Source organism: Xanthomarina sp. (genome assembly GCF_035306605.1).
Lineage (GTDB): Bacteria > Bacteroidota > Bacteroidia > Flavobacteriales > Flavobacteriaceae > Xanthomarina.
The window spans coordinates 1-57671 of record NZ_DATGNR010000078.1; the positions used below are offsets into that span (position 1 = coordinate 1).

Consider the following 57671-nt stretch of genomic DNA (forward strand, 5'->3'; position numbering starts at 1 on the left):
TCCAGATGGTGATATGGTAACCTACCAGGTATTTTTAGATACGGTTAACCCACCACTAAACTCCATTGCCAACAATCTAAACACAACCACCTTTCAGGTTCAAGAAATGCTACAGCCCGAAACCAACTATTATTGGATGGTAGAAGCATCAGACACCTATGGAAACACAACCAAAAGTATTATCGATTCATTTACCACAATAGAAGGAACACCTCCAAACCCTATTGTAGGCAAATGGTATTACGATAATATATATGGTGATCCATTTACTGATTGTGCAAAAACTGGATTCTTACTATTTACTAACGATTTAAACATACAAATAGTAGAAAAAAATGACTACACAGGTCCATGTCAAGAAGTTAGAAATGAAAATGGTACTTATGAGCTAATCGCAAATAACCAAATAGAAGTTACCTTAGATTCCGGAACTGAATTTTGGGAAATACAAGAAATTTCAGAAACAGAACTTGTATTGTATATGGATGGCGGCTTATTAACATTTCTAAAAGAGTAATTCTTTTTTGTTAAATAAACGGTTAGTTTTCCGGTATAATACAAGGATATACCTCATAAAACAGAGCAATAATAACATTGCTCTGTTATATTTTATATTTTTTACAGCTTCGATTTTAAAGCCTTTAAACTAGCTAGCAATAATTCTGAAGACAAACGCACCTTATAGTTGGGGTTTATATATTCAAACAAAATATCCCCAGAAGTATTTACAATCATAACCGTAGGTACAGGAAGAATATCAGAAGCATCCATATTTGTTTTCTCAACAATATAGCTTATGGCATCTTCAGGGGTTTTAAATCCAATGCCAATATCTCGAATCAGCTTGGCACCTGGATCCGCATATAATTTATATGCAACGTCATCATTGGTCATTGTTGTTGACCTTAATTTCTCAAAATGGTCAGGGCTTATCGCAACTATTTGATATCCTAATTTTTCAATCTCATCCTCTATCTCGGCCAATCCTGATAACTGACTATTACAATATGGACACCAACCACCGCGATAAAAAACTAATATAGTAGGTTTTACATTCATAACATCTTTCAGCTGGACGCTAAGCCCATCAACATCAAGAAGATTTGCGTTGGGAACTTGTTCTCCAATAAGTAAAGGACTTATATCTTCAGCCTTAAATGGAACTTGAGACTGAACATGGGCTACTTGCATTAAAGCAAGAAATGTAAATAAAGATAATATTTGTTTCGTCATTATTTAGAGTTTTTTACTTCGTCAGGCCCAAACCTAATTCCTTACAAAAACAAGCTCAATGAGACTTTTTCTTGGCTTTTTCACAATTTTATGTAAACTTTAATAATCAAGCCCGACTTAAATTAGTACATTCATCTTTAAAAATTAAAACCATGCAAAAAACCTATTACGATCCAGCAGACCTCAGAAAATTTGGAAAAATATCCGAATGGAATGAAGACCTTGGTTCAAAATTCTTCGATTATTACAACAGTGTTTTTAAGGAAGGTGCTCTTTCGGAAAGGGAGAAATCGCTAATTGCGTTAGCTGTTGCCCATACTATTCAATGTCCTTATTGTATTGACGCTTATACGGGGGATGGATTGCAACGTGGGATTACGAAAGAAGAAATGATGGAAGCCTTGCATGTAGCTGCAGCTATTCGTGGTGGAGCTTCCTTAGTTCACGGGGTCCAGATGATGAATAAAGTGAATAAACTGGAAATGTAATTAAATACTAACTAACATCTTACAAATAATTGGTTCAACCAAAATTAGAGCTACTTTTAAGTTAAAACGATATTAAAATTCAGAATGATTAAATCCCTGCATAAACGCCAAAATGAATTAGCTAACAGCAACAAACAATTAGAATATTTGTCCAATGGCATCTTCAAAACTGGGGAGCTTGATACCTTTAATGATAAAATTGCCAAAACAAATCAGTATCCATTACGACCAAATAAGCTAGAAATTCTTCAAATCAACTTGGGCTACATGTGTAATCAGGTTTGCGAGCATTGTCATGTAGATGCAGGTCCCGACCGAAAAGAAATAATGACTAAGGAAACCATGTTACAGTGTTTGGTAGTTCTAAAAAACACACAAGCACATACCTTGGATTTAACGGGTGGCGCTCCAGAAATGAATCCGAATTTTAGGTGGTTTGTGGAAGAAGCTACAAAACTAGGAGTTAAAGATGTCATTGTTCGATCTAATTTAACCATAATTCGAGCGAATAAAAAATATCACGATTTACCTGATTTCTTTAAAAAACATAAAATACATGTGGTGTCATCCATGCCCCATTGGACCAAAGGTAAAACCGATAAACAACGTGGCTCTGGTGTTTTCGACAAATCCATTAATGCACTAAAAGAACTCAATTCAGTGGGCTACGGCATGCCTGGCAGCAACTTAAAATTAGACTTGGTTTACAATCCATCTGGAGCATTTTTACCAGGAAATCAAGCGGCTATGGAAAAAGATTTTAAAAAGGCACTTTTGGAAGATTTCGGGATACATTTTCATAATTTATTCAGTATTACGAACCTACCAGTTAGCAGATTTTTAGATTATTTAATTGCATCAGAAAACTATGAAGACTATATGTACGCACTTGTTGATGCATATAATCCTGAAGCTGTAAAAAACGTTATGTGTACAAATACTATTTCAGTAAGTTGGGATGGTTATTTATATGATTGCGACTTTAACCAAATGCTAGAATTACCAATAAACAGTAAGATAAAGCACATAAAAGATTACAACGAAGTGACGCTACAAAACAGAAATATCATTACATCACAACATTGCTACGGATGCACAGCTGGAGCCGGAAGCAGTTGCCAAGGTAACATTATTTAATAATGAAAAACTGCATACTAATACTAATCGTTCTATGGCCTGTCCTTGGTGCTTCTCAAAACACTTTAAAGGATTTATTGGATACGCACAACTCCAAAGTTGTCCCTTATATTTCCGTTGAAGAACTTGCTATGCCAAAAACTCAAGCAATGATTTTAGATGCCCGAGAGCTTGAGGAATACCAAGTAAGTCATTTAAAAAATGCCGTTTTTGTAGGCTACAACACCTTCAATTTAAAGCAAACCATATCGCAGATTAATAACAAACAACAAACCATTGTCGTTTATTGTTCTCTAGGAATTCGTTCGGAAGCCATAGCCCATAAACTAAAAAAAGCTGGCTACGCCAATATCTATAATTTATATGGAGGGATTTTCGAATGGAAAAACAAAGGGTTCGATGTTTATGATAGTACCGAAACCAAAACCAATAAAATACATGCCTTCTCAAAAGAATGGAGCCATTGGTTAACTTCAGGACAGAAGGTATTTAACTAATTATATTTTTTATCAATGGGAATATTAAGCACAAAAGACTCTAATTACAACAATGAATTGAACTTCGATTTTCATTTTCCAACATCAAAAAAAGCCATCATCATTTTTGCTAGAAATCCAGAATTAGGAAAATGCAAAACCCGATTGGCTAAAACTATTGGAGAGAAAGCAGCCCTAAACGTCTACAAATATTTATTACAACATACAGCTAATATTACCGAAAAAGTAGCAGCGGACAAATTTATTTTCTATTCAGAACACATCCATAAAAACGATATATGGGATGAGGATATCTTTATAAAAAGACTACAACAAGGAACAGATTTAGGTTCAAAAATGCAGAATGCTTTCACCGAACTTTTTAATTCCGGCTATGAAAAAGTCTTGATTGTGGGAAGCGATATTTTAGATTTGAAATCAGAGCATATTACCAATTCTTTTCATAAATTAGAAACACACGATATAGTTATTGGCCCAGCACTTGATGGAGGATATTATTTACTTGGAATGAAACAACTCCACCCTCAAATTTTTGAAAATAAATTCTGGGGAACAGAAACTGTATTGAAAGATACTTTAAACGAATTACAACATGAAAATGTTTGTCTGTTAGAAAAATTAAATGACATCGATACTTTTGATGATCTCAATAAAAACGTAATACTTAAAGAATTAATTACCCATGATTAAATTTATTAAAGAAACAACCGATTACTTAGAACAAAAGGGTTTTATCAATCCTGAAATAGGCATCATATTAGGCACAGGATTACAAAAACTAATTGATGACATAGAGGTTTTAGCAGAAGTTAGCTACAATCACATCCCAAGTTTTCCAACAGCAACAGTGGAGTTTCATAAAGGAAAACTCATTTACGGAAACTTAATGGGTAAAAAAGTAGTTGTAATGCAAGGTCGTTTTCATATTTACGAAGGCTATTCCTTGTTAGATGTTACCTACCCAGTACGTGTTATGGAAAAACTAGGCATCAAAACATTACTAGTTTCAAATGCATCTGGAGCCATCAACAAAAACTTCAAAAAGGGGGAATTAATGTTAATAGACGACCATATTAATTTACAAGGAAGTTCACCTCTGGCCTTTAAAGGCGTAGAACTCTTAGGCGAACGTTTTACCGATATGAGTCAACCTTATAACAAAGACTTAAACTCCAAATTTAAAACTATTGCCAAATCGCATAACATAACCTTGCACGAAGGGGTCTATGCCAGTGTAGTAGGCCCGCAGCTAGAAACTAGAGCCGAATACAGAATGCTAAGTATTATTGGTGCAGATGCCGTTGGAATGAGCACTGTTCCCGAAATTATTGTAGCAAATCATTTGGGTTTAAAAGCTGCAGCAGTTTCCGTATTAACAGATGAATGTGATCCAGAAAATTTAATGCCAGTAAATATTAACGAAATTATTGAAATGGCAGGTAAAGCAGAACCAAACATGATCACGTTATTCAAGGAATTAATTAAATCCTTATAACCTACCTTTGGGTTGTGTATCAAAAGTTACAAAACCTAAAAGCAAATTGAAGTACTTTTACGGGTTAATCTAAAAAAAACCTTTTCAGAAAGTAGTTATGGAAAAATACATAGACATTATAAAAAGCTCCTATTCCGACTATTGGAATTATATGAAACAATCTGTTTTAATGGAATTAAATTGGGAAAATTACTTCTACGGTTTAATTATTATATCACTTGTTGTTTGGGGTTTAGAAGCTATTTTTCCTTGGAGAAAAAACCAGTCATTATTTCGTAAAGACTTTTGGCTGGATACCTTTTACATGTTTTTCAATTTCTTTTTATTGAACTTAATTGTATTAATTGCTCTATCAAATTCTGTCGCAGAACTTTTCAATGATATTCTTGGCTTAGTTGACTTATCTGTTTCAAGCTTTCAGTTGCTCGACATTAACGAACTCCCTTTCTGGCTTCGTATTCTCATCTTTTTTGTTGTAATTGACTTTGTACAATGGTGGACACACAGACTATTACATAAATCTGAATTTCTATGGAATTTTCATAAAGTGCATCACTCCGTAAAAGAAATGGGGTTTGCGGCACACCTGCGTTATCACTGGATGGAACCGGTAGTTTACAACTCCTTAAAGTACATTCCTTTGGCCATTATTGGTGGTTTTTCTGCTCAAGATGTCGCTTTAGTTCATTTCTTTAATATTACCATTGGACATTTAAATCACGCCAATATTGGTTGGGACTATGGCCTATTAAAATATGTTTTCAACAACCCAAAAATGCATATTTGGCACCACTCTAAAGAATTACCAGAAGATAGGAGGTACGGTGTTAACTTTGGAATTACACTAAGTTTGTGGGATTATATTTTTAAAACCGATTATATTCCATACGATGGTAGAGATATTGAGTTGGGTTTTTCAGGCGAAGAATCCTTCCCCGAAGATTTTATCGGACAAGAACTCTATCCAATTAATTTTAAAAATAAAAATGAAAACTAAACAACCCATATATTTTATGTTATGGCTGCTTCTATTTCCAATTTTACAAGTAGAAGCTCAAACTGTAAATTATGGCGCCTGGAATAGTTTTCTTAAAAAACACGTAAATAGTTATGGGGAAGTAAACTATCAAGCCATCAAAACGGATCAAAAATCATTGGTGGTTAGCTTAGAAACCTTCATGAAAAATGAACCAAATGAGACTTGGTCTAAAAATGAAACGCTTGCTTATTGGATAAATGCTTACAATGCCTTTACCATAAAACTGATAAGCGACAACTACCCTATTAAAAGCATAAAAGATATTAAAAACCCTTGGGATCTAGAGTTTATCCAAATAGGCAATAAAAACCTGTCTTTAAACGAAATAGAACACGATATTCTTAGAAAACTGAGCGAACCTCGAATCCATTTCGCAATTGTTTGCGCTTCAAAATCTTGTCCAAAATTATTAAACGAAGCCTACATCCCATCAAAATTAGACCTACAACTAACAGTTGCCACAGAAGAATTTCTTTCTGATAAATCAAGAAACAGCATCTCTCAGGAACATCTTAAACTATCCAAGATTTTTAAATGGTTCACAGGAGATTTTACGCAAAATGGCAGTTTAATTGACTTCTTGAATTTATATACAGATGTAAAAATTTCTCAAAAAGCAAAAAAGACTTACAATGATTATAGTTGGGAATTGAATGAATAAACCCATACTTTAGATAAGCCTAGTTTCAAAACCTCTTAGGTATTTTCAAATATGAAACACAAATTATCCATCATCATCCCCATGCTTAACGAAACAGAAAACATTGAAAATTTGCTTCGTCACTTAACTTCCCATTCCACTCTTGAAAACATTTCAGAAATTATTGTAGTAGATGGTGGTAGCACAGATGGTTCTCCGGAATTAGTAAAAAGTTTCATATCTTTAAGTATAGCTAAATTTAACATCCAACTTTTAACTTCTCCCAAAGGCCGAGCCAAACAAATGAATTTAGGAGCAAGAGCCGCAACAGGAAACATTCTATACTTTCTTCATGCCGATTCTTTTCCTCCAAAAAACTTCGACCAACTCATTATAAATGAAATGCAAAAAAACAATGTAGCCGGTTGTTTTAAAATGAAGTTTAATAGTAAACATTGGTGGTTACAATTAGCGGGGTGGTTAACTCAATTTTCGTGGCGTGCCAGCCGAGGCGGCGACCAAAGCCAATTTATAAGTAAAACCCTTTTTAATGAAATTGGCGGATATAACGAAGAATTCATAATTTATGAAGACAACGACCTTATAAATAAACTCTACGCTAGAAAACAATTTGTAGTTATCCAATCGTGGTTAACAACCTCAGCTAGACGCTATCAAACTCACGGAATATGGAAGCTTCAATATCACTTCTGGACTATTTACATCAAAAAATGGTTTGGAGCTTCAGCAGAGGAACTTCACAGGTATTACAAAAAACACATTGCTTAAAATTTACTAAAAAAACTGTATCTTTCTGATTCAAAATTAATTGGTTTATTAATTTGGTTTCTTACTTTTGAAGCAATTAGACACTAACAGGTTCCAAAACACACAACCAAAAAATGAATATTAAAAAAGTATTAGTTGCAAACAGAGGAGAAATTGCCATCAGGATTTTTAGAGCCTGTACAGAAATAAATGTAAAAACCGTTGGTGTCTACACCTTCGAGGATAGATATTCCTTACACAGATATAAAGCCGATGAATCGTACCAAATTGGCGAAGACAACGATCCGTTAAAGCCTTATTTAGATATAGACGGACTTATAAAAGTAGCTCTAGAAAGTGGGGCAAATGCTATTCATCCAGGCTACGGATTTCTATCTGAAAACCCAAACTTTGCAAAAAAATGCGAAGAAAATGGAATTATATTTATCGGTCCAAAAGTATCCGTTTTAAAAGCTTTAGGTGATAAAATTACCGCCAAAGAAGTGGCTGTTGCCAACAACATACCAATTATCCGTAGTAATGAAAACCCCTTAACAGACCTAGAAACCGCAATAAGTGAGGCTGAAGTTATTGGCTACCCAGTTATGTTAAAGGCCGCATCTGGAGGTGGTGGACGTGGAATGCGAGTTATTAGAAAAGAAGAAGAACTAAAAGCCGCTTTTAACGAAAGTAAACGTGAAGCATTAAACGCCTTTGGAGACGATACCGTTTTCCTCGAAAAATTTGTAGAAAATCCAAAACATATAGAAATTCAAATTGTTGCCGATAATTTTGGGAATACCGTACATTTATTTGAACGAGATTGTTCGGTTCAACGTCGTTACCAAAAAGTAATTGAATTCGCTCCTTCTTTCGATTTAAAACAAGAAATCAAAGATGCACTTTACCAATACGCCATTAAAATTTGTAAGGCAGTAAATTACAACAACATTGGAACTGTAGAGTTTTTAGTGGACGAGGATGGCTCTATTTATTTTATAGAAGTAAACCCAAGAATCCAGGTAGAACACACCGTAACGGAAGTGGTTACCAATATCGATTTGGTAAAAACACAGTTATTTATTGCCGGTGGGTACAAATTAGCCGATCAACAAATAAAAATTCCTAATCAAGAAGCGATAAATGTCACAGGTTACGCCCTGCAATGTAGAATTACCACCGAAGATCCACAAAATGATTTCAAACCAGATTACGGTGAAATTACAACCTATAGAAGTGCTGCCGGATTTGGAATTCGTTTAGATGCAGGATCTATTTATCAAGGATCGATTGTTTCTCCTTTCTTCGATTCTATGTTAGTGAAAATTACAGCTAATAGCAGAACCCTTGATGGAGCTTGTAGAAAAATGAGACGTGCCTTAACAGAATTCAGAATTAGAGGGGTAAAAACAAATATGCCTTTTCTAGACAATATTTTAAAGCATGAAACCTTTAGAAAAGGAGATGTAACAGTTAACTTTATCAAGAACAATCCAGATTTATTTGTCTTTAAAGCTCCAAGAAACAGAGCTACAAAACTGGTTACTTATTTAGCTGATGTAATTGTTAATGGCAACCCTGATGTTAAAAAAATAGATCCAACAAAAACTTTTGTAAAGCCAATAGTTCCAAAATTTGAAGCTAATGGTGATTACCCAGAGGGTACAAAAGATTTACTTACCAAACTTGGCCCGGAAAAATTTTCAGAATGGTTGAAAGCTGAAAAGAAAATCCATTTTACAGACACTACTATGCGTGATGCGCATCAAAGTTTGTTGGCAACCAGAATGCGTACCTTCGATATGATGAAAGTAGCCGAAGGCTTTGCCAAAAACAATCCAGGTGTTTTTAGTATGGAAGTTTGGGGAGGTGCCACTTTTGACGTTTGCCTTCGTTTTTTACAGGAAAATCCATGGGAACGCCTACAACTATTACGTAAAGCCATGCCCAACCTTTTACTCCAAATGTTACTTCGAGGATCAAATGGTGTTGGATACACTGCATATCCTGATAATTTAATTGAAAAGTTTGTAGAGCAATCTTGGGAAAACGGCGTAGATATTTTTAGAATTTTCGACTCGCTAAACTGGATGAAATCTATTGCTCCATGTATCGAACATGTAAGAAACAGAACCGATGGCTTGGCTGAAGGATCAATTTGTTATACCGGAGATATTTTAAATCCTAAAAACACCAAATACAATTTAAAATATTATACAACCCTGGCTAAAGACATCGAAAATGCCGGAGCTCATATTCTGGCCATTAAAGATATGGCCGGATTATTAAAACCTTATGCTGCTTTCGAACTAGTTTCAGCGTTAAAACAAGAGGTAAACATCCCTATTCATTTACATACACACGATACCTCATCCATTCAATCGGCTACCTATCTAAAAGCTATTGAAGCAGGTGTAGATGTAGTAGATGTTGCTTTAGGAGGGATATCAGGATTAACATCCCAGCCTAATTTTAATTCGGTTGTAGAAATGATGAAATTCCATGAACGGGAAAACCCACTTAACATCGACTCTTTAAATGAATATTCAAACTATTGGGAAACTGTTAGAGACCATTATTACCCATTTGAATCTGGTCTAAAAGCAGGTTCTGGTGAAGTCTTTAAACATGAAATTCCTGGAGGGCAATATTCTAACTTAAAACCGCAGGCTCGAGCATTAGGACTAGAAGAGAGATTCCATGAAATTACTGCCATGTACACCGATGTCAACACCTTATTTGGAGATATTATAAAAGTAACTCCAAGTTCGAAAGTAGTTGGCGATATGGCCCAATATTTAGTGAGTAATAATTTAACCGTTCAGGATGTATTGGAACGAGGAGATACCATTTCCTTTCCACAATCGGTAGTTAGTTTCTTTAAGGGAGATTTAGGTCAACCTGTTGGAGGCTTCCCAAAAGATCTTCAAAAACTGATTCTAAAAGATGAAGTTCCTTATACAGAAAGACCAAATGCCCATATGGAGCCATTAGATATCGATGCCGAATACAAGGAATTTAGAGCTCAGTTCGAGCAGGATTTAAGCAGACCAATTAATATTACGGATTACCTATCGTATAAACTATATCCTAAAGTATTTTTAGATTCATACAGCAAGCATCTTAAATATGACAATTTGATGAATTTACCTACCAAGAATTTTTTCTACGGAATGGAAATAGGTGAAGAGATTATTGTAGATTTAGATAAAGGAAAAACCCTTCTTGTTACTCTCGATTCTGTTGGAGATGCAAATGGAGATGGTAAAGTAACGGTGTACTTTAAAGTGAATGGTCAAGGTAGATCGGTGCAAATAAAAGACCAATCGATTAAAATTGATAAGGTAGAACATACGAAAGCCGACAAGTCAAATCCAAAAGAAATTGGAGCACCTTTACAAGGAATGCTTTCTAATATTTTAGTAAAGGAAGGAGAACAGGTAGCTAAAAATCAGCCTTTATTCATAATTGAAGCTATGAAAATGGAAACTACCATTACAGCTAATGAAGCAGCCACTGTTAAAAAGATAGTCCTTAAGCCAGGCATCATGGTTAATTCAGAAGATTTAGTAGTTATATTAGATTAGACAAGTAAAAAAACTAACTGGAATCTTTTACCAAAGCATGTAGCGTTTTGATAAAAGATTCCTCTTTTTATTTAGAAGTATTACATGGGAATAACAAACACTACCAACAGTTAATTCCTTTTTCCTAAAACATCAACCACACCCTATTTTAAGTTAATAGCATAGCATTATTCTTGTTTTTATAAACTAACTATTTCCATACGTCATCAAATGTCATGGAATTAATAACTTCAACAATAAACCCATGAATTTTCTTGTTAATATCTCTTCATTAAGCTTAAAAAGATAAGAATTCAACCGATAAACTTAAAATTAAAACCTATAAGTGTTAATTTAGTTCTAAATTGAAGTGCTTATGTTAAGGTTTTATAGAACTTCCGACAAATCATTCATCCTAAACACGAACATGGAACATATTGTTATTATTGGCAACGGAATTTCAGGAGTTACGGCAGCAAGGCATATTCGAAAACTTTCCGATAAAAAAATAACCCTTATTTCTGCTGAAACAGAATATTTCTTTTCTCGCACGGCCTTGATGTATGTGTATATGGGACATATGAAATTCGAACACACCAAACCTTATGAAGATTGGTTTTGGAAAAAAAACAAAATCGATCTTAAACAAGGTTTTGTAAAATCGATAAACACAACATCTAAAACCCTTTATTTTACTGAAGGCAACTCCCTAACTTACGATAAACTTATTATTGCTACTGGTAGTAAACCAAACAAATTTGGATGGAAAGGTCAAGACCTAAAAGCTGTTCAGGGCTTATATAGCAAACAAGATCTTGACAGTTTGGAAATGTATGCTCCTAACAACAAAGTCTGCCAACGTGCCGTAATAGTTGGAGGCGGACTTATAGGAATTGAATTAGCCGAAATGTTAAGTTCTAGGAATATTCTAGTAACTTTTCTAGTTCGAGAAACTAGTTTTTGGAATACTGTATTACCTCAAGGCGAAAGTGAAATGATTAACAGGCATATAAAAAATCATCGTATTGATTTGAGATTAGCTTCAAACCTTAGAGAAATTATTTCAGATGAAAATGGAAAAGTAAAATCCGTGGTTATTGAAGAAACAGGTGAAGAGATTCCATGCAATTTCGTTGGACTTACTGCAGGAGTTTCACCCAATATTGAATTCATTAAAAACTCAAATATAGAAACAAATCGAGGTGTTTTGGTAAATCGACACCTTGAAACAAACATCCCAAATGTTTATGCTATTGGAGACTGTGCCGAACAGCGTGAAGCTATTGGAAACAGAAGTGCTATTGAAGCTGTTTGGTACACAGGACGAATGATGGGAGAAACTCTAGCACAAACCATTTGTGGAAAAAGACGAGAATACAAACCAGGACATTGGTTTAATTCTGCTAAATTTTTAGACATCGAATACCAAACTTATGGCTGGGTAAATTCCAATCCTAAAGAAAATCATGCACATTTTCATTGGAAACATCATGATGACACCAAATGTATTACAATAGAATATCATAAACTCACAAACGAATTTAAAGGCATCAACACCTTCGGTATTAGACTGCGACACGAAGTATTTGATAGATGGCTAACAGAAAAACGTTCGGTTGAGTATGTTTTAACTCATTTAAAAGAAGCCAATTTCGATCCGGAGTTTTTTAAACATTTCGAAAAAGATATTCAGGCCACTTATAAGAACCAACTACAAACCACACAGTCATGAGCCTAAAATTAAATCAGAGTTTTTCATTAGCAAAACCAGACGCTCCAGATATTTCGACAAAACAAAAAGTAGCAGTTGGAATGGGCATCATTGGTCTGTTTATTTTGGTCCTAGCCATTTTTAATACCAACTTTCCCAATAAAGAACTATTCCTAACCTTAGCTTTAGGTTTAATTTCTGTTGGAACAATCATCTATTCGAATGATGCGTATAACAAAGAATTAGAAGGAATAAAAAATGATGGGGTTTGGTTTAAATCTTTAACCTCAAGAGGAATTATAGGCTGGATTACCGGGGTATTTTTAACGTCTTTTTACATCGTATTATACTTTTACCCACAATTCCTTGGTCTATCACAAGATGGGTCAGCAAACACAGGCTTAATAGCTTTGTTCGATCCGTTAAGTCAATTTTTAAGCGGCAGACCTGCAAGCCAATGGTTTGTTTATGGAACGCTTTACACTTTGGCAATTTTAGCTTTCGGTTATAAGTTTTTATTAAAATACCGTCATAACCGCTACGAACAAATAAGAACAGGATCAGTGATGTTCTTTCAATTAGCATTTGCATTTTTAATCCCTGAATTCATGTACCGAATGAATTCTAATTTACCATATTACGACCTCAAAAGTATTTGGCCTTTAAACTATTATTTGTTCGATGAATGGTCTGTTAAAAGTTTCCTTTCAAACGGAAATATTGGGATGGCATTATTGCTGTTTGGCATCATCTCTATTTTTATAATTACTCCAATTTTAACTTATAAATACGGAAAACGCTGGTATTGCTCTTGGGTTTGTGGCTGTGGTGGCTTAGCAGAAACAGCCGGTGATTCTTTTAGACATTTAAGCGACAAAAGCTTAAAAGCATGGAAATTGGAACGTTGGTTGGTACATAGCGTACTAGTGTTTTCTGTGGTAATGACCACGGCAACAATTTACACCTACCTAGGTTACGATCATAACGATTTCTGGTTAACCAAAAGTGTGTTTATAAGTTTAGTTATTGCATTTTTAAGCCTCGTTTTTTTATTAGTAATGCTTTTCAAAAGAAAATCTCTAGGTAAAGATGCTAAATATGGAGCTATAGGGTTTGCTATAACAATTGGATTGCTACTTGCACTACATTTTACGGGAACAACGGGCGAAGTCTTTTTTATCAATAGTAGCGACCTAAGATCTGCATACGGCTTTTACATTGGCTCCATTTTTTCAGGAGTGATAGGCACTGGGTTTTATCCAATTTTCGGAAACCGAGTTTGGTGTCGATTTGGCTGTCCTATGGCAGCTATATTAGGGTTTCAACAGCGTTTGTTTTCAAAATTTAGAATCACAACCAATGGTGGTCAATGTATTTCTTGCGGAAATTGCTCAACTTACTGCGAAATGGGAATTGATGTTAGAGCCTATGCCCAAAAAGGAGAAAATATTGTTCGTTCTAGTTGTGTAGGATGCGGAATTTGTTCGGCAGTGTGCCCTCGTGGTGTTCTTAAACTAGAAAATGACTCAATGAAAGGCCGTATTAATCCTACTGAAATTTTACTAGGAAATGATGTCGATTTAATGGACTTAGTAAATCAAAAATAACGTAAAACTATTCATACTTTTGCACAGCCATTTAAAACAATAAATGATCCAGATAAAAGTTATTATTCCTGCTTTTAACGAAGCAGATTCTATTGCCAAGGTTATTAATGATATCCCAAAAATTGTTGATGAAATTATTATAGTAAACAACAACTCAACCGACAATACGGTTGAAAACGCAAAGAAAGCTGGTGCCAGCGTATTAACCGAAACAAATAAAGGTTACGGCTATGCTTGTTTAAAAGGCATGGACTACATTTCTAAACAAGAAATTAAACCAGATATTATTGTATTTCTAGATGGCGATTACAGCGATTATCCAGAAGAACTAACAAAACTCATCCAACCTATAATTGAGGATGACATTGACTTTGTAATTGGAGCTCGTGTGAAACAACTTAGAGAAAGTGGTTCTATGACCAAACCTCAAATTTTCGGGAATTGGTTAGCTACCTTTTTAATGCGCCTATTTTTTAATTCAAACTTCACCGATTTAGGGCCTTTTAGAGCTATTAAATATGAAAAACTATTAGCTCTTAATATGGAAGACAAAACCTATGGTTGGACGGTAGAAATGCAATTAAAGGTATTAAAGCAAAAAATGACTTATATTGAAATTCCTGTGAACTATAGAAATAGAATTGGTATTTCAAAAGTATCAGGAACTGTAAAGGGAGCCGTTATGGCTGGGGTTAAAATATTAGGATGGATTTTTAAATACAGCTTTAAATGATGTTTTTAATAGGTCTTATTATGGTTATTTACACCATCGCTTTGCTGCTTATATTTATGTATGCCTTAGCGCAACTCAACTTGCTTTCAAATTATATTTCTGCTAAAAAAAACCAAGACAACTCTCCTAAATTTGACCTTTCAAATCCAGCTGAAATCCCTTTAGTTACCATACAACTTCCTGTATTTAATGAAATGTATGTCATGGAGCGCTTATTGGAAAACATTGCTAAAATAGATTATCCCAAAGACAAACTAGAAATTCAAGTATTGGATGATTCTACTGATGAAACAGTAGATTCTACACAAAAACATATTGAAATTTTAAAAAAAACAGGTCTTGACATCGTTCATATTTGCAGAACAAATAGAGCCGGTTTTAAAGCAGGAGCTCTCAAAGAAGGACTAGAAATTGCTAAAGGAGAATTTATAGCCATTTTTGATGCCGACTTCCTTCCGAATGAAAACTGGCTTAAAGAAACCATCCCATACTTCAAAAATAAAAACATTGGTGTTGTTCAAACTCGTTGGAGTCACTTGAACCGAGATTTTTCGGTATTAACAAAAATCCAAGCTTTTGCTTTGGATGCTCATTTCACTTTAGAGCAAGTTGGAAGAAATAGCAAAGGGCATTTTATAAATTTTAATGGTACTGCAGGCGTATGGCGAAAAGCCTGTATTCTGGATGCGGGAAATTGGGAGGGAGACACGCTTACCGAAGATCTGGACTTAAGTTATAGAGCCCAACTAAAAAAATGGGAGTTTAAATATCTAGAAGATGTGGAAACTCCTGCCGAACTCCCTATAGCTATAAGTGCGGCTCGTTCACAACAATTTAGATGGAACAAAGGCGGCGCAGAGAACTTTAGAAAAATGGCTTGGAGAGTGATTTCTAACAAACAGCTTTCCCCTAAAAGAAAAGTTCATGGGCTCTTACATTTATTAAACTCAACCATGTTTTTAAACGTGTTAATTGTAGCAGTATTAAGCATTCCTATGCTGTATATTAAAAACGAATACACACATTTAAAACCATATTTCTACCTAATGAGTTTCTTTGTAATAAGTTCTGTAATCTTTTTTGTATGCTATTGGTTTATGTACAAGAAAATTTATGGTAGTAGCCTTAAAGATTTTGTACAGTACATCCTGATGTTTTTTACCTTCTTCTCTATAGCCATGGGTTTTTCATTACATAATTCAATAGCTGTAATTGAAGGACATATAGGAAAACGTAGTGAATTCATCAGAACCCCAAAGTTTAACATCCATGCTTTAACGGATAATTGGAAGAAAAACAAATACCTAAATAAGAACATTCCTATTTACGTGTTTTTTGAAGGCATTCTAACTCTTTATTTCGGGTTTGGACTATACTCCGCATTTGTGGTTGGCGATCAAGGCGGAGACTTCGGACTCTTCCCTTTTCATTTGATGTTATTCCTGGGTTTTGGATTCGTATTTTTTAAATCTGTAACTTCAAGGGTTTAAATCTTCTTAATTAATCTATAACCTCAGCTATATCTTCATAAACCTCAGGACTGTCTATAATAGCTGCTTTTGATGCTATAGCACGGAACAATTTTAAATGAGCAGGATCTCCACTTGGAACATAGTCTTTATCGTTATATTTTGGATTGGCGGACAGTTTAACAATAACTGTTTTGGTTGTTGGGTTAATATAGATATACTGTCCATAAACTCCCATAGCCATGTACTCGCCTGCATCGCTCTGTGGAATCCACCACTGATAGCCATAACCGAATTTACCTTCACTAGGCTGCACATGTGGCGCATCTGGAATTGTAGAAGCCTCAACCCATTTTTTAGGCACAATTTGTTTGCCATTAAAGGCGCCCTCATTTAAAAATAAAGCACCTACTTTAGCGTAGTCTCTTAAAGTTAAATTCAAACCTCCAAGTACCATTTCCATGTTTTCCCCGTCAAGCAACCAATAACCATCGTATTCCATCCCTAACGGATTGTATAGTTTTTCCTGCATATAATCTGTGATGGTTTTACCAGTGGCCTTTTTAAGAACCATTCCTAAAACATGGGTATTAATACTTACATAATGATTTACGGTGCCTGGATTAAATTCTCGTTCTAAACTAGATGCAAAAGCATCTTGGGAATTCCCCATAGCAAAACCTCTTCCCCAACGATTAATATCGCTGAAAAAATCGCCATAATCTTCATTAAATTTTACCCCTGTAGACATTTGAAGCACATCTTTAATTCTAACACCTTCATAAGCCGAACCTTTTAATTCTGGCGCATAAACCTCTACAGCTTCTTCAATGCTTTTTATATCGCCTTCTTCAACAGCAATGCCCATTAAAGCTGAAATAACAGATTTCGCCATCGACCAAGAAATATTTCTAGTAGATTCTGTATTGCCTAGGTAATAGTTTTCATAAACCAAGCTGTCATTCTGAATAACTAAAAAGCCAGTGGTCCAAGAATCTTCTAAAAACTTATCCGTATTATACTCTTTTCCTTCTAATTGAAAACTTTTAGGTAATTCCAATGCCTCTCCTTTAGAAAAAGGATGTTTGTTTACAGGAGCTTTCATAACTGCAACTGGCCAAACTGAGTTGAAAGACCTAAAGTTTGTTACTATTTGGTCCTCATCAAAAAGATGCATGGTTAGGTTTAGCATTTTGTATTTTGGATAAAACCAGATACTAAAAATTACAAGTATGGCTAAAATTACTAATCCTATTTTTTTCCAAGTTTTCATAAGAAGATGGTTGTTTTAAAATCAGTTTGTAAGATAATATCAAAAAAGCATTTTTCCTGTTAATTCCACATTATATTTAAAAATAGAGTAAATTCATCATGAACTTAAAAAGCAATTAATTTCTATCTTTGATTGATGTTTCTAAACACCACATTTCTAAAACTTCATAAAATCCCAATTGGTTTCGCTTTAATTAGCATATTGTTTTATGCGGGTTTTGCTTACGATTTACAAAGAACAGATACGATCAAGTTAATTAGCTTGTATGCAGCATTGTTCTTCCTATTCTTCAAACTAATTCAAATAAACAAAAGCAACCTCAGGTTTCTTACACTTCTGGCTTTTGCTTTTCGAACTGTTTTTATTTTTGCCATTCCAAACCTATCACAAGATTTCTATCGTTTCATTTGGGATGGACGTTTAATTCTAGAAGGAATAAATCCGTATCTTTTCACACCTGATACATTTATTTCAAAAGGCGAATTTCCAATAAACCAAGCGAAAGAACTTTATGAAAATATGGGTAGCCTAAGTGCTAGTCACTTCTCCAATTATCCACCCTTAAATCAGTTGTGTTTTGTTTTAGCTAACGTATTTGCTGGAAAATCTATCTTAGGCTCAGCTATTGGGCTTCGACTGATTATTATTGCTGCAGATTTTGGCACCCTTTATTTTGGTAAGAAACTACTTGAAAAATTACAGCTTCCTACTTACTACATTTTTTGGTATATATTAAATCCATTCATAATTATTGAGCTAACAGGAAATCTTCATTTTGAAGGTGTCATGATATTCTTCCTCGTTTGGAGCCTGTATTTATTACACGTAAATAAATGGAAATTAACAGCGGTTATTTTTGCTTGCTCTATTTCCATTAAACTAATTCCACTTATTTTTTTACCATTACTGTTTACTAAATTGGCTTGGAAAAAAAGCTTGATATTTTACGCAATCGTCGGGTTAATTACAACCTTACTTTTCCTTCCTTTTTACTCACAAGAATTTGTTCACAACTACACTGAAACAGTAGGCTTATGGTTTAAAAATTTCGAGTTTAATGCCAGTTTATATTATATCGCTAGAGAAATTGGCTTTGTAATATCTGGCTATAACCAAATAGCTGTTATTGGAACATATTCTGCTATTATGGTTTTTATATTTGTGATTGGGCTTAGCTTCTTTAGAAAAATCCACACTTTACCACAACTTATTACGGCCATGCTTTTTGCCATATCTTTTTACTTTTTTACGGCAACAACGGTACATCCTTGGTACATAGCTACCCTATTAATTTTAAGTATATTCACGAATTACAAATTCCCGTTGGCTTGGAGCTTCATGGTTATTTTTAGCTATTTGGCATACAGCAATAGTAATAACTCCGAAAACTTATGGGTAATAGCCTTGGAATATCTAGTTGTTTATAGTGTATTTTTGTATGAAATATTAAAAAAGAAACCTGTTGAAAATAAATGTCCCTAAAATATTAAGACGCTTTTTAAGAGTCGTTGCAACACTTTTTACGCTCTACGTGCTTTCCTTAGTTTTTGTTTATTTTAAACAAGAACGTTTCTTTTTTAATCCGAAATTATTAGCGAAAGACTATCAATTTGAATTCCAAGAGAACTTTGAAGAACTCCACATTCCCGTAGCTGAAAACATAAACCTAAATGCACTTTTGTTTAAAGCTGAAGAACCGAAAGGAGTTATTCTATATTTACATGGAAATGCTGGAGCTATTCATGATTGGGGAAAACGTGCTCCATTGTATTTAGATAATAATTACGATATTTTATTTGTGGACTATAGAGGCTATGGAAAGAGCGATGGCGCTTATAACAATTCAGAAGAGTTGTTTAACGACATGCAAAAGGTTTACGATTTCACAAAAACACGCTATAACGAAGATAAAATTGTAGTCTTAGGCTTCTCTTTGGGTTCTGGGTTAGCAAGTTTTTTAGCAGCCAAAAACCATCCGCGAATGCTAATTTTAGACGCGCCTTATTATTCCTGGAAAACATTAATTACGAAAGAAATAGCACCTCCAATTCCTGAATTCATTGTAAAATATCATATTCCAACTTACGAATTCATAAAAGAGGTTACTTGTCCGATAAAAATTTTTTATGGCACTAAAGATTTTCTAATTCGTCCAGAAACAAATGCAAAAAAGCTACAAGCTTTACAGCCAAATAATATTAAATTATTTGCAATTGAAGACGCCGGACACAACAGTTTACATATAACAAGACAGTATTACCAAAATCTAAAAAGAATACTCTAAACCCCGTTCATTTGCTTTTTGTTACGTTGCCTATATGACAACAAAACACCAGATAACAACCCAAGCAAAAAGCAACCTAGAATGACTAGAACTCTTGACATTGAAATTTCAAACATCAGGAATTTAATAGTAACCATTTCAGTATTCTGAACTGTAAAAATTACAACTAACAGTATTAGGAAAATGGCGAATATAGATTTTGAATTCATCACTTATACGTTTATTTTATAAGTTAATGAATTTACTATTTATAACAATAACTATATCTGCAACATTAATTAAAATCAAGATGAAATACCTAGTTGCGTTAAATACCTTTTAATTTTTATAAAATAAAAAAACATCTACCAAGGTAGATGTTTTTTCATGTTTTAATACCGACAAAGCTTACTAGTTGAGAAGAAGCAACTTGATAATTTACAAATTAAAGTGGTTTTAAACTTTCTACTCTATAAATAACAAAATCATCATCTTCATCTCCACTAACCTCAACAAAAGTTATTTTAAAACATTGATTGATATAACTTTCATCGTTTTTTAAATCGAATTGTTTTAGAACCCTTGGATGAACTTCATCAAACACTAGCTCTTCACCGTTTTCAAATAAAAAGGTATAATACCCGTCTTCATAAGATAAAAATTCAGCTTCTCTCATGATGTTAAATTTTTAGTCTTCGTCCTCGTCTTCATCAACTTCGTCAACAACGTCGTCAACATCATCAACGTCTTCATCGTCGTCAAATTCTAAATCTTTAACTGCCTCATCTGCAATAATATCATCTTCGACTTCTGCTTCCTCTTCCGAGTAATCTTCCATGGCTTGAACCAATCTAACACCAACTTTAACTAAGTAAATGGTGTCTTCCGTTCTAACCTCTACAGCCTCAACAATTTCATTTTTAATATTTCTAAAGGAAATGATATCTTCATCATCATAACCATCAGGGAATTTTTCAACTAGAAGATCTAAAATATCTTCGTTTAGTTTTTGATAATCTACTATTACTCGTTTCATTTTAAATAGGTTACATGTCTAATAAATAAGCAAATATTAATGGTGCAACAATGGTTGCGTCGCTTTCAATTATAAACTTTGGGGTATTTACATCTAATTTTCCCCACGTAATTTTCTCGTTAGGAACCGCACCTGAGTATGATCCGTAACTTGTAGTAGAGTCGCTAATTTGACAGAAATAGCTCCAGAATGGCGTATCCGTTCTTTCCATATCTTGGTATAACATAGGAACTACACAGATTGGGAAATCTCCCGAAATACCTCCTCCAATTTGGAAGAAACCAACACCATTTTTAGAGTTCTCTGTGTACCAATCTGCTAAGAAAGTCATATATTCAATTCCAGATTTCATGGTGCTTGCTTTTAACTCTCCTTTTAGAACGTAGCTAGCAAAAATATTCCCCATAGTACTATCTTCCCATCCTGGACAAATAATTGGTAAATTTTTCTCAGCTGCAGCGTACATCCAAGAATCTTTTAAATCTATTTCATAATACTCTTCCAAAACACCAGAAAGCAACATTTTGTACATATACTCATGTGGTAAATAACGCTCTCCTTTAGCTTCAGCATCTTTCCAGATTTTTACTATATGTTTTTGTAAACGTCTAAAAGCTTCTTCTTCTGGAATACAAGTATCTGTTACTCTATTCAGACCTTTCTCCATTAAGTCCCACTCTTCTTGAGGTGTTAAATCTCTATAATTTGGTACACGTTTGTAATGTGAATGTGCAACCAAGTTCATGATATCTTCCTCTAAATTCGCTCCTGTACATGAAATAATTTGAACTTTATCTTGACGAATCATTTCGGCAAAAATCTTTCCTATTTCAGCTGTACTCATTGCTCCCGCTAGAGAAACCAACATTTTAGCACCAGAATTCAATTGGTCTTCATACCCCTTTGCTGCATCTACCAAAGCAGCTGCATTAAAGTGTAAATAATATTTTTCTATAAAATTTGAAATCGCTCCTTTAGTACTCATCTTCTTCGTTGAATTTTGAATTGTTATTTTTATTGATGTATGAATTGTCAAAAGAGTTGTCGTACTCGTCGTCTACACCCTCATTTTGAAATTTATAACTAAGCATTTTGTAATATAATTTTGCAGCCAAGAAATCTGAAGATTTTTCAGTTTCATTAGGACATAGCTCTACAATATCGAAACCTACTACATTTTTCTCTGCGAAAATTTGCTTTAAAAAATCTAAAGTTTCATACCATAAAAGTCCTCCTGGCTCTGGCGTTCCAGTACTAGGCATAATTGAAGGATCGAATGCATCTAAATCAATTGTAATAAACACGTTTTCTGTCATTTGATCGATGGCAGAATCCATCCAAGTATCGTCTACCGCCATTTCATGTGCGAAATAAGTTTTCTCTCTATCCATAACAGTTGTTTCCACAACATCCATAGAACGAATTCCAACTTGAATTAAATTGGTAGTTTGACTAGCTTCGTAAACAGCACAGGCATGGTTGCATTTCGTGCCTTCGTATTCTTTACGCAAATCGGCATGTGCATCAATCTGCAATACGGTTAGATTATCAAAACACTCATTAAAAGCTCTAATAGTACCAATTGAAATAGAGTGTTCACCACCAAAAGCTGTAACAAATTTATTTCTCTTAATATACTTTTTGGTAACCTGGTGTACGGCTTCTACCATGGCTTCCGGAGAAGAGTTTTCTGTAACAGGATCGGCTAAATAAACCCCTTGCTGATACACTTCTGTGCCAGTTTCAATGTCGTAAAGCTCCATATTTTCTGAAGCATTTAAAAAAGCTTCCGGACCTTTATCAGCTCCTTTTTGCCAGGTACTTGTTCCATCGTAAGGCACAGGAATCAAAACTATTTTTGCATTATCTAGTTTTGAATATTCTTCTGGAATTCCAGCGTATGTCTTATTACTCATGTTTAATATCTATTGTTTTTAAATGTAAAATGCTATTCGAGTTACTATAATTTCTATTGATCACTCGTGTCATGATAACCTAAAATTTTAAGTAAGTCTTCACTTTTTTGTTGTTCACTAAATAATCTTGTAGAGAGGTTTCCATCTTCGTCTTTATCAATTAAAATATGCTTTGGCGAAGGAATTAAACAGTGTTGCAATCCTCCAAACCCTCCTATAGTTTCTTGATACGCACCGGTATTAAAGAAACCAAGATATAAGGGTTTGTCCTTGTTATATTTTGGCAAGTAAATAGCATTCATATGCTGTTCACTGTTGTAATAATCGTCGCTATCGCAGGTTAAACCTCCTAACAACACGCGTTCATAACTCTCATACCATCTATTAATTGGCAACATTACAAAACGTTTGTTAATTGCCCAAGTATCTGGTAAAGTTGTAATGAAAGATGAGTTAATCATGTTCCATTTTTCACGATCGTTCTGTTGTTTTTGGTAAAGCACTTCGTAAATAGCACCACCACTTTCTCCTACGGTAAAACTACCAAATTCGGTGAAAATATTTGGCACAGGAACTTCTTCTTGTTCACAAAATGATTGAATTTGATTGATAATTTCATCAACCATATATTCGTAATCAAAATCGAATGCCAAAGAGTTTTTAATTGGAAACCCGCCTCCAATATTCAAACTATCTAACGATGGACAAATTTGCTTTAAACTAGTGTAAACTTTTAAACACTTTGTCAACTCGTTCCAGTAATAGGCGTTATCTCTTATTCCTGTATTAATGAAGAAGTGAAGCATTTTAAGCTTAACCTTCTTGTTGTCTTTAATTTGTCTGTTATAAAATGGAACGATGTTTTTATATCCAATACCCAAACGTGAGGTATAAAACTCAAATTTTGGCTCCTCTTCTGAAGCAATACGAATTCCGATATTAAATTTACCATTGATTTCTTGTGAAAGCAATTCTATTTCTTCGTAATTATCGATAATTGGAATACAGTTCTTTTGTCCGTTATTAATTAACCGAGCAATATTAGTTACATATTGGGCACGTTTAAAACCATTACTAATGATGTAGGTTTTATCTGTAATTTTCCCTTCAGCTTTTAAGCTTTCTACTATATCTATATCAAAAGCCGAAGAAGTTTCAATATGAATATCGTTTTTTAAAGCTTCATTTAAAACATGTTTAAAATGAGAACTTTTAGTGCAATAGCAATAGTGATATTTGCCTTTATACTTATGTTTTTTAATAGCTTTTGCAAACCAATCCTTGGCACGGCCAATATTATTGGAAATTTGAGGCAAATAGGTGAATTTTAATGGAGTACCATATTCTTCAACTAAAGCCATTAAATCTATATCGTGAAATTGAAGATGTTTGTCTTCAAGTTTAAATTCTTCTTGTGGAAAATAAAAAGTCTGATTGATTAAATCAATATATCTTGTATTCATTATAAGTTTTTAAAAAAGTAATTATTCAAAGTTATTAAAACTAAACCTTTAAAGGTAAACAATAATGTATACAAATCAAACTTGAATTTGACTTTGAGTTGTTGGTATAAACCCATAGTTATGCTGACTAGCATAAATGGCTATTACGGAAGATAGCTTTAAAATTCGGTTACTTAATCTGTAAGCTGCTTTTGAAAATGACTTCCAAATTTTCAAAGGCCCGAACGTAAAAACATGGTTCAAATTGTTCAGCTAATTAAGATGCAAAAGAAATGTTTTTTTTTAAAAAACTACTCACTTTTAATAAAAATATTAATCTGTTTATTTTAATAGGTTTTTAGTACTCCTGTTTGTATTTGACATTAAAATCCAAACATACTTAAGACTAAAAATCAACACATTAAACAAACATATACAACAATTACAATCAAACAGCTCCAATGGAAACTACCGTTTTTAAAAGCCCTAAAGTACAGAACAAAAAAAATTCATTGGACAAGTCAGTTTTAATAAGAAAACTGCTATCAATCCAATGAATTTATATTCGTTTTTTTCTTCCTCTTTAAGAAGAATATTATTTAACTCCTTCCTTTTTAAAGCACGACAAAAGAAACAACTATTCGAATTTTATTTCTAATTGTAGGTTTGTTTTAAAGAAAAGAATTATAACATTCTTAAAGTATTCAACTCTTGTTCCGTTAGATGTTTCCAATGGCCTCTAGGAATATCCTTTTTGGTTAAGTGACCAATAGCAACACAATCCAAACTAATAATATCGTATTTCAACTCATCGAAAATAGTTCTTATTATAGTATTTCCCGTGTTTTTAATCTTCAGTCCTATTTCTTTTTTAGAGGCACCATCTATATAGCTAATTTCTTCAACAGCTACATGCTTTCCATCTATTTTTAAACCTTCTCTAATTTTTACTAGATCTTCAAATTTTAAATTCTTATCTAATTCAATATGAAATAAACGAGCGACCCCATGTTTAGAATTAGTAAATTTCTCAACTATACTTTCATCGTTCGTAAACAAAAGCAAGCCTTTTGAATTACGTCCTAAACGTCCAATTGGTTTTATTCTTGAATCTGTTGCATTAGCAACTAAATCCATAACGGTTCTACCTTTGCCTTCTGCAGTGGTTGTGGCAAAACCTTTTGGTTTATTAAGTAAAACGTATGCTTTCTTTTCAGGATTTACACGTCTACCATCGTAACGAACATCATCGGCCAATTTTACCTTATAACCCATTTCGGTTACAACTTTTCCATTAACAGATACTAAACCAATAGCTATATGCTCATCGGCTTCTCTACGGGAGCAAATCCCAGAATTAGCAATGTATTTATTTAAACGAATCTCATCTGGATTCGATTTTTTTGGTGCTGCTTTTTTCTCAACCTGAGGTTTTGATGTAGCAAATTTCTGCTTGTTTACCGGCGCATTTCCTCTTGCAAAGCTTTTTCCTTTCTCAGAACTACCACCTCTACTCGACTGGTTAGCTCCTCCCTTTTGCTGTCCTCTTCCTGAAGATTTCCCTTTACTACTGCTACCTTGATTTCTACTCATAATCTTTTCCCAAAAAACTGGGAGTCTTTTTTAATTAAAATATACTAAATTTCTCCGCAAAGATACAGAAAGACCTATTGCTTTCAATCATCTAAATAACAATTCTTAAATTCTATTAAGCACTAAATCAATATTTATAAGCATAATACTGAAAACACCTGCTACAATAATAAATTTTAAAATGTTATGTAAAATTAAATAATGTGCTTTTGTTTTTGAAGTCCAAAGAAGAAAAATAAATACAACCAACAATAAAACACTTAAGTAAAAGAAGTAACTCATCTGTCCCACGTTAAAGTGAAACAACAAAAAATATGCAGGAATGGTGGTTAAAAGCGCCAAAACAGATAGCATAACCTTTGAAACATTTTCGCCATAAACTATAGGAATGGTGTGATATTTCAACACTAAATCTCCTTTTATGTTTTCTAAATCTTTGGTCAGCTCTCTCATAGAAATAATTAAAAACAAATAGGCCGCATGGACAAAAATAACATGCTCGAAATTTTTGTAATACATAAAAATAGCGAAAAATGGAGTAATGGTTAAAACAGCTGAAGTTAAATTTCCAATAAATGGGAGTTTTTTTAATTTATGTGAATAAAACCAAATACCAAATATGTAAAGCGAAAAGAAAATAACGGTTCTAAACGACACATAACTAGCCATAACTACTGCCACAAAATTAAGTACGAAATACAATGACAATTTTGTATTCTGACTGACAAGCCTGTCTAATTTAGACTTATGAGGGCGATTGATTAAATCCTTTTCCGAATCGTAGAAATTATTAATAATGTAACCTCCTGCAATGGTTGCAGCAGATGCTAAGACTAAAATTAATAGGTATAAATCTAAAACCACTTCCCTTAAAGGCAAGTCGTGTGCAAGTATATAGATAGAAGTTAAATATTGAGCAATTACTACAATAAGGATATTGTATCCTCTAACAACAGAAAACATGCTAAAAAACTTGAGTAGAATGTGTTTCTGTCTTCTGGTTAACATGTATACCTAAAGTAAAGTAAAACTATTTGTAGAATTCCTCGTCTAAAAAGATTTGTTTAGAAATTATAAACGACTTCTAAATTGTAATCTTTAAGAGATTTTTTTGCCTTTTCAATATCTTCGGTAAAGCCAAGGATATATCCACCACCACCTGAACCACAAAGCTTTAAGTAGTAATCATTTGTTTCGATACCTTTTTTCCAAAGCTCATGAAACTGCTGTGGAATCATAGGTTTAAAATGGTTTAATACCACTTTCGATAATTTTTTAGTATTGCCAAATAGGGATTTAATATCTCCTTTTAAAAAGTCATCTACACACGCATCAGTATGTTTTATAAACTGATTTTTCAGCATATTTCTAAACCCTTCCTGTTTCATGTTTTCCATAAAAATACTCACCATTGGAGCAGTTTCACCAGTAATTCCGCTGTCAATTAAAAAAACCGCATTTTTCCCTTCTGAATTTTGTGAAGGAATTCCTGTGGCTTCAATATTATCATTGGAAAGGATAAGAATTGGAATGCTTAAATAACTATTTAAAGGATCTAAACCTGAAGATTTTCCATGGAAAAAAGATTCCATTTCAGAAAAAATCGATTTTAATTTTAATAACTTTTCTCTAGTTAAGTTCTCTAAAACGGTAATTTTTTCGAAGGCATATTGATCGTAAATAGCAGCAACTAAGGCACCACTACTTCCCACCCCATAACCTTGCGGAATAGAAGAATCAAAATACATACCTGCGTCAACATCTTCTTCTAATTTATCAAAATCGAAACTCACTAAGTTAGCATCAACCGTTTTAAGGTATTTAACAAAGCGCTTCAAACTTTCATTGGACTTTTTTGCTACTTCAGACGTACTGCCTTCCATTTTTAAAGCACCATTATAAAAATTATAAGGTATTGATAAGCCTTTGGAATCTTTAATGATTCCATATTCTCCAAAGAGTAATATTTTTGAGTAAAAAAGGGGTCCTTTCATAAAATAGTGTTCAGTCTCAGTGCGAAGTAATCCGCAACCTTCATTCAAATATACGTAATAATATTATAATTGGTTTGCACCAAATCCAATTTGGTCACAAATATATTGCTCGTTTTGACAATATGCAACTAATTCATTCTTAATGAAGTCTAAGATAACCTTAGCTTCCTTTTTAGGATAAAGTACATGCACATTTGCTCCGGCATCCAAAGTAAATCCAATATGCAAACCTGTATCTTCTCTAAAACTCCAGATTTTATTGATGATTTCAAGTGTGTTTGGTTTCATTAAAATAAAATATGGCATGCTTGTCATCATCATAGCATGAAGCGTTAATGCTTCACTTTCTATCAAGGCAATAAATTTATCTAAATCCCCCGACTCCAATATCGGCTTTAGTTTTTCAAGATGATCATGAGCCTGCTTAAACCGATTTTTGGCATAAGGATGATCATGCATTAAATTATGACCAACCGTACTGCTTACTTGTTTTTCGCCTTTATCTACTAGCAAAATAGTGTCTTGATATTCCTTGAAATTGTCATGAACCTGGTACGGATATTTCGTGCCAAACAAATCGCTACTTCCGGATATAACATCTGTATCTCCCCAAACTATAACATCACCTTCAATACTTCTACAAGCAGATCCCGAGCCTAATCGTGCTAGAAAGGATGCTTTTTTATTGAAATATTCATCTGTCACTTCAGGATTTAACTGTTTTTCTATACTCATTAGACACAAAGCTAAAGCACTCATACCTGAAGCAGAAGAAGCAATACCTGAACTATGTGGGAACGTATTAGAAGTTTCAATTTTAAAATGAAAATCCTTTAAAAAAGGTAGATAAGGTTCTACTCTCTTAAAAAAGGTGTCAATTTTTGGTTTAAAATCATCCTTTTTCTTTCCATCTAAAAAAACTTCAAATGAGAAATTAGTAGAATCCTCAATTCGAGAATAAGAAAGTGTTGTAATTGTTTTACAGTGATTCAAAGTAAAACTAATGGATGGATTTGCCGGAATTTGGTTTTCCTTCTTTCCCCAGTATTTTACTAAGGCTATATTACTTGGAGATTCCCAAGTAACTGTTCCATTTTCTATTTTAGACTTAGATGCTTGTGGAATAAAATCTTGTTCGCTCATACTGCTAGTAAGGTGACAAAAACTGCTTTAAGGACAATTTTTAAATTTGCTTGTTTCTTATTTGCAAAAATAGGAAATATCTAAAGGTCTTTTTAATTTATCAACGACATTGCCATTAATTTTAGCATAGTTTTATAATTTCTAGCCGTGGCAAATGTGTTTAACTTTCGTTCAAAAAAGTTTACATTGAATTTAGCTTGACCAAAACCTTTTTCTGAGAAGAAATAAATACAATCCTTAATAATTTTATATGTTTCGCCTTCATAAACCTTTTCCGACACGGTTTTCACTAAATTATCCTCTGATAAATCATGTAGCATGATAAAGTAACTATTCTTTTTTTGTTCTTCTGAAAATGGGCAGCTTTCAAAAATACGCTGTAGTTCCAACCTTGTCTTTACTAAAACAGATACTTCAAATCCAAAATGTTTTAGAATGGCATTTTTTATAATTTCCTCTATTTTAAGAAGGTTCTTTTCTGAAGATTGTAAAATAACATTCCCGCTTTGTATATAGGTTTGTATGTTTTTAAAATTAGAGGTTGCAAGTAATTCCCGTAAATCAGCCATAGGCACTTTTTTATGACCACCCACGTTAATTCCTTTTAAAAGTACGATGTAAGTATGTATCACTTTGAAATGGATTTAGCTACAATATAAGCTCCCGTCCAAGCATTTTGAAAGTTAAACCCTCCTGTTACAGCATCGACATTAATTACCTCTCCGGCTAGATAAAGATTATTATGAAGCTTACTTTCGAATGTTTTAAAATTAATTTCTTTTAAATCGACCCCTCCTGCAGTAACAAACTCTTCTTTAAACGTACTTTTCCCATCCACTTGAAAAACAGCCTGAGTTATTTGGGACGCTAAGGTTTCCAATTGATGCTTGTTTACGTCGGCCCAACGAACTTCCTGATCCAGATCCGAGGCTAAAACTAGCTTTTGCCATAATCGTTTTGGCAAATCGAATTGTGTGGACTTAAAAACAGTTTTCTTCGCTAATTCCTGTTTTAACTGCTTCAATTGCTCCAAACAATCTTCAAAGGATTGCCTGATAAAATTAACCTCAATTTCAAACTTATATTCACGTTTAGCTAATTCAATGGCTCCAAAAGCCGATAGTTTTAAAATAGCTGGAGCGCTCATGCCAACATGGGTAATAAGCAAAGGACCTTCACTCCATAAATCTGTTCCTAGAACTTTCACCTCAACATTAAGAGCGACTACTCCAGGAATATCTTTAATACGTTCATCTTTAATATCAAAAGTAAAAAGCGATGGAACGGGCTGCGAAATAGTATGACCTAACACTTCAAGAAGCTTCCATATTTTAGGATTACTACCTGTAGCTATCACTAATTTTTCAGTAGTAAAGACACCTTGTGAAGTATCTAAACTCCAAACATCTCCTTCTTTATTAATAGTTTTTAAAGCATGGTTATACAAAACCTCAACTTTTTGTTTCTTAGCTTCATTTAAAAAACAATCGATAATGGTTTGTGAGGAATTAGACTCTGGAAACATCCGACCATCATCTTCAATTTTAAGGGCAACACCTCGCTTTTCAAACCATTCAATGGTATCTCCAGTCATAAATTGATGGAACGGGCCTAATAATTCCTTTTCACCACGCGGATAATGAAGCACTAATTCTTGTGGATCAAATTCTGCATGAGTTACGTTACATCGTCCGCCTCCAGAAATTTTTACCTTTTGTAGCCCTTCTTTACCTCGTTCAAGTATAGCAACACTTAATGTTGGATTTTGCTCAGCTATATTTATACCAGCAAAAAAGCCTGCTGCTCCTCCTCCAATTATTATTACATCAAATTTTTTCATAAATAATCTGGAACGTCTGAAATGATACCATCAACCTCATAGCTCTTCATACGTTTTATGGTTTCTTCATTGTTAACCGTCCAAGTAAATACTTTATAACCTTCGGTTTGTGCACGTTTAACATTGTCTTTAGTTAATAAAGCAAAATTAGGATGAATGGCTACTGCCTGAATAGTTTTCGCGAATTCCATAGCTTCAGTTACACTTGCTTTAGTTAAAACTCCTAAGGGAATTTGTTCATCTTTTTTAAAAACACCTTCTAATTCATGATGCTGAAAACTGGACACAATAAAATCGTTATATAACCATCCCTTTTCTTTGATGTATTTCTGTATAACTTCTGAAGTTTTAATGGCAGTACCTCTCCCTTTTAATTCAATATTTAAAAAACATTTTTTATCTATTACTTCAAGGACTTCTTCTAAGCTTGGAATTGAAAATTCGTTATTCACTTTCAATTTCTTTAATTCTGAAAGCGAATGTTTTCCAACTTCACCTGTGCCATTCGTCATTCTATCTAAGGTGAAATCATGAAACACAACCAATTCTCCAGACGCACAGACATGCACGTCTATTTCAATTCCATCTACGCCGAAATCCAATGCCTTTTGAATGGATTCCAAAGTGTTTTCAGCTAAGTAACCTTTAGCTCCTCGATGCCCTATTTTTAAACAAGAATAAGCCATTTTACTTAACTATTGGACGCATTAATCCTTCTTGGGCTACAGAAGCTACAAGTTTTCCGTCTCGCGTAAAAATATTACCTCTGGCAAAACCTCTGGCGTTAGAGGTGCTTGGAGATTCTAAAGAAAACAACATCCAATCGTCTAAATCGAAATCTCTAAAATACCACATAGAATGATCCAAACTTGCAGTTTGCAAATTCCCCCAATGAGCAGTGGCTGCATGAGGCTGTATGGCTACCGACAAAATATTATAATCTGAAATATAGGTCAGGATTTGTTGTTTTGTAGGCAAATCTAAATTTGAAGTATTACCTTTTAATTTAAACCAAACATCCGTATAAGGTGGTAGATTTTTTTTATTCAAAGGATTCGGCACTTCCGTAGGTTTAAATTCTACAGGTCTAGGAATCTCTAAAAACGTCTTCGTTTTTTGTGGCAACATATCTCCAAATTTCTCTAGCATATCAGTCCAGCTCATTAAGTCTTCGGGCTGAATAATATTTGAACCCATCTTAATTTGATGCTCATGGCCTTTCTCTACTTTATGAAATGAAGCTGACAAAATAAAAATAATAGTTCCATTTTGACGAGCAGTGACACGTCTAACAGAGAAACTCCCTCCATCCCTCATAATACTAACTTGATAGTGTATGGGCAACTTTAAATTCCCTGCTTCCAAGAAATAGCCATGCATAGAATGCAGAACTCTCTTATTAGTTATAGTCCTATGGGCGGCATTGATGGCTTGAGCCAGTACTTGCCCTCCAAAAACATTAGGGCTGCCAACAGTTTCACTTCTGCCTTCAAACAAGTTTTCAGAAAGCTGCTCTAAAATTAAAATATCTAATAGGTCGTTTACAGATGTCATAAATTGAAATTCTAATCTTTAATTTTCCAAAACTATTAAATTCATTTTTGGGTTGGTCTTATTTTTATAATTAGTTTTGGATAAAACGGTTTTTATCACAACTTTATGATTCGTAAAACGATATTTATTTTATGCTCACTCCTTTTGTTATGCTCATGTAACAAAGGTCGTTTGCATAAAATAGGAGATTTTCCTTTATCTTTAAAAGAAGCCTCTGCTGCCGAAATTGTTAAGGGCTCGCCACTAATTTGGACCATAGAGGATTCTAGAAATCCCAACATACTTTATGGCGTAAATGAAAGAGGAAATATCATTAGAGAAATAACTGTAATAAATGCTACAAACAAAGACTGGGAAGATTTAACAAGCGATTCCTACGGAAATATTTATATAGGTGATTTTGGAAATAACAAAAAGGACAGAGACTCTTTTAACATTTATAAAATATCCAATCTAAAAGATGTAAAGCAACATGCCATTGCTGAATTGATAACATTTAAACTACCACCCGGCACAAAAAAACTGAATTTTGAAGCCTTTTTCATCTACAAAAAGCACTTCTATATTATAAATAAGAAAAGTAAAAAAACCATGCTATTTAAGGTTCCAAACCGTATTGGAAACCATACTGCAGAATATGTTTGCAGCTTTAATCTTGAAAACGAAAAACAAAAAATAACATCGGCCGACATTAGTAAGGACGGAAAAACCATAGTTTTATTAAATCATAATATGATTTGGAAAATAACCGATTTTCATACGGATGATTTTTGTAGTGCCACCATAGAAAATATACCTCTGAATCACATTTCTCAAAAAGAAGGCATTTGCTTTAAAGACGAAAACACCGTGTTAATTACAGACGAACGGATTGGGTTTATTGGAGGTAATATCTACTCCATAAAAATAAAATAAGCATAAAAAAAAGCCTTCTAGTTACAAAAACTTAAAGGCCTTATGATATTAGGTGTACTCCTACTTCAGCTTGTCTGCATGAATTCTACGAAGTTTTGATAACTTCGGCGCTATTACCATACTACAATACCCCTGTTCTTTATTGTTCCTGTAATAATCCTGATGATCCCTTTCGGCTTCGTAGAAAATTCCCAACCTACTTAATTCAGTAACTATAGTATCTTCAAAATACGGAGCCAATTCTTGAAGTATAATTTCGGCCAACATCTTTTGTTCTTCATTATGATAAAAAATCACTGAACGATATTGTGTCCCTTTATCTGCCCCTTGACGATTTAAAGTAGTTGGGTCGTGGGTTGTCATAAAAACGATTAAAATATCTTTGTATGAAATAACATTTGCATCAAAAGTAACTTGAATTACTTCTGCATGTCCAGTTAAGCCAGAGCACACTTCTCTATAAGTTGGTTTTCCAGGAACAGTTCCACCGGAATACCCAGAAACCACTTTTTCTACACCCTTTATTTCTTGAAAAACCGCTTCTGTACACCAAAAACAACCACCACCAAAGGTCGCTAATTGAATATTTTTACTGCTCATTTATTCCTTTTCTAAGATAATTGATTCCGAATTCACACAATATCTCAAACCACTTGGCTCTGGACCATCAGGAAACACATGTCCTAAATGTGCATCGCAGGTATTACACATAACTTCCACGCGCACCATACCAAAAGCGGTATCTTTTTCATATTTAATAGCATTAACTTTGATAGGCTGGGTAAAGCTAGGCCATCCTGAACTTGAGTCAAATTTTATAGTAGAATCAAATAAGGGGGCGTGACAACAAACACAATTGTATTTACCTGCTTCATGTACACTACAAAGAGCACCACTATGCGGGGCTTCTGTCCCTTTTAATCTAGTAATTCTATATTGCTCTGGGGTTAATTGAGCCTGCCATTCCGCAGTAGTTTTCTCAACCCGAGAGTCTGGTGTTGGATTTCCTTTTACAGAAAAACTTATAATATCTTTCCAAGTTAGCATGTTACTTTTCAGTTTTAAAGATTCGTGTCGTCTACTTTTCAATTTTCTTAGTCGTTAGTAAAGTTACCGACTTACATTACAAAAGTACTGAAAACAAAAAAGCCTCAACCTAAAGTTGAAGCTTTCTCTAATTTTGTGCGGGCGGGGATAGTACAATCATTGATTTCATTAATATTCAATTAATCTATAAAGAGCTCAAAACTACTATATTTAATGGTGTTTAAAAGACATTAACTTATTTTTAATTTATTCTAATCTTATTTAATTTTATCAAAATGGGGGAATATTAGGGGAATATACTATTAATTTATATCTTTGAATAAAGGATTTAAATTATGGCCAGCAGCAACTTCAGAATTAAAACAAACAACGATTGGAATACTATTTATTATAGATTCAAACAAGGAGGTCAATTTGATTTAGAGCTTTCTACAGGAATTCAAATTCCTAAAGATAGATGGAGTCAATCTAAACAGAAAATTTTAATAACCCCTCTAATGGACTTCAAAAGCTTTAATGAAAAGCTTGTAGAGTTAGATATTTTTATTAGGAAAGAGTATGAAAACTCCAAAATTAATTCCTCTATTATTAATTCAAAATGGTTAAAAGAAAAAATAGCTTCCTTTTTCAAAAGAGAAACACAGGAGGAAGATACCAATGAAAAGATTTTCTTAACCAATTTCATAAGCTCCTTTATTAAGGAATCACATAACAAAAAGACTAGAAACAATAAGCCTATTGCAAAAAGAACTATTCAGCATTATCAAACTACACAAAACAAAATAATTGCCTTTGAAGAGTTTACAAAATATCGCGTACTATTAAGTGAAATAGATATAGATTTTCATACAAAATTTATCGAATTTCTAGAGACCGAACAAAAACTAAACCCTAACACAATTGGAGGTTATATAGATGATATTAAGCTCTTTTGTAGAAACGCCACTAGAAAAGGGATAGAAATACCTAATGATTATAGATTTCCTGAATTTTATAGCCCTTCTAATAAGACTAAAGACATCTATTTGAAAGAAGATGAAATTAATAAGGTATATAATGCTTCTTTCGATTTAGAACACCTAGATAATGCAAGGGATTGGTTTATCATTGGATTAAGAACAGGGTTAAGGATATCAGATTTTTTAAAGCTAACAAAAAAGCATCTTGAAGATGGTTTCATTGAAAAAACGACAGAAAAGACTGAATACCCTGTTTTAATTCCACTACATGACCAAGTTAAAGCCATATTAGCAAAAAGAAACGGTTGCTTCCCTAGAAGGATTAGCGACCAAAGATTTAATGAATATATAAAAAGGGTATGTGAGGAAGTAGGTATAAATGAAAAGGTAGAAGGAGCTAAAATGTGCCATGTTAAAACTGTAATTATAAAGGATAAAAAAGGAAAGGATAAAAAGAAAAAAATATACAGAAAAAAACATGGTGTTTACTCGAAACATGAATTAGTCTCCTCTCACATTTGCCGAAGGACTTTTGCCACTAACTTATACGGCAAGATTGACACATTAACAATTATGAAAATAACTGGACACAAAACCGAGAGTCAATTTTTAGATTACATTAAAATAACGCCTAGGGAATATGCTGAAAAATTAAAAGCTTATTGGAGTAAAAATTCATTAAACATATAAATTTACAACGATTTAAATATTAAACACTATATCAATTAAGAAAATCAAAGTTGATGATGAAGCAACTAATAATCTTTTGCTTTGAATGGAAATCACAATTTAAAATTTTAAAATCTCACGTTGTTTCCCTAAAAGATTGGCTTGAAAATTAAATTTTTCAACTTATATCAATAATACTCCTTATTAATCTTATATTTATTACACTAACCAACTTATTATGAAAACAATAAACAAATATTTTTTTTTAAACACATTCACCATCTTATTCTTATCCATAATAACATTTACTAATTGCAGTAGTGACGATAATAGTAGTAATGACAATACAGACAACCCTGTCTATTTAGACACCAATGGCAGTACTATTAAGGCTAAAGAATGGGCAGAAATTGGAGATATAGGTGAAATTAACGGGGAATTATACACGGTTGTAGATTATCAGGTATTAAGACAGATGATTATCAATGATGAAGATTTCTCTAAAGTCGCTACAACTTTTGTTACCAACATGCACACACTATTTAGAGATAATAGCAGCGGTATTGTTTACCCAATAAATTATGACATAACAAGCTGGGACACAAGCAACGTAACTACCATGCATGGTATGTTTTATGACCAAGAATCTTTTAATCAAGATATAGGAAATTGGAATACAGGTAATGTAAGCTCAATGGCTAGTATGTTTACAAACGCACACTCATTTAATCAAGATATTGGAAATTGGGACACAAGCAATGTAAGTACAATGTATGCCATGTTTGCAAACTCATATTCATTCAATCAAGATATTGGGGATTGGAACACAAGTAACGTAAGAACAATGAGTCTTATGTTTACAAGCTCACATTCATTTAATCAAGTCATTGGGAATTGGAACACAAGTAATGTAATCAATATGGGTTGGATGTTTGCAAATGCACAGTCTTTTAATCAAGACATAGGAAGTTGGGACACAAGCAATGTTACTGAAATGATTCAGATGTTTAACGCTGCTCAATCATTTAATCAAAATATATCTTCATGGTGTGTTTCTAATTTCACACAAGAACCACAACATTTCTCTATAGACTCACCTTTAATGACAATAAATAAACCTATTTGGGGAACATGCCCTTAATTTATGAGGTACTATCTTAAAGGCTTGCATCCTAATTCGTAATTTCTCAAAAATTCTATTACATTTAAGTTATAATATAATTTATACTTCAAGAATCTTAATTTATAAGATACCAACCGAGACGAGAGTCCACGGTGGTTAAATGATGTGGACTGACTGTCAAAATAAAGTGCAACTCTCCTATTTAATTGATGATGTTTTTAATAAAACAAAAAAGTTATGGCCATTCAAAAATTATTCAGTTTTTTTAATTCTTTTAAAAGCAAAAAGACTGTAAGAAATAATCATAAATTAGAGATTAACAAACCTGTTCAAAGAATAAAAGTTGATGATGATTTTAGCATCATAAAACAAGCTTTTATTGATTTAGGCATTGATATAACGGATATGTCAGTCAAGAAAATTGAAAATGAATTAGATAAAAGGATAATAAACAATATTGGAAACTCACTACAGCAAACAAAAGATAGCAAAGGCGAGGAAGCCACAAGAAATTTTTTTGCCCATAATGAAAACCACAATTTAGTTATTTTAAAAGCTCATCTGGTATCTCTTAAGTGGTGGTTTGATAATAATCTATAATGCTCTAATAAATCTAACATCAACCTTGACTCATTCTGCATTCCTCAATTTGAATTTAATTAGTTCCGCAAGCTTTTTTTTAAACACAATATATGTTGATTAATCCAATTATCTAAATTATCTCTATAATCTTGACCTCCACGGTTAACAGCAGTTTGAGATGGACTGTAAGAAGTGGAAACAAATTCAATTTCATTGTTATTACAAGTATTAATAATTTGTGTAACAAATGGATTAAAACCTAAATTAATATTTAATGGTCTTGCAATTAAATTATTCTCAATTCGACGATTACCTAATGTATGGATTACTTTGGTGATATTATTTTGCTCTAAAAGCTCTATTATCTGATGATTAAACTCTAAGGTTTTATAAAATAATTGATTATTAAAATTAAACGGTCTTCTTACTCGAAAGAGTTCTTTATCTTCATATTTAGTGTAAATGCGTTCATTTACATATTGATTTAGAACTTCTTCATTGGCACATTCTAACTCAATGGAGTTAATGATGTCGCAACAGAAAAATCTATATTTATTCATACAGACTATTTTGTCTTGAAGATTGTTCGTGAAATGATTTTCAGGTAAATTCATGTTTCTGGCTATACTTTTCCAAAAATGATTTGTGGTTCTACCATAATAAAAATCTGTAATTTGATTTGGGTCTGGTTTATTTGGATTAAATGAACCTAAAACTAATGTCTTTGATTTTTTAAAAATTGGATTTAGGTTTTCCAAATCCCAATTTACTAATGCGTGTTGTATTATCATTTTTCAGTTTTGTAAGTAACAAGTTACCATATAGTACATATCTTGTTTATCAACTAATTTAGCAAACAGAAACCGAATAGAAAATCTAAGAGGATTTTCGTAAGTAGGCGAGTACTAGCTATTATTATACATGCCGTTAACCACAGGTTTTATTCCGATTTATTTAGTATATATTCAAATATGTTCGATGTGATTTTTTCCATTCCTTCTGCAATTTTATCGGAATGATAAACAACTTCAAATTCTAAATCATCGTATTTCGCTGTTAAATATATTGTGTCTTTTACCGCTCGAATATTTAGAGGAATCGAAATTTCAAATTTGACATCGTATCCATATTTTTCAAATTCTTTATTAGTTAGTAAAACATCTGTATTGTCAGTAGAATTGAATAAAGTGTTTTCTATTTTAACTGTTTGACTAATACTGTTTTTATCAACTAATGTTGTGAATTGAACAATTTCATAATCTTTTCTGTCTTCTAATTTTACAACTAAATTAGTTGGTGGAATAATCTTTTCAATTACTGATTTATTTTTAACTCGAATGGTAGAATACTTTGCTTTTTTGGAGTCTTTAATTTGAAGACTGTAATTTGGATTTTGAGTTATTTTGAAAATAGGGTTAAAAATTTTCTTTCTATCTTCTTCGTCATATTCGTTTAATATAAGATTAACAGTTTCTTCATCATAATCCGCATCTAAAACTATATCTTTATACTTATAACCAACACCTAAAGCCCAATCTTTTATTTCTCTATCCTCTATTGCACCTTTCATTACTTTATCAACAGCCAAACCAACTTCAAAACTCCCATATTTTAAATCAACCATTCGAAAGTCCAAATCAGGAAGGATTCGATTGAATATTTTATGTAGTTTACTATTATCTGTTTTTAGTTCTTTAAAAGCAACAAAAAAATCTGCCTTCAAAAAATTCTTAAAAGATTTTGATAAGTTTGAAAGTAGGTCAGTTGCTAATTCGTTTAATCCAATTGTATCTGAATACTTAGCATTAATTGGCGCAAATTTTACATAAAAAGCTTCTTGCCTTAAACTTGTTAAATATGATGTCGATTCATAATTTCTTATGAAATCTAAGTAATATGAATTCTCTGAAGGTCGATATTCAAGAAATGAATCTTCTAAAGGAAGATAATTATTATCAATAAGGTCAGTCTGAATAATATCTAAATTTAAAATGTTTCCTTCAAAATCTTGTTCTAGGAAATATCCAATATTCTTATTTTGTAATATTAATTTACGAAGTGATAAATTTTTAGTTAGATAATTATATATAGAACTTTCTTCTACTTCAAGCATTAAATAATTATCAGAATTTTCTAATGTATCCACTAAATACAAAAGAAAATGCTTGTCATTTCTTTTATAGTGAGTTAGAATAGGCTCATCTATAAAAATGATATCTTCAATTTTTTCAAATTGATTAAGGTCGAATATTTTTTTGTTATTCTTCATCTTGGTTGACAAGTGCAAATTTAGTTAATAAATTAACTTCTTTTTTAGGGAAGAATGTATAATGTCTTTTGTTTTTTGTTGGATATTTAATACCATCATCATCAGTGATTTCACTTACTGCTATCGCAGTAAACTTTTCTCTTGTTTTCTTTGGCAGATTTTGAAGTGCTTCTTGAGCACTTTTTAAACTGTCATATGTTGATAAACCCCAAGCAATACATATGTTATCAAATTTTGGTTTATGAATTAAAGAATGAGGCTTAAATGAGTCTGAATCTAATGGAACAGATAGTATAAATCTATAAAGAGTTTTATCTCCATTTTCACTCTTTGCAGGACATCCTTCTATTTTATCTATATTTTCCTGAAATTTTAAAGTCATCTATTATATTTTTTTCCACGTTATAATCATTATGTTATTCTATAGGGCTTAAATGATTTTCGTTAGCACTTATTGTTCCTAAATAATCAATAGTTTCCCCATTATCTGATTTTTCAATAAAAAGCAAATAATCATAACCTTCTTCTGGAAATAATTCCTTTTGATTCATTGGATTTACTTTTGGTTTGTATGGAATATCTTTAGTGGCAATAATTAGGCATTTTTTTCCTGTTAAATTATTGAAAACTCTTTGTTCAATTTTGTATTTCATAATTATATAATGATTGGTGTTATTTCTATAACATAATTTCCAATTTCTTTTTTGGATGAGTTCCGTTTATTTGTAAATATTTATTGTCAATATATTTAAAAATTTGCCAATTAGCTTCAAAATCTTCTGGGAATTCATATGGATTTAATCCACTATCTATTATTGTAACCTTTCCAGAACTTTTAAATCCGTCAAACCTTATCATTACTTTCTTTTCTATTTTCGCAAAGTTTTTAGAAGTGGTTAGTTCTATTTTTGCATCGAAAAAAACATTAGAATTTTTATCAGATAAATTTTTGTCAGCAATAAAGCTTTTTAGTTCGTTTGTATTATCGTAGTTCATCGGTTTCTTCAACTTGTGGGTAACGTCTCGGCTATGGTTAGTACGGGAATTAAAAGTAGTGAACTTTAGATTAAGCACTTAGCCAAAACTTTTTACTTTGTTTTAATTTTTTCAATCATTGTTCATTTTTAATTGCAGCTAACAATTGAATATACACATTAATTATATCCAAATTGTTTCAACTAATTTAATAAATCTTTTATCTCCAAAAAAAAACTTAAATCACATCAAATACAACTAAACTGAAATTTTTAATTTTCGAAGTGAATCCTTTTTAAACAATCAGTTACTCACTCCCAAACCTTAACCTTCAACACAGGACTAAATCCTAGCTCTTTAGAGAGCGTTTCTTGCATAAATTGATGCAGTAACTCAATATTATCTTTTGTCGTTATCAAACAGTCGTGAAGGGTGAATAACGGCTTCTTACCATTATATTTTTTATTGAATTGTCTCGCCACGATATTTAACATAAAATAACTCTCTACTTGAAACGTCAAATAAGCGAAATACTTATGGTTAATTTTTTTAAACAACTTCATCCATCTTAAGAGACTTGGATAATGCATATTAAATTCTGCTTCTTCATTTAGAAATTGTGCATTGGGTGCATTGAACATAGATAAGAAATTCCGTTTAACTACTGCCCTCAAATCTTCCATATCCCCATCGAACGGTCTATTAAAAATGCGCTGTACATTTTGTAAATAATACGCATCAGGTTTGAGGCGTTTATCAAAGTGATGGATGGTATGCATGCCCTCAATAAATGACTCATAAAACTGTCCTGAAACGACTTTTTCTCTGAAAAGCGCAATCTCTTTATCCATAAGGGTTTCAAGAGTTTTTGTAAACATATAATGACGATAGTATATCTTACTGTTATTAATTACATTATTAAGATGAATAGTATGAGTATTCATATTACTTAATATATAAGTTAACATAGTTGGTATAGATGCCGACAAATCACATTCTGCAAGTATTTTACCATCATATCTTAAAAAAGGCCGTAATTCTTTTGAAAGACTTGTTAATTGATGGTGCAACCTCCCATCCGTACGGTCTGTATATTTTATTGAAAATTCGCCATTGCCTATTTCAGTTATGCGAACGGCATTTATCAAATGTATTCTATAATCCATTTTTTTTCTAAACAGCTCTTTATTTTTTTGGCTCGCTTGTTCTGCATTTACGGTTAACTTCTCATTAAAATACTTTCCCAAAAAATGATACTGTTTTTTAAATGGGTTATTAGCCTTCAGCCCGATTTTAGGTTTTAAAAATTTGAGCATTTTTTTATCGGTTATGTTTACCAATTCTACTTCTTCACCAAAAAAATAGGGTGCTAACCGATACGCATAACAACTGCCCTGTTTATAGTCGCTCCTGAAAAGCACGTTGCCAATAACAGGGAAATTCTCGCATAGATACCTTAAATGGTCTCGATAATAATACGGATGCCTATTTGTTATACTTGAACACATCGGAATCCAAATATCAGTCTCTTCATTTTCTAACCTGTAGGCGGTTTGTTTTATGATTTCACTAACCAACCATAAACCATAATCTATATTAAAATTAAAGTCAGGCGGGTATTTTTTTATACGCTCTTCTAGGTTTAAAATGCTAGGTTTTATGATGCTATATGATGTCATTTTTTACTTGAGTTTAGACAATACCAAGCCTAGCGATGCATGACACATCGCTCTGCGGTACTGTGATTAAAAAATTAATTAGGAAATGCTACGCTAGGCTGAAATATGGCAACAGGAAGTAAGTTCTTCAAATTCTGCCGTTAGCTTTAGAAAGTCATTTTTTTCAGGTATTGGCACGATATAACGCTCTCGTTTATCTTTCCAATCTTTGGCAAGCCTAAAAGTATTTGCATTTAAAGCATCCTGAATAAAATTATACTTTTTAAAAAAGTGTAGATACCTTTTATAGTCTTCTAAAGCATAAGTAAAATAAGGTCTTTCAATTATACCTTCTTGCTCAATATTCAAAAGAATTTGAAAATAAAGAATCGCTTTTGCCTTGTTTAAATTTGCCCGTTCAAGTTGTTTCTCTAGGTAGCTAAAACTCTTTAATACTTTGCTATAGGTGTTTATCTCTATACTCATTATGCTGCATCGTTTAAAAGGTTCAACAACTCGCTCTTTGAGTAATACACCCTGCCCTGGAGGTATCTCGGTTTAATCAATTTCTTTTTCCCATAGCTCCACAGGCTCGTATAGGAAATGTTTAAAAATTCCTTTGCCTCTTCTCTGGTCAGCAAATCTTTGTCTTCAGCTTTAGATGCTGAAAACAACTCTTTTACTTTACTGAGTTCTGAAGCGACTGCTTCTCTGATAAGTTCTTGTAGGTCTTCTATATTTAAACCTATTAAATTAAATTCTTTCATCTGTTTTTATTTAATGTTATTGGAACTATTTCCATTACAAACAGACAAAAGGGGGAAGAAGGGAAAAAAGGGGGAGTAAATAATTTTACAAGTTCAGTAATAACAAGGGCACAAGGCTAAAAAATATTTTGTTCAGGAATTGATTTTAATTTTCCCCCTTCAATTTTAAGCTCATCTATAATTTTTTTAATAGTATCTTCAACTGACCTAAAAGGGTAATCTCTATGCTCATAATTAGCTTCTATATTTAAATAATACCTTCTAAAATATTTACCTTGATTAGAAATTAAGGTTTGACATTCCAAAACTTTATCAAAATCATTAGACGATTTAAGGTTGTTGTTATCTAATTCATAAAAATCAAATATGTAGAAAAGGAATAAAAAATGAAAAACGATAATTGGGCTTGAAGTATCAATATACCTTAACCCCAAATCGGTATATTTTCCTGAAAAAAATGTATTTATAATTGTATCTATTTCATTTTCAGAAAACCCTTTTTCTTCTAAAAATATAAAAAGTTTAGTGTTTTTATTTTTAAAGATGTTAAGTTCCTCATGTAATTCGTTTAACTCATTATTTAGAATGTTATCATTTTCAATTACTTTACCGTTAAGTTTAAAATTAAAGTATTCATAATTTAAATAGACATAGGAATCTTTAACATTAGGAGTTTTTAAATCATAATTTATAGACTTCCCTTTAAGTAGAAGTAAATAACCAACTAATGTTTTTCTATGGTCAATAAATATCCCTTCATTATCTGAAAATCCCCTTAACATAAACATCCCCCTATCAACTACTTCAAAAAGATGCTCTTTATATTTTTTAGACTTATACTCTATATACTCTTTTGACAAGTCATAATGCAACAGCTTTTTTAATTCGTAAATCCTATCTATTTTAGAAACTTCTTTGTCAAAAACCTGAAAAGATTTTCGAGAAACAAAATAAATCTCTTGCAGCAAATATGAGATTAAAACCTCTTGATTGATTTCGTAAAAAGACCTGTACGTTTTAAAATCTCTATTCAAATCTTCAACTGAATAATTTACAAGGTTGAAATCGTGATATTTTTCATCGATTATATAATTTTCATCAATATAAGAAGCTAATATTTTCTGTTCTTCACTTGGTAACAAATCTGTTAACGAATCCAATTCTAACAGTTGATTATCTTTATTATTGAATATCTTTTCAACTTTTATTGTCTCTTTTAAATAATCTAAATAGGAATCAATAACAACAGATTCCTTTGACTCATTTTTATCTTTTTTAAAAATAGATGGGCGATTTTGATAGAAAAACAAAGTAGGTTTACCATTTAGGCCTCCTACCCATAATAAAATAAACGAAATAAAATCAAGAATTCTTTCGTTATTAGTGAATATAGGTTGTTGTTTATTCATTTAAAAAATTAAACCGCTTCCCTCCCATAATCTCGATATTGAGATTCAAAGAAATTATACAATACTTCTGTTTTTACTGCAATATCGCCATCTTCATAGGTTGGATAGGGTAATTTGCTGTATAAAAAATCATTAATCACGCGTCTAACGGCTGCTTTGGTTTGACTTTTCTCTGCCCAATCCACTACTTTAAACTCGTTTTCCTGAAGCTTTTTTAATAGGTTTTTAGCTGCTTCTTTTACTTCTGCTTTTTCCTTATCGGTTATTTTTTTGCCTTTATTAAGCATATCAAAAACGGCCAATTCTTCTTCGGATAAATTTTCCTTAGTAGAACGCTTTTCCTCTTCGTTTAAATCGCCAAACAAATCTACAAGCGCGTCAAATATTTCTTTAATGGATTTGTACTCCTTTCCTAAATTATAATCTTCAATAATTTGCTCGTATCGCTCATAAAAATCTACCCTTAATGGATTATCTTTTATAAGTTTATCCAATTTTTTCTTAACGCGCTCTTCAAGCGATTTAACCGCAATATTCTTATTGTCTTTTAGCTGTTCGAACTCGGCTTTAATTTTATCAAAATCAAGCTTGCTTAAATCAACTTGCTTTCCGTAATCCTCAACCTTATCAAGTGCGGTATTATAGGTTTCAATAGATTCATTAACCACGTCCTGAACCTGTTTTACCAAATTGGTTATATCTGCGCCTTCTACTTTCTCCTGAATCAAATTATACAGTCCATTAATGGCATCGCGTTGTTCCTTATAATCATAAATAGCCTTGTTAGGCATTACGGCCTTATACTTTTTAAAAACCTCTCTGGCCAATACATTAAACTTGTTCCTTGTATCTTGGGTTTTGCAAATGGCATTATAACCATCGCTCAAATATTTAATCCTGTAAGCAGAATCTTCTGCATTTACCACCAAATCTAAATCGAACTCGCAATCGTGCTTTAAAAATGAAATGGTTGCTGTTATGGTTTCTTCTAAATCCTCTACCAATTCTTCTAAAGGCCTAACAGGTGGTTCATCTACAGTTGTGTCGCCTTCAACTTTTCCTGAAGTTCCACCGCCATAAACGGCCAAGGCATCCAATAGGGCTTTATAGGTTTCAATATAATCCACTATTAAACCATTGTTTTTGCCCTCGTGTACGCGATTGGCTCTTGCAATGGCTTGCATTAAGGTATGCGATTTTAAAGGCTTATCAATGTAAAGTGTAGATAAACTTTTGACATCAAATCCAGTTATCCACATCGCACAAACAATGGCCAATCTAAACGGGTTATCTTCATCTTTAAACTCGCTTTCTAAATCGCGCGAATTCATTTTTTCTCGGTGTGGCTCTATATCCAAGCCCCAATCCCTAAACTTCTTAATCTCGTTTTGCTCTGAACTGACAACAACTGAAATTTCTGTTTCTTTTACCCATTTAAGATTTCTATGGGCTATTAATTCTTCTTGCTCGTCGGTAATAGTTTTTAGCTCCTTTTCAAGCTTTACCACATACTTTTGCCATTCTTCTGTAATGAAATCATACATTTTAACAGCCGTTACTTTATCTAAAGCGATATACAAGGCTTTACCTCTGTAACCTCTCGTGTTAAAATGTTCTACTACATCTTTTGCAATCTTCTTCAATCGCTTGTTGGCCGTAAGTACAGGATACTCTCTAGAAAACAGTTTTTTTAGCTTCTCTTCTTCATTATCATCTAAATCAAACTCGTTGATTTTATCTTTTATTTGTTGGTCTATTTCAGGGTTATCCAACTTTAATTTTTCGCCTCGGTTCTCATAATACAAGGGTACGGTTGCCCCATCTTCAATAGAGCGTTTAAAGTCGTATTTAGACACATAGTCTCCAAAAATACGCTTGGTTAACTCATCATCTTTAAACAATGGCGTTCCCGTAAATCCCATAAATGAGGCATTGGGTAAGGCTTTACGCATATTCATTGCCAAACTTCCGCCTTGTGTACGGTGGGCTTCGTCTGAAATAACAATGATGTCATCTCGTTGGCTCAATTCTTCTTCAAAATTGAATTTATGAATGAGCGAAAAAATATACTTATTATCCGTCTGTAATAATTCTTTTAAATGCGCTGCTGAAGTGGCTTTTGCTTTTTTGTTGGTGGCTGCACCTACACCCTCATACGTGCCATAAATTTGGTCGTCTAACTCCTTTCTATCGGTTATTAAAACAAAGGTGTAATTACTGCTTATTTGGCGCGCAATTTTTTGAGTAAGGAATACCATTGAATAGGATTTTCCTGAACCCTGTGTATGCCAAAATACGCCTAAACGCTGTGCTTCTTCTTTAGATATGTTGTTGTTTTGGTATTGAGTTTTAAGCGTTTTAAAATGGTCAATAGCTTTATTTACGCCTAAAAACTGATGGTTTCTTGCTACCAACTTAACCACTTTACCCAAAGAATCATCATAAGCAATAAAATTCTCAAAGAGGTCTAAAAGGTTGGTTTTATCGCACGTACCTTTAATAACCGTTTCTAAACTGATGATGCCCTCTTCTTCCTCTTTAATACGTTTCCATTCGTGGTAATGCTCAAATTTAGAGGTTAGCGAACCGACTTTACTTTCTATACCATTGCTTAAAATAATAAAGGCGTTGGTGTGCCATAATTTTGGAATGACATCTTTATAATCGGATAGGTTTTTTTCGTAAGCCGATTTTATTTTAATGTGATGCGCTTTAAGCTCAATAAACACCAAAGGAATACCATTAACAAACCCTACCACATCGGTTCTGCGTTTTCTACCTGAAACCCCTTTTACCCACAATTGCTGAACGGCTAAAAAATGGTTGTCTTCAGGTTGCTGAAAATTAAAAACCTGTAGCTTCTTATCTTTTACGAGTTCGCCTTTTTGGTTTTTATAGGTAACGGGAATCCCTTTTTTTAAGAGTGCATATTTTTCTTTATTAACATCGGCTAGGGTTTTGCTTGCTTCTGCTTTGGTGATTTGCTCGTAAGCTTGTGTATAGGCAACTTCAGGAAGATTAGGGTTTAGCTTTTTAATCGCAGCCAAAAAATGATGTTTTAAAATAACCTGCTCTTGGTTATCCCTACCTATAGTGCCATTTGCACCAAAGGTTTCGTTATGGTGTACATTGGCCGTTTGCCACTCTAACTCTTTAAAAAAGTTGATGGTGGTTTTTTCTATTAGGTTATCTTCTGAATAATCGTTGCCCATACTTTATAAGTTATTTACACCTCCATTTAAAGAAACAGATTTGACATCTAATAAGTTAATCCCCTCAATATTTTCCTCACCACCTATAACTAATATTTGAGAATGATGAACTCCTTCTACGTCATCTGGGGTATATGCGTGCCCCTGATGAAGATGAACTGTTTTAATTGAATTATTATTGAAAGTGATTTCAATTATATCATCTGTTTGAAATTCATTGGCGTTAAATTCTGCTGCTGTCATATCTTTAAACTTCTATGGTTTTATTCATTAAACGAGGTAACAATAAATCTCTAGCTTCTTTTAAGTTTTGGTTTTGTTTCTCTAGATTTTCTATATTATCAAGAATTCGTTTGGATTTTATTGAAAAAGAATTCAGTGTAGTGCTATCAGGTATTACAATATTGTAATCAGTTACGTCTTTAGTTTTTAGATTAAGAACTGTTGCCCCGTTGGCTCTTGGCCTACAATATTCTTTAAAGTTTTCTGAATTTAAAACAGAATAAAAATAAGTTTTATAATTTTTTACGTTTATTTCGAGTTTGGCCACTCGTTGATTTAGAACATATTTTTGATTATTGGAAGGAATGAGACCAACATTTCCAATTATTCTACCCTCCCTAGTAACGTCCGACAATACCATTAACAAGTCTCCTTCTTCTAAAAGATACTTGTTTTTTATTTCTTTATATTTTGGAAGATACCTGACATTTTTGTTTAGTTGTAAACCTCCATTTTCTTTAAAATTCCCCATCCTTATTACCAAATAATAATCTTTAGAATCTGAAAACTCTTTAGCTTTAAAAGAACATCCGTGTATTAACTTGATAAAATTGGAAATTGGTTTTCTTTCCCACCCATCAGGCAAACCAGTTTCGGGGTTTATGGGTGTGTTTTCGTAGTTGGGGAATTTAAAATCTACAAACCATTCTTTATACAGGCGTTGTGCTGCTTCTTCTAAAAGTTTTATGCGTTTTAGGTTGTTTTCTATTAAATCGTCATAGGTACTTAAAATGGATGCTATTTTTTTTTGGGTTGTATTATTAGGGATTTTAAATTCTAAATTTCTAACTGCATCCTTTGTTATAGATTGGGTAGCTACACCATTTGCAAAAGATTTAATATAAGGTTCATTTGTCTTCATTAAGTAGTACATAAACCTTTGGTTTAATTCCTTAAATCTAATTAAAAACAAATTCATTGCGAGTGAAACAGGACGATTAAGATTAGGCATAATATAAACCGACCCTGCGTTCGCAATTTTATTCATTATTATATCATCAGGATAAACTTTAGATTTAGACAAGAAATTATATTCAGTTTCGTTTAACCATATTAGGTTACTACTAAAATCATTCTGTTCAAAATTTAATGTCCTAATCATTAAAGCATAATCAGGCTTATATTTCAGTTTAACATTAGCTTTTAATTTTTTATAAGCACCATTAGCGTGATAATCTGTTAGAGTTTCAATATAATCTCCTAATTTTATTGTTTCCCAACTCATATTCCTAAATCAGTTAAATCGGTTTGTATTATATTGGCCAACTCGTTAGCTTCTTCGTTAAGTATGTGCAGTTCTTGTTTAATTTCTGCCATACGTTCGTCAAAATCAAAACCTTCTTCTTCCTCAATAGGTGCAACACCTACATAACGCCCTGCGGTAAGGCTGTAGTCGTTGGCTTCAATCTCGTCTCGGTTTACTATTTTACATAAACCTGCTACATCGGCATAAACCCCATCAGGAAAACGCTTTTCTAACCAATGTACCTCTTTAGTAAAGTAAATGTGTTTATCTATTTGCTCGTTAAGGGCTACTAAATAAGCTTCCAAGCTTATTATAGCTTCCTGTAGCTGCTTTTTCTGTTTAGTATCCTTTTTTACGGCCTCTGTTTTTAACGTGGCCTTAAGGGCTTCTACTTCTTTTTTAGTGGCTGTGTTAAGTTTGCGTTTGTCTTCCTTTGCGCTTTCTGCTTTTATGCCCTCGCCATCTATATTTAATAGCTTTTCATTTATTATGCTTTTCAGTATGGTATTGGCTTCTTTTAGGTGTTCCTCGGCACTTTTTTTGTAAGAAGCGAGCGTTTGCTCAAATAAGCTGTTATCCCCTCTGTAAAGGGCTACAATAGCGTGAATGTTTTTTAAATGCTCATCGGTAAAATCGTGAAGGTTAGACGATACTTTTCTGTAAACATCCCTTAAATCGAGCATTAAGGTTTTATTGGCTCTGTCTTCATCCTGTTCTTTTGAACGGTCAAAAAACCAAAGCGAACAGGGTAACGAACGCGTATAGAAAAACTTTGTACCTATAGAGACCATGACATCAACCGCTCCTGTTTCAACCAACTTTTGACGAATGGTTTTTTCTGAATGCCCTGCATCACTCGCAGAACTCGCCATTACAAAACCTGCTCTTCCGTTTTCGTTTAGGTAGTTATAGAAATATTGAATCCATAAATAATTGGCATTATCGTTTTTGGGTAAGCCAAACGGTAAACGTGGGTCGTTTTTAACGCTTTCCTTTTTCTTATCTACACCATCTACATTAAACGGTGGATTGGCCATGACGAAATCGCATTTCCCCACCAAATCGTGGTGGTCTGTATAAAAGCTATTCCCTTGCATGATGTTGGCATCCAACCCGTGAACGGCCATATTCATTTTAGCCAATTTGGTATTGGTGTCTGCCTTTTCCTGTCCGTAGAAGGTTACTTTTTGCGAAGCTTCGGTTTGTAGTTCCTCCTCAATAAAATGGGCTGTTTGCACAAACATACCTGCACTACCACAGGCAGGGTCGAACACCGTTCCGTGGTTGGGTTCTATAATATTTACAATAGCATTTACAAGGCTAGGTGGTGTAAAGAATTCGCCACCTTCCTGTGCGCCACTCATTGCAAATTTATTTAAGAAATACTCGTAAATACGCCCAAATACGTCGCCCGTTACATCATCAAGCATTGGGTCGTTAAATATGCGTATTAACCTAAATAGCAAATCACTTTCAAAAAGGGCGTATTCTTTAGGCAATACGTCTTCCAACACTTCATATTCAGCCTCAATGCTTTTCATAGCCTCATTAAGGTACTCACCAATATCAGCACTTTCAGGAAGCTCGTTTATGGTTTTCCATTGTGCGTTATCAGGAAGGAAAATGGCATTTGCAGAAAGGAAATCTGTTTTGTTTACAGGTCGTTTTCCTCGTTGTGGATGAGAAGGCAATGTTTTTTCTATTTCCTCTTTGGCCGTTACAAAACGGTTATAAGCGTGTCTTAAAAATATTAACCCCAATACAGGAAAACTGTATTCGGTTGCTGTAAGTTTACTGTTTGCTCGTAGGTCATCGGCAGCTTTCCAAAGTCTATCCTCTAGCTGCTTAAGTTGGTCTCTTGTCATTAAATATCTGTCAGAAATTAAGTTAACCGCAAAATACAAAAGTTTTGTATAAACTGAATGTAAAAATGAAGATATGGACACCTAACCGTAACCACCTCCCTCAAAAGGCTTGCAAGCAAATCGACTTTTTGCTTTGTGCCCCGCCATTTTTTTTTGAATTTGAAAGTATATAGAGAATGCATTTATAGATTGAAACCAAATAAATTTCTTTTAGAAGGTTTATTAAATCCCTTTCAGAGCCGTTAAGAATTAACTAGATAAAATAAGCTTTAAATGCAGCAGAGAAGTAAATCGTGGTACTAATTAGGGGAATATGCAAAATTAAAAAAGCTCAATCAATTGAATTTCAATTAATTAAGCTTTTTATATTGTGCGGGCGGGGAGACTCGAACTCCCACACCTCGCGGCACCAGATCCTAAGTCTGGCGTGTCTACCAATTCCACCACGCCCGCAATGAGGCTGCAAATATAAAAATAAGTTTTAATATACAATCGTATCTTTCATAAAAATTCTACTTGTTTTTGTATTTTTGATGAAATTCAATAAAAAAGTTTAAAATGAATAACATTTCCAACTACGTAGAACAGCATAAAGAACGGTTTTTAAATGAACTTATCGATTTGCTTAAAATCCCATCTATAAGTGCTGATTCGGCGTACAAAAAAGATGTTTTACAAACTGCCGAAGTTGTAAAAACCAGATTAGAAGAAGCTGGTTGCGACCAAGTTGAAATTTGCGAAACAGCGGGATACCCAATTGTTTATGGCGAAAAAATAATTGATAAAAATCTACCAACGGTTTTAGTATATGGCCATTACGATGTACAACCACCAGATCCGTTAAATTTATGGAACTCACCGCCATTCGAACCTGTAATTAAAAAAACAGAACTACATCCTGAAGGAGCGATTTTTGCTAGAGGTGCTTGCGATGATAAAGGACAAATGTACATGCACGTAAAAGCATTGGAGTTTATGACTAAAACCAACCAATTGCCTTGTAACGTGAAATTTATGATAGAAGGCGAAGAGGAAGTAGGAAGTTCAAACTTGGCTATTTTTGTTAAAAACAATCAGGAGAAATTAAAAAATGATGTCATCTTGATTTCTGATACCGGAATGATCGCCAAAGATGTGCCTTCTATTACAACGGGATTGCGTGGCTTGAGCTATGTTGAAGTGGAAGTAACGGGACCAAATAGAGATTTACATTCCGGTCTATACGGTGGTGCGGTGGCAAACCCTATTAATGTTTTAACAAAAATGATTGCTTCATTACATGATGAAAACAATCATATTACCATTCCTGGCTTTTATGATAAAGTTGAAGAATTATCAAAAGAGGAACGCGCAGAAATGGCTAAAGCACCTTTTTCTTTACACGCTTATAAAAAATCTTTAGACATTGATGCTGTTTATGGCGAAGCTGGTTATACTACCAACGAAAGAAACTCGATTAGACCAACATTAGATGTTAATGGTATTTGGGGTGGATATACGGGTGAAGGTGCAAAAACCGTAATAGCTAGTAAAGCTTTCGCGAAAATCTCTATGAGACTAGTCCCTCATCAAGAATGGGAGGAAATTACTCAGTTATTTAAAAAGCATTTTGAAAGCATCGCGCCAGAGGGTGTTAAAGTAGAAGTTAAACCACATCATGGGGGGCAAGGCTACGTAACTCCTATTGATAGTATTGGATACCAAGCGGCGAGCAAAGCGTATTCTGACACATTCGGAAAAAAGCCTATCCCACAACGTAGCGGAGGAAGCATTCCTATTGTATCTTTATTCGAACAGGAATTAAAAAGCAAAACTATTCTTATGGGATTCGGTTTGGATAGTGATGCAATCCACTCTCCTAACGAGCATTTTGGTTTATTTAACTACTTTAGAGGTATCGAAACCATCCCTTTATTTTATAAATACTTTACTGAGTTAAGCAAATAGTAAATTTCATGCAACCACCAATCTGTGGATAGGTAAGACATGAAAACAAAATAAAGCCCATTCATTTTAAATTAATGAATGGGCTTTTTATTTGGTTTATAAGAACGCCGAGTTGTATCCTAACTCATTTATAACAGGCTTATTCCTTTACAATTTTAAAAGTGGCGACCTTCTCATTCCCCTTAATTTTCAAATAGTAAATTCCAGAAGCAAAAGCAGACATATCTATTCTTGATTTCTTTTTATTTGAAGCTGTTTCTAAAACCAACTGACCAGAAACATTGTATAAATAAATAGAAATATTTGATTTCAAAGATGAGTTTATAGTTAATATAGACGTAACCGGATTAGGTGTAATTTGAAAATAATCTGAAATAGAATCTTCAATGGCAAGGGTTACAAATGAAATACAATCACTCATTTCAGTACAAGATCCTACTGTTATTTCAACGGCGTAACTTCCAGAAACAACTGGCTGAAAATCCTGACCAGTCTCTCCAGTAAGCATGGTATTTGTATCGCAATTATACCATTGATAACTTGCCGAACTTTGGTTGGCAGACAAACTTGTCTGATTAACCGTTACACTATTGTCTACTGAAAACAGGGCGCCTTTTGTGGCCATATAAGCGGTTACCAATTTGGTGATTTCATGAAAATATGGCAAATCTAAAGTGCTCAATCTGTCCGATGAAGAATGATAATATGGAGTTTGATCGTTGGTCTCCCACGACTCACCAACTAAAACAGCTGGATACCCTTGATTCCAAAAAGATGCATGATCACTTCCGGTAGTTCCTGGATTAACAACTATAGGGTTTAAATCAAACGTATAGGTGTCGAAAATACTTAACAAATCATCCTTAATAGTTAAAGAGCCATGCACGTTTCTTACATCTATATCAAAATCATTATCACCAAGTTCTCCAGGAGCATCCCCATCGTAACCAACCATATCCAAATTAATGACTCCTAGGATATTTAGATTGGAATTATTTGCTTGGGCCGCGTAATACTTAGAACCTCTTAAACCAATTTCCTCCTCATCCCAAAAAGCATAAACAATGGTATTCTCCATACATTGTCCAGAAAGAATTCTTGCTATTTCTAAAACGGCTGCAGTTCCTGTAGCGTTATCATCAGCACAGTAATCTGTAATAGAATCGTAATGTGCTGTTAATAAATAGATATTATCAGGATTTGTTTTTCCAACTTGGGTGGCTATAATATTCTTTCCAAACGTGTTGAAATTTTGCTCTTCAACAATTAAATTATCAAATTGCTGAAGTCTTTCCTTAATATACGCCGCAGCTAAATCGTTATTGGCATGCTGTCTGTTAATAATGCTTACTTCGGTTCCATTAACAGTAGTGGGTTGTTCTCCAGAAAACTCACTCACTATTAATTCCAAATTATTAACGTCTACTTTATCAATTAGATCTTGAACTGTTTGCCCAAACGAGCTTACAGAAAGCAAAACCAACACTGCAACAAGAAGTCTTTTCATCTATTTATTGGGGATTTTATTTGGGGCAAATATAGGTTTTTAAAAAATAACCCTTAAGGACATTTTTATTATTTACACAACAAGACAACTCTATATACCTGAATCTAAACCCATAAAGAATGACTTAATTTTACTAAAACTTAAAGTACAATTGGAAATCAGGGACAGAAACCAGAAATAATATTCACAAAATAAGCAGTGAAACACATGTTTTTCTGATGCCATTAAAAACTTTATCATTATTTTTACAACTACCTGTAACAGTAATAATTATAAATTTATGAGCAGTAATTTATTTAAGAAAATTGCTTTATTACCGAAACTTATCCGAGAGGGAAGGGCTAAATATCTTTGGACTGCCTTTTTAAATAGAGTGCATTCAAAAGAAATTGCCTTTGGTTTTAAACGCGATTTGAGCGTGCCCTATAAAAAACCTCGCACACTGAAACCAACAACCATTCGAGAGTTTCAGAAAGAGGATGCCGTTTATTTCGTAGAAAACCCAAATAATGGCTTAATAAATAATTTCCATACCTGCTACGTAGGTATAACTAATGAAAATATTCCCTGTGCTAGAGTTTGGTTGATTGATTCAAGTCAAAACAAGACTTTAAAAGCCACTTGGGGAGACAGATTTCCACAATTAAGACCCGATGAAGTGCTATTAGAGAACGTGTTTACGGTTCCTAAATATAGAGGTATGGGAGTCATACCAGCCTTCCTGTATGATGTTGCCGAAAAAAGTAAGGAGCTCGGAGCACGATACGCCATTACCTTTGGCGAAATAAAGAATATCAATACGTCTAGAGCTTATAATTATGCGGGATTTAGCCCCTACATCGTAAGAACCGTTTCCTATTTCCTATTTATAAAATCCATTAACTACGAAGAAATTTCAAGTGAGCATATGGATTTTTATAATAAATCAATTAACAGAAAAGTCCCTGTAAAATAAAAGTTTATTGTTTCACCTTCTTACCAGTAGCACTCATTTTCATACCTTTTTCAAAAAAGAACCTTTGAGGAATTTTGTAGAGTGCTAATTTCTTGGAACAAGCCTGAAGGATTTTGTCTTTTAATTCATCCTCATCATAAGGAGTAATAGGAACAATAGTAGCTTGAATTGCTTCCCCATACAAATCGTCGTCGTAACCCGAAATTGTACAATCTATAACTTCTGGTACAGAGAGAATCACTTCTTCTATTTCTTTAGGACTCACCCTTTTTCCTGCTACTTTTAAAATCTCCTTTTTTCTTGCTACCAAATAATAATAACCATCTTCATCCATAACAGCAACATCCCCAGTATGTAGCCAACCATCCTTAATGGTGTTTTGGGTTTCTTCATCCTCCTTATAATAACCCAACATAATATTCTTACCTCTAGCCAACAATTCCCCTTCTTGTTGCACACCTAAAACATCACCACTTTCATTCACAATCTTAAATTCCACTCCCGGAATAGGCTTACCGATGGAACTTGTTTTTTTATGAATCATACTAGGTTCTAAATAAGACAGCCTAGCCGTAGCTTCGGTTTGCCCATACATAATATAAAAATCTTTGTCTGGAAAAGCTTGGGTGAATTCATCTATAAAAACCGAATGAAGCTTCCCTCCCGCCTGAGTGACATATCTTAAATCGGGGAATAGAGTAGTTTTAAAGGTCTTAGATTTTTTTAACAGGATTTGAAAATGACTAGGAACCCCTGCAAATCCAGTACACTGATACTCTTTTAAATCATCTAAAACAGCTCCTAAAAACATAAAACTGTTGTTTAGAACTATAGAGCCTCCAACTTTTAAATGACTGTGTAAAAGTGATAATCCATAGCAATAGTAAAACGGTAAAACCACACACATAACATCTTCAGACCTCAGGCTTAAGTAGGAAATAATAGACCTTGTATTAGCTATAATATTCTGATGACTTATCATGACGCCTTTTGGGGAACCCGTAGATCCAGACGTAAATATAATTTCAGCCAACTGATCATCTTCAACCTCAATATAATAATCTACAACGACTTGATTTTGAATGATCTGCTCCAACCCAACCTCATCCACAACATGAATATGTGGTGGTATCTGGTATTTTGCTTGAATACTTTTTGCCATAAAAACAATATCGCAATCGGTAGTATCAATTATAAAATCTAGATTTTCTTGTTCAATACCAAAGTTTAAAGGCACACACACATTTCCCGATTTCAATATGCCCAAATACGCCGAAATAAAAAACTTAGAATTCGGACTTATTAAAATCATGTTTTTATTAGCTCCAAAATACCTATTTAAAAATGAGGCTAATTTTAAACTTTCAGTATGAAATTCCTTAAAAGAAACCGACTCCTTTGAACCTAATAAAAAGTTCTTGTCTAGGTTTTTTGAATTTTCAAAAAGGTAATCGAAAACATTCATCTGTTATAATTTAAAAAATTGGACGCATTCGTAAATACTCAGTTGTTTTTCTTTTTCTTTCAAAACTCTTATAGATATTTTCAATTTCTTTGGTTGTTTTCCCCATAACTTTCCCTACCTCATCGGCAGGATAATTATTTTCCCAACCATACCAAATTAAATCCATGGACTCAAAAGGCATTTGATAGAAAAAATCTTCTTGAGATTGTTCTGCTGTATAAGTGTCAGTAGTTGGAGTTCTATCTATAATTTCTTGAGGCACTCCCAAATGTCTTGCTAATTGATAAACTTGTGTTTTAAACAAGTGTCCAATTGGCATAACATCTGCTCCACCATCTCCATGCTTCACAAAAAAGCCTTGCTCAACCTCATGTTTGTTTGG

The 57671-nt window shown here is 33.3% G+C and carries 56 protein-coding genes, 1 tRNA gene and 1 riboswitch (1 of these 58 running past the window's edge); of the genes, 22 read left to right on the forward strand and 35 right to left on the reverse strand.

Annotated elements, in window-relative coordinates; translation table 11 throughout:
- The coding region (locus tag VKY41_RS10440; protein ID WP_500814397.1) for a lipocalin-like domain-containing protein at window positions 1-517 on the forward strand (517 nt) is incomplete at its 5' end.
- 101 nt (window positions 518-618) lie between these two features.
- On the opposite strand, the gene VKY41_RS10445 is transcribed toward VKY41_RS10440, so the two are convergent.
- The gene (locus VKY41_RS10445; RefSeq protein ID WP_500814398.1) at window positions 619-1233 is read right to left on the reverse strand and encodes a peroxiredoxin-like family protein; all 615 of its coding nucleotides are present in this window, start codon (window positions 1231-1233) and stop codon (window positions 619-621) included.
- 152 nt (window positions 1234-1385) lie between these two features.
- Between VKY41_RS10445 and VKY41_RS10450 the strand changes: the two genes are divergently transcribed.
- The 13 genes from VKY41_RS10450 to VKY41_RS10510 all read left to right on the forward strand — a co-directional run bounded on the left by VKY41_RS10450 (window position 1386) and on the right by VKY41_RS10510 (window position 16404).
- Window positions 1386-1721, forward strand: coding sequence for an arsenosugar biosynthesis-associated peroxidase-like protein (locus VKY41_RS10450; RefSeq protein WP_500814399.1), 336 nt, complete (start codon window positions 1386-1388; stop codon window positions 1719-1721).
- An 84-nt stretch (window positions 1722-1805) separates the two neighbouring features.
- Window positions 1806-2858: an arsenosugar biosynthesis radical SAM (seleno)protein ArsS gene (arsS, locus tag VKY41_RS10455; RefSeq protein WP_500814400.1), complete on the forward strand. Its 1053-nt coding sequence runs from the start codon at window positions 1806-1808 to the stop codon at window positions 2856-2858.
- 2 nt (window positions 2859-2860) lie between these two features.
- Entirely contained in the window at window positions 2861-3355 is a 495-nt protein-coding gene (locus tag VKY41_RS10460) for a rhodanese-like domain-containing protein (protein WP_500814401.1), read from the forward strand.
- 15 nt (window positions 3356-3370) lie between these two features.
- Window positions 3371-4045 carry a TIGR04282 family arsenosugar biosynthesis glycosyltransferase gene (locus VKY41_RS10465; protein ID WP_500814402.1) on the forward strand — a complete coding sequence of 225 codons (675 nt, stop codon included), beginning with the start codon at window positions 3371-3373 and terminating at the stop codon, window positions 4043-4045.
- Window positions 4038-4850, forward strand: coding sequence for a purine-nucleoside phosphorylase (locus VKY41_RS10470; RefSeq protein ID WP_500814403.1), 813 nt, complete (start codon window positions 4038-4040; stop codon window positions 4848-4850). Before VKY41_RS10465 ends, VKY41_RS10470 begins: the two co-directional genes overlap by 8 nt.
- A gap of 97 nt (window positions 4851-4947) precedes the next feature.
- Window positions 4948-5847, forward strand: coding sequence for a sterol desaturase family protein (locus tag VKY41_RS10475; RefSeq protein ID WP_500814404.1), 900 nt, complete (start codon window positions 4948-4950; stop codon window positions 5845-5847).
- Window positions 5837-6550, forward strand: coding sequence for a DUF547 domain-containing protein (locus VKY41_RS10480; RefSeq protein ID WP_500814405.1), 714 nt, complete (start codon window positions 5837-5839; stop codon window positions 6548-6550). The genes VKY41_RS10475 and VKY41_RS10480 overlap by 11 nt, the downstream gene beginning before the upstream one ends.
- Before the next feature lie 51 nt (window positions 6551-6601).
- On the forward strand, window positions 6602-7318 hold the full coding sequence (locus VKY41_RS10485; RefSeq protein WP_500814406.1) for a TIGR04283 family arsenosugar biosynthesis glycosyltransferase: 717 nt from the start codon (window positions 6602-6604) through the stop codon (window positions 7316-7318).
- 113 nt (window positions 7319-7431) lie between these two features.
- Window positions 7432-10884, forward strand: coding sequence for a pyruvate carboxylase (locus VKY41_RS10490; protein WP_500814407.1), 3453 nt, complete (start codon window positions 7432-7434; stop codon window positions 10882-10884).
- Between the two features lie 406 nt (window positions 10885-11290).
- Complete coding sequence (locus VKY41_RS10495; RefSeq protein WP_500814408.1) at window positions 11291-12595, forward strand: NAD(P)/FAD-dependent oxidoreductase; 1305 nt, start codon at window positions 11291-11293, stop codon at window positions 12593-12595.
- Window positions 12592-14181, forward strand: coding sequence for a 4Fe-4S binding protein (locus tag VKY41_RS10500; protein ID WP_500814409.1), 1590 nt, complete (start codon window positions 12592-12594; stop codon window positions 14179-14181). The genes VKY41_RS10495 and VKY41_RS10500 overlap by 4 nt, the downstream gene beginning before the upstream one ends.
- 43 nt (window positions 14182-14224) lie before the next feature.
- Window positions 14225-14914, forward strand: coding sequence for a glycosyltransferase family 2 protein (locus tag VKY41_RS10505; protein ID WP_500814410.1), 690 nt, complete (start codon window positions 14225-14227; stop codon window positions 14912-14914).
- Window positions 14914-16404 (forward strand): cellulose synthase family protein, encoded by a 1491-nt coding sequence (locus VKY41_RS10510; RefSeq protein ID WP_500814474.1) that lies wholly within the window; start codon window positions 14914-14916, stop codon window positions 16402-16404. Before VKY41_RS10505 ends, VKY41_RS10510 begins: the two co-directional genes overlap by 1 nt.
- Before the next feature lie 10 nt (window positions 16405-16414).
- On the opposite strand, the gene VKY41_RS10515 is transcribed toward VKY41_RS10510, so the two are convergent.
- Window positions 16415-17656: a serine hydrolase domain-containing protein gene (locus tag VKY41_RS10515; protein ID WP_500814411.1), complete on the reverse strand. Its 1242-nt coding sequence runs from the start codon at window positions 17654-17656 to the stop codon at window positions 16415-16417.
- Window positions 17657-17791: 135 nt separating this feature from the next.
- Between VKY41_RS10515 and VKY41_RS10520 the strand changes: the two genes are divergently transcribed.
- Entirely contained in the window at window positions 17792-19138 is a 1347-nt protein-coding gene (locus VKY41_RS10520) for an MptA/MptB family glycosyltransferase (RefSeq protein ID WP_500814412.1), read from the forward strand.
- Entirely contained in the window at window positions 19119-19940 is an 822-nt protein-coding gene (locus VKY41_RS10525) for an alpha/beta hydrolase (RefSeq protein WP_500814413.1), read from the forward strand. The genes VKY41_RS10520 and VKY41_RS10525 overlap by 20 nt, the downstream gene beginning before the upstream one ends.
- On the opposite strand, the gene VKY41_RS10530 is transcribed toward VKY41_RS10525, so the two are convergent.
- The 14 genes from VKY41_RS10530 to VKY41_RS10595 all read right to left on the reverse strand — a co-directional run bounded on the left by VKY41_RS10530 (window position 19937) and on the right by VKY41_RS10595 (window position 32437).
- Window positions 19937-20149 carry a lipopolysaccharide assembly protein LapA domain-containing protein gene (locus VKY41_RS10530; protein ID WP_500814414.1) on the reverse strand — a complete coding sequence of 71 codons (213 nt, stop codon included), beginning with the start codon at window positions 20147-20149 and terminating at the stop codon, window positions 19937-19939. The two genes, VKY41_RS10525 and VKY41_RS10530, sit on opposite strands and share 4 nt — an antisense overlap.
- 215 nt (window positions 20150-20364) lie before the next feature.
- Window positions 20365-20595, reverse strand: coding sequence for a hypothetical protein (locus VKY41_RS10535; protein WP_500814415.1), 231 nt, complete (start codon window positions 20593-20595; stop codon window positions 20365-20367).
- Between the two features lie 12 nt (window positions 20596-20607).
- A complete protein-coding gene (locus VKY41_RS10540; RefSeq protein ID WP_500814416.1) occupies window positions 20608-20955 on the reverse strand; it encodes a hypothetical protein in 348 nt (115 codons plus the stop codon).
- 10 nt (window positions 20956-20965) lie between these two features.
- Complete coding sequence (locus tag VKY41_RS10545) at window positions 20966-21940, reverse strand: deoxyhypusine synthase family protein (RefSeq protein WP_500814417.1); 975 nt, start codon at window positions 21938-21940, stop codon at window positions 20966-20968.
- Complete coding sequence (gene speB / locus VKY41_RS10550) at window positions 21930-22871, reverse strand: agmatinase (protein WP_500814418.1); 942 nt, start codon at window positions 22869-22871, stop codon at window positions 21930-21932. The genes VKY41_RS10545 and speB overlap by 11 nt, the downstream gene beginning before the upstream one ends.
- A 53-nt stretch (window positions 22872-22924) precedes the next feature.
- A complete protein-coding gene (locus VKY41_RS10555) occupies window positions 22925-24334 on the reverse strand; it encodes a type III PLP-dependent enzyme domain-containing protein (protein ID WP_500814419.1) in 1410 nt (469 codons plus the stop codon).
- Between the two features lie 663 nt (window positions 24335-24997).
- On the reverse strand, window positions 24998-25906 hold the full coding sequence (locus VKY41_RS10560; RefSeq protein WP_500814420.1) for a pseudouridine synthase: 909 nt from the start codon (window positions 25904-25906) through the stop codon (window positions 24998-25000).
- A gap of 105 nt (window positions 25907-26011) precedes the next feature.
- The gene (locus VKY41_RS10565) at window positions 26012-26914 is read right to left on the reverse strand and encodes a geranylgeranylglycerol-phosphate geranylgeranyltransferase (RefSeq protein ID WP_500814421.1); all 903 of its coding nucleotides are present in this window, start codon (window positions 26912-26914) and stop codon (window positions 26012-26014) included.
- Between the two features lie 56 nt (window positions 26915-26970).
- Entirely contained in the window at window positions 26971-27900 is a 930-nt protein-coding gene (locus tag VKY41_RS10570) for a mevalonate kinase family protein (RefSeq protein WP_500814422.1), read from the reverse strand.
- Window positions 27901-27963: 63 nt separating this feature from the next.
- Complete coding sequence (locus VKY41_RS10575) at window positions 27964-29043, reverse strand: diphosphomevalonate decarboxylase (protein WP_500814423.1); 1080 nt, start codon at window positions 29041-29043, stop codon at window positions 27964-27966.
- 92 nt (window positions 29044-29135) lie between these two features.
- The gene (locus VKY41_RS10580) at window positions 29136-29675 is read right to left on the reverse strand and encodes a DUF1697 domain-containing protein (protein WP_500814424.1); all 540 of its coding nucleotides are present in this window, start codon (window positions 29673-29675) and stop codon (window positions 29136-29138) included.
- Complete coding sequence (locus VKY41_RS10585; protein WP_500814425.1) at window positions 29672-30883, reverse strand: BaiN/RdsA family NAD(P)/FAD-dependent oxidoreductase; 1212 nt, start codon at window positions 30881-30883, stop codon at window positions 29672-29674. The genes VKY41_RS10580 and VKY41_RS10585 overlap by 4 nt, the downstream gene beginning before the upstream one ends.
- Complete coding sequence (locus tag VKY41_RS10590; protein ID WP_500814426.1) at window positions 30880-31569, reverse strand: glycerophosphodiester phosphodiesterase; 690 nt, start codon at window positions 31567-31569, stop codon at window positions 30880-30882. Before VKY41_RS10590 ends, VKY41_RS10585 begins: the two co-directional genes overlap by 4 nt.
- A gap of 1 nt (window position 31570) precedes the next feature.
- Complete coding sequence (locus VKY41_RS10595; RefSeq protein ID WP_500814427.1) at window positions 31571-32437, reverse strand: acyl-CoA thioesterase; 867 nt, start codon at window positions 32435-32437, stop codon at window positions 31571-31573.
- A 171-nt stretch (window positions 32438-32608) separates the two neighbouring features.
- Between VKY41_RS10595 and VKY41_RS10600 the strand changes: the two genes are divergently transcribed.
- A complete protein-coding gene (locus tag VKY41_RS10600; RefSeq protein WP_500814428.1) occupies window positions 32609-33352 on the forward strand; it encodes a hypothetical protein in 744 nt (247 codons plus the stop codon).
- Window positions 33353-33412: 60 nt separating this feature from the next.
- Here VKY41_RS10600 and msrA read toward each other — a convergent pair whose 3' ends face one another.
- Together msrA and msrB are read right to left on the reverse strand one after the other, a co-directional pair.
- Window positions 33413-33952 (reverse strand): peptide-methionine (S)-S-oxide reductase MsrA, encoded by a 540-nt coding sequence (gene msrA, locus VKY41_RS10605; RefSeq protein WP_500814429.1) that lies wholly within the window; start codon window positions 33950-33952, stop codon window positions 33413-33415.
- Window positions 33953-34399, reverse strand: a complete 447-nt coding sequence (msrB, locus tag VKY41_RS10610; RefSeq protein WP_500814430.1) for a peptide-methionine (R)-S-oxide reductase MsrB — start codon at window positions 34397-34399, stop codon at window positions 33953-33955.
- 335 nt (window positions 34400-34734) lie between these two features.
- Here msrB and VKY41_RS10615 point away from each other — a divergent pair, with 335 nt between their 5' ends.
- The 3 genes from VKY41_RS10615 to VKY41_RS10625 all read left to right on the forward strand — a co-directional run bounded on the left by VKY41_RS10615 (window position 34735) and on the right by VKY41_RS10625 (window position 37750).
- On the forward strand, window positions 34735-36048 hold the full coding sequence (locus VKY41_RS10615) for a phage integrase SAM-like domain-containing protein (RefSeq protein WP_500814431.1): 1314 nt from the start codon (window positions 34735-34737) through the stop codon (window positions 36046-36048).
- 217 nt (window positions 36049-36265) lie between these two features.
- Window positions 36266-37168, forward strand: a complete 903-nt coding sequence (locus VKY41_RS10620) for a BspA family leucine-rich repeat surface protein (protein WP_500814432.1) — start codon at window positions 36266-36268, stop codon at window positions 37166-37168.
- An 80-nt stretch (window positions 37169-37248) separates the two neighbouring features.
- A riboswitch (SAM-I-IV-variant riboswitch) is annotated at window positions 37249-37345 on the forward strand.
- A gap of 42 nt (window positions 37346-37387) precedes the next feature.
- Window positions 37388-37750: a hypothetical protein gene (locus tag VKY41_RS10625; RefSeq protein ID WP_500814433.1), complete on the forward strand. Its 363-nt coding sequence runs from the start codon at window positions 37388-37390 to the stop codon at window positions 37748-37750.
- 59 nt (window positions 37751-37809) lie between these two features.
- On the opposite strand, the gene VKY41_RS10630 is transcribed toward VKY41_RS10625, so the two are convergent.
- From VKY41_RS10630 to VKY41_RS10695, 14 genes are all read right to left on the reverse strand, one after another.
- Entirely contained in the window at window positions 37810-38523 is a 714-nt protein-coding gene (locus VKY41_RS10630) for a hypothetical protein (protein ID WP_500814434.1), read from the reverse strand.
- Between the two features lie 149 nt (window positions 38524-38672).
- The gene (locus VKY41_RS10635) at window positions 38673-40001 is read right to left on the reverse strand and encodes a hypothetical protein (protein WP_500814435.1); all 1329 of its coding nucleotides are present in this window, start codon (window positions 39999-40001) and stop codon (window positions 38673-38675) included.
- Window positions 39991-40383, reverse strand: a complete 393-nt coding sequence (locus tag VKY41_RS10640) for a hypothetical protein (protein ID WP_500814436.1) — start codon at window positions 40381-40383, stop codon at window positions 39991-39993. Before VKY41_RS10640 ends, VKY41_RS10635 begins: the two co-directional genes overlap by 11 nt.
- Window positions 40384-40417: 34 nt before the next feature.
- On the reverse strand, window positions 40418-40654 hold the full coding sequence (locus VKY41_RS10645; protein ID WP_500814437.1) for a hypothetical protein: 237 nt from the start codon (window positions 40652-40654) through the stop codon (window positions 40418-40420).
- 25 nt (window positions 40655-40679) lie between these two features.
- Window positions 40680-40997, reverse strand: a complete 318-nt coding sequence (locus tag VKY41_RS10650) for a hypothetical protein (protein ID WP_500814438.1) — start codon at window positions 40995-40997, stop codon at window positions 40680-40682.
- Between the two features lie 290 nt (window positions 40998-41287).
- On the reverse strand, window positions 41288-42655 hold the full coding sequence (locus VKY41_RS10655) for a hypothetical protein (RefSeq protein ID WP_500814439.1): 1368 nt from the start codon (window positions 42653-42655) through the stop codon (window positions 41288-41290).
- A 93-nt stretch (window positions 42656-42748) separates the two neighbouring features.
- Complete coding sequence (locus VKY41_RS10660) at window positions 42749-43120, reverse strand: hypothetical protein (protein WP_500814440.1); 372 nt, start codon at window positions 43118-43120, stop codon at window positions 42749-42751.
- On the reverse strand, window positions 43120-43401 hold the full coding sequence (locus tag VKY41_RS10665) for a helix-turn-helix domain-containing protein (RefSeq protein WP_500814441.1): 282 nt from the start codon (window positions 43399-43401) through the stop codon (window positions 43120-43122). Before VKY41_RS10665 ends, VKY41_RS10660 begins: the two co-directional genes overlap by 1 nt.
- 116 nt (window positions 43402-43517) lie before the next feature.
- Window positions 43518-44810, reverse strand: coding sequence for a hypothetical protein (locus VKY41_RS10670; RefSeq protein WP_500814442.1), 1293 nt, complete (start codon window positions 44808-44810; stop codon window positions 43518-43520).
- Window positions 44811-44818: 8 nt separating this feature from the next.
- Window positions 44819-48022, reverse strand: coding sequence for a type I restriction endonuclease subunit R (locus tag VKY41_RS10675; protein ID WP_500814443.1), 3204 nt, complete (start codon window positions 48020-48022; stop codon window positions 44819-44821).
- 3 nt (window positions 48023-48025) lie between these two features.
- A complete protein-coding gene (locus VKY41_RS10680) occupies window positions 48026-48265 on the reverse strand; it encodes a hypothetical protein (protein WP_500814444.1) in 240 nt (79 codons plus the stop codon).
- A 4-nt stretch (window positions 48266-48269) separates the two neighbouring features.
- Window positions 48270-49529, reverse strand: coding sequence for a restriction endonuclease subunit S (locus VKY41_RS10685; protein WP_500814445.1), 1260 nt, complete (start codon window positions 49527-49529; stop codon window positions 48270-48272).
- Complete coding sequence (locus VKY41_RS10690) at window positions 49526-51415, reverse strand: type I restriction-modification system subunit M (protein ID WP_500814446.1); 1890 nt, start codon at window positions 51413-51415, stop codon at window positions 49526-49528. The genes VKY41_RS10685 and VKY41_RS10690 overlap by 4 nt, the downstream gene beginning before the upstream one ends.
- Before the next feature lie 371 nt (window positions 51416-51786).
- Window positions 51787-51868 (reverse strand) — tRNA-Leu (locus tag VKY41_RS10695).
- Window positions 51869-51973: 105 nt separating this feature from the next.
- Between VKY41_RS10695 and VKY41_RS10700 the strand changes: the two genes are divergently transcribed.
- Entirely contained in the window at window positions 51974-53362 is a 1389-nt protein-coding gene (locus VKY41_RS10700; RefSeq protein WP_500814447.1) for a dipeptidase, read from the forward strand.
- A 139-nt stretch (window positions 53363-53501) separates the two neighbouring features.
- Here the strand turns inward: VKY41_RS10700 and VKY41_RS10705 are convergent, their stop codons facing one another.
- Window positions 53502-54869, reverse strand: coding sequence for a M28 family peptidase (locus tag VKY41_RS10705; protein ID WP_500814448.1), 1368 nt, complete (start codon window positions 54867-54869; stop codon window positions 53502-53504).
- A gap of 280 nt (window positions 54870-55149) precedes the next feature.
- Here VKY41_RS10705 and VKY41_RS10710 point away from each other — a divergent pair, with 280 nt between their 5' ends.
- The gene (locus VKY41_RS10710) at window positions 55150-55824 is read left to right on the forward strand and encodes a hypothetical protein (RefSeq protein WP_500814449.1); all 675 of its coding nucleotides are present in this window, start codon (window positions 55150-55152) and stop codon (window positions 55822-55824) included.
- 4 nt (window positions 55825-55828) lie between these two features.
- On the opposite strand, the gene VKY41_RS10715 is transcribed toward VKY41_RS10710, so the two are convergent.
- Together VKY41_RS10715 and nadE are read right to left on the reverse strand one after the other, a co-directional pair.
- The gene (locus VKY41_RS10715; RefSeq protein ID WP_500814450.1) at window positions 55829-57289 is read right to left on the reverse strand and encodes an AMP-binding protein; all 1461 of its coding nucleotides are present in this window, start codon (window positions 57287-57289) and stop codon (window positions 55829-55831) included.
- 10 nt (window positions 57290-57299) lie between these two features.
- Window positions 57300-57671, reverse strand: partial view of an NAD(+) synthase gene (gene nadE, locus VKY41_RS10720; RefSeq protein ID WP_500814451.1) — the final stretch only. 609 nt of this gene lie beyond the right edge of the window; the window shows 372 of its 981 coding nt (coding positions 610-981); its start codon lies beyond the right edge, outside the window — the gene reads right to left on this strand; its stop codon occupies window positions 57300-57302.

What these genes read in the sequence shown, in the direction of transcription:
- VKY41_RS10560 (WP_500814420.1), bottom strand. Translation starts at nt 25,906, where the DNA reads ATGAGTAGAAATCAAGGTAGCAGTAGTAAAGGGAAATCTTCAGGAAGA.
- VKY41_RS10460 (WP_500814401.1), top strand. Translation starts at nt 2,861, where the DNA reads ATGAAAAACTGCATACTAATACTAATCGTTCTATGGCCTGTCCTTGGT.
- VKY41_RS10470 (WP_500814403.1), top strand. Translation starts at nt 4,038, where the DNA reads ATGATTAAATTTATTAAAGAAACAACCGATTACTTAGAACAAAAGGGT.
- VKY41_RS10625 (WP_500814433.1), top strand. Translation starts at nt 37,388, where the DNA reads ATGGCCATTCAAAAATTATTCAGTTTTTTTAATTCTTTTAAAAGCAAA.
- VKY41_RS10495 (WP_500814408.1), top strand. Translation starts at nt 11,291, where the DNA reads ATGGAACATATTGTTATTATTGGCAACGGAATTTCAGGAGTTACGGCA.
- VKY41_RS10645 (WP_500814437.1), bottom strand. Translation starts at nt 40,654, where the DNA reads ATGAAATACAAAATTGAACAAAGAGTTTTCAATAATTTAACAGGAAAA.
- VKY41_RS10445 (WP_500814398.1), bottom strand. Translation starts at nt 1,233, where the DNA reads ATGACGAAACAAATATTATCTTTATTTACATTTCTTGCTTTAATGCAA.
- VKY41_RS10540 (WP_500814416.1), bottom strand. Translation starts at nt 20,955, where the DNA reads ATGAAACGAGTAATAGTAGATTATCAAAAACTAAACGAAGATATTTTA.
- VKY41_RS10595 (WP_500814427.1), bottom strand. Translation starts at nt 32,437, where the DNA reads ATGACATCTGTAAACGACCTATTAGATATTTTAATTTTAGAGCAGCTT.
- VKY41_RS10650 (WP_500814438.1), bottom strand. Translation starts at nt 40,997, where the DNA reads ATGAACTACGATAATACAAACGAACTAAAAAGCTTTATTGCTGACAAA.
- VKY41_RS10670 (WP_500814442.1), bottom strand. Translation starts at nt 44,810, where the DNA reads ATGAATAAACAACAACCTATATTCACTAATAACGAAAGAATTCTTGAT.
- VKY41_RS10590 (WP_500814426.1), bottom strand. Translation starts at nt 31,569, where the DNA reads ATGGCTTATTCTTGTTTAAAAATAGGGCATCGAGGAGCTAAAGGTTAC.
- VKY41_RS10450 (WP_500814399.1), top strand. Translation starts at nt 1,386, where the DNA reads ATGCAAAAAACCTATTACGATCCAGCAGACCTCAGAAAATTTGGAAAA.
- VKY41_RS10545 (WP_500814417.1), bottom strand. Translation starts at nt 21,940, where the DNA reads ATGAGTACTAAAGGAGCGATTTCAAATTTTATAGAAAAATATTATTTA.
- VKY41_RS10515 (WP_500814411.1), bottom strand. Translation starts at nt 17,656, where the DNA reads ATGAAAACTTGGAAAAAAATAGGATTAGTAATTTTAGCCATACTTGTA.
- VKY41_RS10675 (WP_500814443.1), bottom strand. Translation starts at nt 48,022, where the DNA reads ATGGGCAACGATTATTCAGAAGATAACCTAATAGAAAAAACCACCATC.
- VKY41_RS10635 (WP_500814435.1), bottom strand. Translation starts at nt 40,001, where the DNA reads ATGAAGAATAACAAAAAAATATTCGACCTTAATCAATTTGAAAAAATT.
- arsS (WP_500814400.1), top strand. Translation starts at nt 1,806, where the DNA reads ATGATTAAATCCCTGCATAAACGCCAAAATGAATTAGCTAACAGCAAC.
- VKY41_RS10700 (WP_500814447.1), top strand. Translation starts at nt 51,974, where the DNA reads ATGAATAACATTTCCAACTACGTAGAACAGCATAAAGAACGGTTTTTA.
- VKY41_RS10685 (WP_500814445.1), bottom strand. Translation starts at nt 49,529, where the DNA reads ATGAGTTGGGAAACAATAAAATTAGGAGATTATATTGAAACTCTAACA.
- VKY41_RS10680 (WP_500814444.1), bottom strand. Translation starts at nt 48,265, where the DNA reads ATGACAGCAGCAGAATTTAACGCCAATGAATTTCAAACAGATGATATA.
- msrB (WP_500814430.1), bottom strand. Translation starts at nt 34,399, where the DNA reads ATGCTAACTTGGAAAGATATTATAAGTTTTTCTGTAAAAGGAAATCCA.
- VKY41_RS10475 (WP_500814404.1), top strand. Translation starts at nt 4,948, where the DNA reads ATGGAAAAATACATAGACATTATAAAAAGCTCCTATTCCGACTATTGG.
- VKY41_RS10705 (WP_500814448.1), bottom strand. Translation starts at nt 54,869, where the DNA reads ATGAAAAGACTTCTTGTTGCAGTGTTGGTTTTGCTTTCTGTAAGCTCG.
- VKY41_RS10620 (WP_500814432.1), top strand. Translation starts at nt 36,266, where the DNA reads ATGAAAACAATAAACAAATATTTTTTTTTAAACACATTCACCATCTTA.
- VKY41_RS10640 (WP_500814436.1), bottom strand. Translation starts at nt 40,383, where the DNA reads ATGACTTTAAAATTTCAGGAAAATATAGATAAAATAGAAGGATGTCCT.
- VKY41_RS10660 (WP_500814440.1), bottom strand. Translation starts at nt 43,120, where the DNA reads ATGAGTATAGAGATAAACACCTATAGCAAAGTATTAAAGAGTTTTAGC.
- VKY41_RS10690 (WP_500814446.1), bottom strand. Translation starts at nt 51,415, where the DNA reads ATGACAAGAGACCAACTTAAGCAGCTAGAGGATAGACTTTGGAAAGCT.
- VKY41_RS10665 (WP_500814441.1), bottom strand. Translation starts at nt 43,401, where the DNA reads ATGAAAGAATTTAATTTAATAGGTTTAAATATAGAAGACCTACAAGAA.
- VKY41_RS10485 (WP_500814406.1), top strand. Translation starts at nt 6,602, where the DNA reads ATGAAACACAAATTATCCATCATCATCCCCATGCTTAACGAAACAGAA.
- VKY41_RS10575 (WP_500814423.1), bottom strand. Translation starts at nt 29,043, where the DNA reads ATGAGCGAACAAGATTTTATTCCACAAGCATCTAAGTCTAAAATAGAA.
- VKY41_RS10565 (WP_500814421.1), bottom strand. Translation starts at nt 26,914, where the DNA reads ATGTTAACCAGAAGACAGAAACACATTCTACTCAAGTTTTTTAGCATG.
- VKY41_RS10555 (WP_500814419.1), bottom strand. Translation starts at nt 24,334, where the DNA reads ATGAATACAAGATATATTGATTTAATCAATCAGACTTTTTATTTTCCA.
- VKY41_RS10715 (WP_500814450.1), bottom strand. Translation starts at nt 57,289, where the DNA reads ATGAATGTTTTCGATTACCTTTTTGAAAATTCAAAAAACCTAGACAAG.
- VKY41_RS10570 (WP_500814422.1), bottom strand. Translation starts at nt 27,900, where the DNA reads ATGAAAGGACCCCTTTTTTACTCAAAAATATTACTCTTTGGAGAATAT.
- msrA (WP_500814429.1), bottom strand. Translation starts at nt 33,952, where the DNA reads ATGAGCAGTAAAAATATTCAATTAGCGACCTTTGGTGGTGGTTGTTTT.
- VKY41_RS10630 (WP_500814434.1), bottom strand. Translation starts at nt 38,523, where the DNA reads ATGATAATACAACACGCATTAGTAAATTGGGATTTGGAAAACCTAAAT.
- VKY41_RS10655 (WP_500814439.1), bottom strand. Translation starts at nt 42,655, where the DNA reads ATGACATCATATAGCATCATAAAACCTAGCATTTTAAACCTAGAAGAG.
- VKY41_RS10465 (WP_500814402.1), top strand. Translation starts at nt 3,371, where the DNA reads ATGGGAATATTAAGCACAAAAGACTCTAATTACAACAATGAATTGAAC.
- VKY41_RS10505 (WP_500814410.1), top strand. Translation starts at nt 14,225, where the DNA reads ATGATCCAGATAAAAGTTATTATTCCTGCTTTTAACGAAGCAGATTCT.
- VKY41_RS10480 (WP_500814405.1), top strand. Translation starts at nt 5,837, where the DNA reads ATGAAAACTAAACAACCCATATATTTTATGTTATGGCTGCTTCTATTT.
- VKY41_RS10490 (WP_500814407.1), top strand. Translation starts at nt 7,432, where the DNA reads ATGAATATTAAAAAAGTATTAGTTGCAAACAGAGGAGAAATTGCCATC.
- VKY41_RS10535 (WP_500814415.1), bottom strand. Translation starts at nt 20,595, where the DNA reads ATGAGAGAAGCTGAATTTTTATCTTATGAAGACGGGTATTATACCTTT.
- VKY41_RS10520 (WP_500814412.1), top strand. Translation starts at nt 17,792, where the DNA reads ATGTTTCTAAACACCACATTTCTAAAACTTCATAAAATCCCAATTGGT.
- VKY41_RS10710 (WP_500814449.1), top strand. Translation starts at nt 55,150, where the DNA reads ATGAGCAGTAATTTATTTAAGAAAATTGCTTTATTACCGAAACTTATC.
- VKY41_RS10615 (WP_500814431.1), top strand. Translation starts at nt 34,735, where the DNA reads ATGGCCAGCAGCAACTTCAGAATTAAAACAAACAACGATTGGAATACT.
- VKY41_RS10585 (WP_500814425.1), bottom strand. Translation starts at nt 30,883, where the DNA reads ATGAAAAAATTTGATGTAATAATAATTGGAGGAGGAGCAGCAGGCTTT.
- VKY41_RS10500 (WP_500814409.1), top strand. Translation starts at nt 12,592, where the DNA reads ATGAGCCTAAAATTAAATCAGAGTTTTTCATTAGCAAAACCAGACGCT.
- speB (WP_500814418.1), bottom strand. Translation starts at nt 22,871, where the DNA reads ATGAGTAATAAGACATACGCTGGAATTCCAGAAGAATATTCAAAACTA.
- VKY41_RS10530 (WP_500814414.1), bottom strand. Translation starts at nt 20,149, where the DNA reads ATGAATTCAAAATCTATATTCGCCATTTTCCTAATACTGTTAGTTGTA.
- VKY41_RS10510 (WP_500814474.1), top strand. Translation starts at nt 14,914, where the DNA reads ATGTTTTTAATAGGTCTTATTATGGTTATTTACACCATCGCTTTGCTG.